Raw genomic sequence first — 56,895 nt, forward strand, 5'->3', positions numbered from 1 at the left:
TGAGCGCCGGGAAATTCCACGGCAACACCGCGCCGACCACGCCGATCGGCTCGCGCGTAATCATGCTTACGACGTTCGGCCCCGAAGGCGAAAGCGCGTCGTAGCGCTTGTCCGTCGCCTCGGCATGCCACCGGATGCAGGCCGCCGATTCCGGAATATCGAGGCCAAGGCATTCGCCGATCGGCTTGCCCGCTTCGAGCGCTTCGAGCAACGCCAGTTCTTCGGCGTTCTCGTCGATCAATTGCGCCAACCGGAGCAGCACGGCTTTGCGCTGCGCAGGCATGATCTTCGACCACACGCCACTGTCGAACGCCGTTCTCGCCGCCGCGACCGCGCGATCGACGTCGTTCGCATCGCACTTCGCCACCTGCGCCAACGTCTTCCCGGTCGACGGATTGAGGGTCGCGAATGTTTCATTCGATAGGGCGAAACATCGTTCACCGGCGATGAACGCGCGCCCGTCCAGTCGCAATGCTTCCGCCCTTTGCATCCATTCCTGATGAGTCGCCATGGTGTCGTCCCTGAAAATTAAAGTTCGGCCCCTGCCGTAAATTCCTTGACCCAAATCGCAGCCGTTACTGCAACGTCGGCAATGGGCCGCACGGGCAGCGACCGCGGATGCGGCTGATTCAAGAGCTGATGCATGAGATCGCTCGATTGACCGAGCGCGTGCTCCGCGATGAGCTTGCCCGACGCTGAGCCGCGGCTCAGCCCCAGCCCGTTGCAACCTACGGCTTCGAAGACACCGTCGCCGCGCTGCCCAAACAATGCGCCGTTGTTCGCTGACAGGCACAACGGGCCACCCCATGTATATTCGAGCTCCACGTGCTCCAGCATCGGAAAACGCCGGTCGAACGAGCGTTGGTGCAAACGCTTCGCCTTCGCGAGGTCTGCCTGCGATACCTCGAGACCGGGCCTGAAGGCGAAGTGATTGCGCACGCAGATGCGATCGGTCGCCAAACGGCGAACTGTCGTGCCCATCGGGTCGGCCGGAATGAGCGCCCAGGAGCGCGCGCCTCCTAGCCTGTCGACTTCGTCGGCCGTCATCACGCCCGTCAAGGACGCGAACGTGTAGACCGGCAGCAAACCGTTCGGGTGCCCCCCAAAGGCGGCCGCATACGCGTTCGTGCAGAGAATCACGTGCTTGGCGGCGATGCTGCCTTGCTCGAAGCTCAATACTTTCGTATCGCTGCGATCGTCGATCCGCTTGACCGCACTCATTTCGTAGACCGTCACGTTTTCCGGCAGCGTCGCCGCCAGCCCTCGCATCAGCGCCGCGGGTTGGACCGTGCTGCATCCGGGCGTGAATAGCGCGCCGCGGTAAAAGCTCGTTCCGGTCACCTGGCCGATGGCCGCTTCGTCGAGCCATTCGAAACGCTCGTCGATGCGGGCCAAGCCGTCCGCGAAATGCGCCAGTGCGGCTTGCCCTTTTTTGTTGACGGCCGCATGAAATTTGCCGTCGTCTCGCCAATCGCAATCGATGCCGTGGCGGCGCACGATCGAGCGGACATAGTCGATGCCGTGACGTTGCAGCCGCACGTCGGCCTTATCGGCTTCGACGCTGCGCGAGTAGCTTTCGCTGCTGATATCGTGCGGTAGATCGACAAAGAAACCGGAATTGCGCCCCGCGGTCGTGCGCCCGATGCGGTCGGCTTCCACCAATGCAATGGGAGCGGCGGGCGCCAATTCAGCCAAGCGGCGCGCGGCGCACAGCCCCGTAATGCCCCCGCCGATGACGACCCAATCGTATCGATGCGCCGACGCGACGATCTCGGGCGGCGCGGCGGACGGCAAGCTCTCCCACCAACCGTTGACGCCGTCGGGAGCGGGAAACCGCGCGAATTCCAGTTTCGAGGCCATGCCAGTTATCGTGCGTTGTGCAACATCGGTTTGACGAGCTTGGCAAACGCGTTGCGCTCGTCGTCGGACAGGCCGCCCAACGGGGCACGTGCGATGCCCACGGGAACGCCCGCCAATTCGCATCCGTAGCGGACGTATTGGATGAACTTGCCGCTGCGCTCGAGCAGTTCGAGCACGGGCAGCAACTGCGCCATCAACTTGCGGCCCAACGCAAAGTCGCCTTTCACCACGCAAGCGTCGAACAGCGCTGTGTGCGCCTCGGGCAGGAAGTTCGACGCGCCGCCGACCCAGCTCCTCGCGCCCCAAGCGAAGAACTCGAGCGCCTGATCATCCATGCCGCAGCTGAGCACCAAGCGATCCTTGAAGTGCGTGGCGAGATGATGCAGGTGAGAAATGTCCCCGGTGCTTTCCTTCATGGCGATGAAGTTCGGCCGCTCGAGCAACTTCGTCAGGACGCCGTCGCTGATTTCCGTCCCGGTCCGAGCCGGGAAGTTGTAAAGCATGATGGGCATATCGAGCGCATCGTCTACTTTCAGCAAATGCGCGAGCAGTTCTTCCTGCGTCGGTTGCGCATAGTAAGGCGCAGCGACCAGCAACGCCTGCAGCCCAGCACGCTTGGCTTGCTCGCCCAGGCGAATCACTTCCTTCGTGATGGTGGCATTGATGCCCGCGGTCAAGTACGTCTTGCCGCCGGCGGCCTGCGCCACCGTGTTGAACGTCTCGACGCGCTCGTCGAAACTCAGTGCATAGTATTCGCCGGTCGTGCCGCCAACGCCCAAGCCGGACACACGGCCGGCCAAGTCGGCGGCGTGTTTGCCGAGCAATGCATGATCGATTTCACCATCCGCTTTGAACGGAGTCACCAGCGGAGTATGTACGCCCTCGAAGCTCATTTCGATATCTCTCTTCAGTAATCAGCAATTAACAATCGACAATTAGTAGCAGTAGCCGGTAATCACCCGCCCGTAGCGGATCGTGGCAAACCGACCAACCGATCCGAACCGCCATTGCGGCCCGGGCGCGCGGCGCTCACGTCAGACGACATCGACCGCATGCGAGTAAATCGGAAACTGTCCGCACAGCTCTCGCACGCGGGCGCGCACCGCGCGTTCGATCTGCTCGTCGCCGCCCGGCTCGCGCTCGAGCGCCGACAATACTTCCAAAATCATTTCGCCGATCCGCTCGAACTGCGCCTTACCGAAGCCTCGCGTCGTGCCCGCCGGTGTGCCCAAGCGGATGCCGGACGTGACTGTCGGGTTTTCCGTATCGAACGGAATGCCATTCTTGTTGCAGGTGATACCGGCACGCTCGAGCGCCTTCTCCGCCTGCGTACCGGTGAGGCGCTTCGTGCGCAAATCGACGAGCAGCAAGTGGTTATCCGTGCCGCCCGTCACGAGGTCGAGTCCGCCGGACTTCAACACATTGCCGAGCGCCTCCGCATTGCGCAGCACCTGGTCGATGTAGGCCGTAAATTCCGGGCGAAGCGCTTCTCCGAACGCCACCGCCTTACCCGCAATGACATGCATGAGCGGCCCGCCTTGCAAACCGGGAAACACGGCCGAGTTGATCTTCTTGGCGATATCGCCGTTGTTGGTGAGGATGAAGCCGCCGCGCGGCCCGCGAAGCGTCTTGTGCGTCGTCGACGTCACCACATCGGCGAAACGAACGGGGTTTTCATGGCGCCCCGCGGCAACGATGCCTGCGATATGCGCCATGTCGACCATCAACAGCGCTCCGACGCTATCGGCGATATTGCGGAAGGCCGCGAAATCGAGCGCCCGCGGATACGCCGAATAGCCGGCGATGATCAGCTTCGGGCGATGCTCTTGCGCAAGCCGATGCACCTTGTCGTAGTCGATCCGATACGTCTCGGGGCTCACGCCGTATTGCACCGAGTTGAACCACTTGCCGGAGAGCGCCGGACGCGCACCGTGCGTGAGGTGACCGCCCGCATCGAGCGACATGCCCATGACCGTATCGCCGGGCTTGACGAGCGCCAGCATGACGGCGCCGTTTGCCTGCGCACCCGAATGCGGCTGCACGTTCGCATATTCGGCGTCGAACAGCGCCTTCACGCGATCGATCGCCAGCGCCTCGATACGGTCCACGTGCTCGCAGCCGCCGTAGTAGCGCTTGGACGGATAGCCTTCGGCGTACTTGTTGGTCAGTACGGTACCTTGCGCCTCCATCACAGCAGCCGAAACGATGTTCTCAGAAGCGATCAGTTCGATCTGCGTTTGCTGGCGGCGCAACTCGAGCGCGATCTCCGACGCGATGACGGGGTCATGGCTCTGGAGCCTTTCGGAAAAAAACCGCGATTGTTCGTTCACTGATCACTCCCGAAAGATTGTTTGCAGCGCAGTGCTATACGACTGCACCTGTCATAGATAGATAACAGCGGGCTCTCTCTTGACCGCCGGAAGGTGAATTCGCGCGATCCGTGAGCCGATGCCAGTGCATGCGATTCACGGAAAGCGGCGTGTCGCTACTGCTGCATCCAGGCCTTGAGCTTTTCCGGGTGGGACTCGACGAACTTCTTCGCGGCGGTGGCATAGTCGTTCGTGCTGTTCCCTTCGAACTCGATTGCCTCGACGTCGGCCAGCGTCAACTTGAAGTGCTTGAAGAACACGTCAGCGCGCGGAAACTTGCTCGCGAACTGCTTCGACGCAAAGGCATGGATCTGCTCTTCTCCACCCAGCGTGCCTTTCGGATCCTTCAGATAGCGCATCTTCCATTTTTGGAAGAGCCAGTGCGGGCTCCATACCGTCGCCACGACCCATTGATTCGACTGATACGCGCGCGACACGCCGGCCAGCATGCCCGCTTCGCTCGACGCCTGCAGGTTGTAGCCGGTCAGGTTGTAGGCTTGGATCGTCTTTTCCGAGGCTTGCATCAAGCCACCGCCAGGCTCGATACCTTGGATGGTGCCGTTGAGCTTGCTCTTGACCTCGGGCTTGCTAAGATCGGCGATCGACGACAATTCGGATTCGGGCACGTAGGCGGGGACAGCCCAACCGTTCTTGCCGCCCGTGTAGATGATGCCCACGTCATCCAAGTCGTTCTTGTACTTGGCGTAGTACGTCGCATGGGTAACAGGCAGCCATCCGCCCACCATGATGTCCAAATCGCCCCGCGCCACGCCTTGGTATTGGATGCCGATATCGGCCTGCACGAACTGAACGGGTTGCTTCAGATCGTTTTCGAGCACGTATTTGGCGACGTTCGCCACGGCCAGCACGTCGGCCCAGTTCGTCACCGCGATTTTCACCGGCTCCGCGGCCATCGCGGGCACGCCCGTCAAGCCTACAGCGACAACCGTCGATACCGCCAGCTTCGCGAGAAGCGATTTCAACAAACGGCATTTCATTTAGGACTCCTTAGTTATAAAAGAGATGATCAACAATCCGACGGACGTCGCTATGTAGCGCATTGGTCCCCGCCCCTTCCACTTCACCGAGCCAGCCGCAATGCTCGGTGCCCGGGTCGCCCTTCAGGGCGACCGTATCTACCGCTACCGCTCTCGCTTGCGCTCAGGTATGCGCCGCGCCGCGCGCTTCCGACTTCGCCGTCCGCATGCCGGGCCTCGTCTTGCGCTTCGCCTTGACACCGAAACTTTCGGTCAAACGGTCGAGCACGATCGCGAGCAGCACGACGCCCAAGCCGCCTTCGAAACCGATGCCGATGTCCAGGCGCTGAATCCCGCTCAGCACATATTCGCCAAGACCGCCCGCGCCGATCATCGATGCAATCACGACCATCGAAAGCGCCATCATGATGGTTTGATTCACTCCAGCCATGATCGAGGGCAACGCATTCGGCAACTGAACCTTCCACAGCAACTGTGCATCGGTGCTGCCGAACGAGCGCCCCGCTTCGAGCAACTCTTCTCGCACCTGCCGAATGCCCAATGTGGTCAGACGCACGACGGGCGGCATCGCGAAAACGACGGTTGCGATGACGGCGGGCACTCTGCCAAGCCCGAACAAAATGACGGCCGGAATCAAATAAACGAACGCCGGCATCGTCTGCATAAAGTCGAGCAGCGAACGCAGAATCAACTCCACCCGCCTGTTTCTCGCGCCCCAGATGCCGAGCGGAACGCCGATGACCAAACTGAAGCAGGTGGCAGCCGTCACGAGCGCCAGCGTGGATACCGTCTGCGTCCATAACCCCATGTAATGAATCGCTTCCAGCGCGAGGCCGACGAAGACCGCGAACACGATGCCGCGGCGCCACAATGCAAGCGCCACGAGGATCACCAGCATCGCGACGAACGGAATCGCGCCCAGGCCGTCCTCAAGCAGCTTGACCACCGCGCCGAGTGCGGCGGAGAACGCATCGAACCCGCCACGGAAATGATGGAAGAGGAAGTTGACGGCATCCTCTGCAAATTTGCCGATCCCTGATGAGTTCATCCTGCTCTCCGTTCCATGACTTGTTTTAGGATCGTGCGGCACGACACGGCCCCCGCGAGCCTGCCGGCCGAGTCCACCACCGGCACATCGTGCTCTTGGCTCAAAGCGATCGCCGCGAGATCGTGCAGATCGGCGTCCAGCGAAACGGACCGTAAATCGGGCAGCAACGCGTCGCGGATCGAACCCGTGCCGGCCTTGTGAAGCGAAGCGGGTGTCACGCCGCCCTGGTAGAGGCCCGACAGGTCGCAGACGTAGCCACATTCGACACCGCTATCGATGATCTGGCTGAGGTACCGGTCTGCCGGCGCACCGATGTCGCAAGCAATCAACTCGCGTCCAACGCTCGTCAAGAGGCTCGACGCCTTCAAGAACCGGGAGACGTCGACGTGGCGGAAGAAATCGCGTACATAGTCGTCCGCAGGCGACTGAATCAGTTCCGCCGGCGTACCGACTTGGATCAAACACCCATCCTTCATGATGCCGATCCGGCCGCCGATCTTGATCGCTTCTTCGATGTCATGCGAGATGAAGACAATCGTTCGCTGCTCTTCCTTTTGCAGCCGTAGCAGTTCGCTCTGCATCTCATGGCGGATCAACGGATCCAAAGCGGAAAACGCTTCGTCCATCAGCAGCACCGAGGGATTCACCGCCAAGGCGCGCGCCAAGCCGACGCGTTGCTGCATGCCCCCCGATAGCTCGCTCGGCAGGAGCTTTTCGTATGAACCAAGGCCGACACGCGTCAGCGCGGCGCGTGCGATCTCGTAGCGTTGCGCCTTCTTCATGCCGGCCACTTCGAGACCATAGGAGATGTTATCCAGCACACTGCGGTTGGGCAGCAGGGCGAATGACTGGAACACCATCGCCATTTTCTTCCTGCGCACCTCGCGTAGTTCCACCGTGGACATCGGCGCGATATCGCGGCCTTCGAGGATGACCTGTCCCGACGTCGGCTCGATGAGGCGGTTCAACAGCCGCACCAGCGTCGACTTGCCCGAACCCGACAGCCCCATGATGACGAAGATCTCGCCCGATTTGACGCTCAAGCTAACGTCGTTGACCGCCACCATGTTGCCCGTGCGCTTGAAGATTTCATCTCGGCCAACCCCTTGCAGGACCAATTCGGCGGCTCTCTCGGGCTTCGGGCCGAAGATCTTCGCCAAACGGCGCACGGTCAGGATATCGGTGCCCGCGGCAGCGATGGAATGTGCAACGGGCGCAGCGGCGGCCGCACTACCCGCCCTTGGGCGCGCCAAGTCTTGCGATGCAAATGTCAAGTTCGGAGGCATGCTTTGATCTCAACAGGCAAGTTCAAGAAATCGAAGGCGACGACTTGCAGCGCGTCGTCTCGCATTCGTCGTCGCTCGCAGCGAATCCTGCGGCGAAAGCCAATCGCTGGTTGATGTCTATTGCGTGAAATCAAGCGTACCAAGCCAAATCGTCGCATCCCGATACATTTTGTTCGCCCTTTGCCATACGTCCGGTTATGGGGTCGTCGAATGTAGCGTTCATTGAATATCGGTCGAAATCGCGCGATGCGCTATGACTCAATGGGGGCGGGCGTTCGACGGTGCAAAGAGAGGACAAAGCACGGCGTTGCCGCGCGTTGAACGGGGTGCCGCGCGGGGTGGCACATAGGGAATTTCCTAATGCGCGGTGGTTTGCGCACTCAAGCGTGCAAGGCGACCGTGGCCACCAGCCCCCCGCCCTGCCGGTTGCCAAGCTCGAGGCTCCCGCCGATCGCCCGCGTTAATTGCGCGGCGATCGCAAGGCCCAACCCCGCACCGCCCGTGTCGCGATTGCGCGACCCTTCCAAGCGATAAAACGGCTCTAAAACGCGTCCGAGTTCGTCTTCGGGAATGCCAGGCCCGCGATCGAGCACAGCCACGCACAGCGCACCTTCGTCGTTGCGCCACGCGCTCACTTCGGCCGCGCCGCCGTATTTGATGGCGTTGTCGATCAAGTTGCCCAGCACGCGCCGTAGCGCCTGCCGGCGCACCATCGATACGCCGCTGACCGACGCCGTCAACGTCACCGGTTTGCCCACATCCTGATAATCGAACACGACGCTTTCCAGAAACGCGCCCACGTCCATGCGCACCGGCGCTTCGGCGCCGCCATGCGCGCTACGCGCATACGCCACGCCTTCGCGCACGAGATGCTCCATCTCATGCAGATCGCCGAGCAGCTTGACGCGATCTTCGTTCTCTTCCAAGGCCTCGGCACGTAGCCGCATGCGTGTGATCGGCGTCTGCAGATCGTGCGAGATGGAAGCGAGAATATGCAGCCGCTCCTTGACATGACGGCTGATGCGCTCTTGCATCGTATTGAAGGCCGCCGCGGCTTGCGACACTTCGATAGGACCCGCCTCGCTCATGCGCGGGCCCTCGGCCGTGGGCGTCATGGCTTCGGCTGCTTGCGCGAGCTGCGTCAACGGCCGCGTGGCCAAACGCACCGCCAGCCAAGTGCATGCGAGCAACAGCAGCAACTGCAACACCAGCACGATTGGCAGCCACCGCGCGATTGGAGGCACGCCGCGCGGCGTGACTTCTAGCGTGAGCGGCGCACCGTCGTGCAACGTGAAATGCACTTGGTACCGCTCGGGATGCATCGAAATCGTATCGCCCTTCACGTGGTAGCCCGGGCCGACTTCCCGCTCTATCCGATGCATGAGCTCGCGCGAGCGGCTGGAGGCCAGCGGCGTTCCCGGTCGGCCGTCGCCCAGCGCGAAACGGTAGTTGTCGCGTTGCAGGCGGCCAAGCCAATTGGGCCGTTCCGCTGCAGGCAAGCGGTCCAGCACCGCCACGGAAGTACCGACTTCGTGTTCCACCGAATCGAGCATCACCGTCGTGGCGCTTTGATCGCGCTCGTAATACATCAACGCGAACGAGAGCGCCTGCGCCAGCATCAGCCCCGCGAAAATGATCAAGTACACGCGCGAGGCCATGCTGCGCGGCAGCCAGCGCATCGATGCGTCCGGCGCCGCGGCGCTCACGCGTCTCCCCCGTGCAGCGTGACCGCCATGCTGAAAACGTACCCCTCGCTGCGCACGGTCTTGATGTACGACTGCTCCTTGGCGTTGTCCTCGAGCCTGCTGCGCAGGCGGCTCACCAGCAAATCGATGGAGCGATCGAAGAGTTCCGCGTCCCTGCCTTGCGTCAGATTGAGCAGTTGGTCGCGCGACAGCACACGCTGCGGGTGATCCAAAAACACGCGTAAGAGCCGGAACTCGGCACCGCTCAGCGCGACGACGGTGTTCTGTTCGTCGATCAGGTGACGCGCCATCGTGTCGAGCCGCCAGCGCCCGAACGAGAGCATGTCGGCGGTTTCGGTGATGCGTAAATTGGGCGGCAGCATGCGCGCGCGACGGATCACGGCCTTGATGCGCGCGAGCAGCTCGCGCGGCGAGAACGGCTTGACCACGTAATCGTCGGCGCCCATTTCGAGGCCGACGATGCGGTCGGTTTCGTCGTCGCGTGCGGTGAGCAATAGGATCGGCACGGCTTTATGCTTCCCGCCGCGCAACGTGCGGCACAGCACGAGACCGTCGTCGCCGGGCATCATGATGTCGAGCACGATCAAATCGAACGCCGACGAATCGAGTTGCGCGAACATCTCGCGTCCATTCACGGCTGCGCTGGCGCGCAGCCCGTTCTTGCGTAGATACTCGACGACGCCTGTGCGAATTTCACGGTCGTCGTCGACGACGAGGATGTGGTCGATATGTTCCATGCTCTTCGTTGCCTAGTGTCAAGGCTTGCCGAGCAGCGCGCGCACTCGCCGCTCGGTTTGCTCGTAGTCGCCTTCGCCGTAATGGCGATATACCACGCGGCCATTGCGGTCGATCAAGTAAATCGCCGGCCAGAATCGATTGCCGTAGGCATTCCAAATGCGGGACTCATTATCCACCGCGACGGGCCACATGATCCCATATCGATGGAGGGCGGCCTTCAGGGCTGCCGGGTCGCGTTCCTCCTCGTATTCCGGCGTATGCACGCCGACCACCACCAGCCCGTCTTTGGCGTACGTGTCGTGCAGCGCCTTCGTATGCGGGAGCACGTGAATGCAATTGATGCATTCGCGCGTCCAGAACTCGACGAGCACCACCTTGCCTCGAAGCGCATCGAGCGTCAACGGCGGCGAGTTGTACCAACGATCGGCGCCGTCGAAGCCGGGCGCAGGCCCTTGCGCCGCCGATTGTTGCGCGCTGGGCGAACCGCCCGAAGCAAGCCGGAACGTGAGCAACACGGCGCTCGACAGGGCCAGCGCTGCGATGGCGAATCGAGAAAAAGTCATGAGTGTGCCTCCTCGGTCGTGCACGACGGCGCGTGGTGCGCCGCCCTGCACGCTATTTACGTCTGCTTGGTTATCCGCAGCGTGTCCGCTTTCCCCGCCTTTTGTATCCGTTTGTATTCGCGGCGCGCCCGAACGCCGGGAGGCGGCGGCGTTATGTATCGGAATGTATCTGGGGCCGCGCGCGACACATTCCGATGAGATTTCGCGCCCGCTGCGATACATGCGGGATACGCCGCCACGGTTTCATACGCACACCGGCCGACGCCTCTCAACCACGCGGCCATTTCATCCAAAAGGAAACCGATCATGTCCACCCTCTATACCGGCAAAACTCACACCACCGGCGGTCGCAACGGGCAGTCGCGCAGCGACGATCAGCGCCTCGACATCAAGTTGTCGGCGCCGGGCTCGAACGGCGCCGGCACCAATCCCGAGCAGTTGTTCGCCGCCGGATGGTCGGCCTGCTTCATCGGCGCGATGGGCCGAGCCGCGCAAGAAGCCGGCATTGCACTGCCGCCCGACACGGCGGTCGCGGCAGAAGTCGACTTGAACATGGACACCGAACGCGGCTACTTCCTGGCGGCGCGCCTGAACGTGAGCCTTCCGGGGCTGGACCCGGCCGTCGCGCAATCGGTTGTCGAACGCGCTCATCAGCTGTGCCCGTACTCGAAAGCGACGCGCGGCAACATCAACGCCACGGTCCGCGCGGTTTAACCCTTTCTCATCGCCCAATACGCGATACGACTTGCAGGAGATCGTCATGAAACGCAACTACGCCGCATTCGCCGCCACCCTTGCCTTGAGCCTCGGTTGCTTCGTTCCTACCGCACACGCCGAAGACCAAGCGTCGCAGCCTCAGGCCGCATCCGCCGCATCGCAGGCGCCCTGGGGTCCGCTGAAACACGTCCACGCGGGCGTGCTGGACGTCGCATATGCCGAAATGGGACCGGCCAACGGGCCCGTCGTCATTCTTCTGCACGGATGGCCGTACGATATTCACAGCTACGAGCAGGTCGCGCCCGCCCTCGCGGCGAAGGGCTACCGCGTGCTGATCCCCTATGCCCGCGGTTACGGCGAAACGCGCTTCCTGTCCGATCGCACCATGCGCAACGGCGAACCCGCCGCGCTCGCGCAGGACGCCATCGACTTCATGGACGCCTTGCATATCCAGCGCGCGGTGTTCGGTGGCTTCGACTGGGGTGCGCGCACGGCCGACATCGTCGCGACGCTGTGGCCCGAACGCGTGAAAGCATTGGTGACGGTGAGCGGCTATCTCATCGGCAGCCAGGAAGCGGGCAAGACGCCGCTGCCGCCGCAAGCCGAACTGCAATGGTGGTACCAGTACTACTTCGCGACCGAGCGCGGCCGCATCGGCTACGACAAGTACCGTCACGATTTCGCCAAACTGATTTGGCAGTTGGCTTCGCCGAAATGGAAGTTCGACGACGCCACCTTCGAGCGCAGCGCGGCCGCGCTCGAGAACCCAGACCAAGTAGCCATCGCAACCCATAACTACCGCTGGCGGCTCGACTTGGCCAAGGGCGAACCGAAGTACGAGCCGCTCGAGAAACGCCTGGCGCAGTTCCCGCCCATCACGGTGCCGACGATCGCGCTCGAAGGCGATGCCAACGGCGCACCGCATCCGCAGCCCGAGTCGTACGCGAAGCGCTTCGCGGGAAAGTACCAATTCCGGCTCGTCACGGGCGGCATCGGCCACAACCTGCCCGAAGAAGCGCCACAAGCGTTCACCCAGGCCGTGGTCGACGCGGATCGTCTTTGATTCGGTGCGCGCAGCGCAATCGCGTGGCCGGTTGCACCGCACGCTTACCCGTTCGCCACCTACGGAGAAAAAAATGAAGAACCTTCTTGCTGGTCTTGCGCTGACTGTCGCCGCAGTGACGGCACTCACGAGCCCAAACGTATTTGCGCAAGCGCAGAGCGCCAAACCCACCGTCATCCTGGTGCATGGCGCCTTTGCCGATGCATCGAGTTGGAATGGCGTCGTCAAGATCTTGCACAAGGACGGCTACCCTGTCGTCGCGGCCGCGAACCCGCTGCGTGGCGTGAAGAGCGACGGCGCTTACATCGGCAGTCTCGTCGCCGCTCAGGGCACCCCCGTCGTGCTCGTCGGGCACTCGTATGGCGGCAACGTGATTACCGAAGCCGCCAACGGTCACGGCAACGTCAAGGCGTTGGTGTACGTCAGCGCCTTCGCCCCGGACACGGGAGAAACGGTGGCCGAACTGGCCGGAAAATTCCCCGGCAGCACCTTGGGGCCCACGCTGGCGCCGCCCGTCGACCTTGCCGACGGCAGCAAGGACCTTTATATCCTGCAAGACAAATTCCACGCGCAATTCGCAGCCGACGTTCCCGACGCGCAGGCCGTGTTGATGGCGGCCACGCAGCGTCCGATCGCGCAAGCGGCGCTCAGCGAAAAATCGGGCGACGCGGCTTGGAAGACCGTTCCTTCTTGGTTCATCTACGGCGATGCCGATCGAAACATTCCGCCGCAAGCCATTGCATTCATGGCCAAGCGAGCCGATGCCAAGGGGGTCGTGGTGGTCAAAGGCGCGTCGCACGTAGTGATGGTGTCCCATCCCTATGCCGTGGCCAAGTTGATCGAGAAAGCGGCTTCGGCACAGTAGCCGCGTATCGACGTCGATCCGATTACATCGTTTCGTTTCGCACCGCTCCCGCTCGTTGACAGCCTCGCCCCTCGTGCGCGGCAGCAGCGAATGGGGGCGGGTTGACCTACGTCAAACGCATCGACGAGATCCATTCGATCCCGCCCCCGGTTGATCGCGATCAACCACCGCCGAAACGGATCGCGCTACATAGTTGAGGTGGTTCGGAGGACTTCAACCCCAGCGCGTGTGACTCACCATGCAAATGCAATCTGTCAGCGTCGAACAAAGCGGCGCCCCGCTCGCGGGCGAAGTCGTCGCCGTGCGCGGCGCGGTGATCGACATTGCGTTTCCGGCCGATAGCCTTCCGCCTTTGAATACCGCGCTTTCAATCGAAAGCGAAGAGGGGGAGCGCATCGTTGCCGAAGTCCAAGCGCACCTGAACGACCGGACCGTTCGCGCGCTTGCCATGCAATCGACGAGCGGGCTACCGAGAGGCGGGCGGGCATATGCATCGGGGCAAGCCATCGCGGTCCCCGTCGGCGACGCCATGCTGGGCCGATTGATCGATGTGATGGGCGCGCCGGGCGATAAAGGCGCGTCCTTGCCCGCCGACGTGCCGCGGCGCCCCATCCACCGCGAACCGCCCCCCTTGTCCGCGCAAGATGTCGCGACCGAGATCTTCTCGACCGGGATCAAAGTCATCGATCTGCTGGCGCCGCTTGCCCGCGGCGGCAAAGCGGCGATGTTCGGCGGCGCGGGCGTGGGTAAGACCGTGCTCGTCATGGAATTGATTCACGCGATGGTCGAACACTACAAAGGCATATCGGTGTTCGCCGGCGTGGGCGAGCGCTCGCGCGAGGGGCACGAGCTCTTGCACGACATGCAAAGCTCGGGCGTGCTGCCGCGCACCGTGCTCGTGTACGGCCAGATGAACGAGCCGCCCGGTGCGCGCTGGCGCGTGCCGCTAACCGCATTGACGGTCGCCGAATACTTCCGCGACGAACAGCGCCAAAACGTCCTTCTGCTGATGGATAACGTGTTTCGCTTCGTGCAAGCGGGCGCGGAAGTGTCGGGCTTGCTCGGGCGCCTGCCCTCGCGCGTGGGGTACCAGCCGACGCTGGCGACGGAAGTGGCCGCTTTGCAGGAACGCATCGTTTCGGTCGGCGGCACGGCGATCACCGCGATCGAGGCTGTGTACGTGCCCGCCGACGATTTCACCGACCCGGCCGTCACGACGATCGCCGCGCACCTGGACAGCACCGTCGTGCTGTCGCGCGCCATGGCGGCCGAAGGCATGTACCCGGCGATCGACCCGATCGCATCGTCGTCGATCCTGCTCGATCCGTTGGTCGTGGGCGCGGAGCATGTCTCGGTCGCCACCGAGGTGAGGCGCACCATCGAGCACTACCGGGAATTGCAAGACGTGATCTCGCTGCTCGGCATCGAAGAGCTGGCCGCCGACGATCGGCGCATCGTCGGCCGGGCGCGCCGCCTGCAACGGTTTTTGACGCAGCCGTTCACCGTCACGGAAGCGTTCACCGGCGTGGCGGGGCGCTCCGTCGCAGTCGAGGACACGCTAGCAGGATGCAAGGCCATCCTCGAGGGCGAATGCGACACGTGGCACGAGCAGTCGCTGTACATGGTGGGCACCCTCGACGAAGCGCGCGAGCGCGAACGAGACGCCGCATGAACACGACGCTTCGGCTCACGCTCGCCACCCCATCCGAGATGCTCGTCGATAGCGCGGACATCGTCGCCTTGCGCGCAGAAGACGCGACCGGCAGCTTCGGCATTCTGCCCGGTCATGCGGATTTCCTGACCGTGCTCGCCCCATGCGTATTGCGCTGGCGTACCGCTGATGGGCGGCGGCGTTATTGTGCGGTAAGCGGCGGGGTGTTGCGCGTGGCCGATGGCGCGCGCGTCAGCATTGCCTGCCGCGAAGCGGAGCTGGGCGAAGCGCTCGACACGCTCGAAACCCAAGTGCGAGAAACCCGTGCCGCGCGAGCCGACGCCGCGCGCAAAGCGCGCGTCGAACAAACCCGTCTGAACGCGCACGCGATTCGGCAGATTCTGAAGTACTTGCGACCCGGCCCAGCGAATGACGCCGGACGCATGGATGGCGTAGACGAAGGCAATCGCCATGGTCAATGAACAGCCCGACGCGCCGCCGCGCGAGCCAGATTCGAAAGAACCGGCGCGCAATCATGGCTCGCATCTGCTGGAACGCAGTGCCCAACAAGCTATGCGGCGCGAACGCGCAGCGCGCAAGGTGCCGGAGCCATCGCTCGGGTCGAGGCTCGGCCAGATCGGCATGCTCGGATGGATGGTCGTCATCCCGACCTTGCTGTGCTTGTGGATCGGTCATTGGCTCGACCGGCGCTTGGCCACCGGCGTGTTCTTTTCGGCGCCGCTCTTGATGATCGGCGCAGCAATCGGCCTCTGGCTCGCATGGCGCTGGATGCATCGTCAAAACCCGGAGGATTGACCATGCTCGCGTTAGCCGCCCTCGCCACTTCCTTCAAGATCGCCCTCGGCGCCGCGGCCGGCGGCATCGTCGGCGCAGCCTATTTCGCCTCGCTATTCGCGAACGCGCGCTGCTACGCGCGTCACGCCATCGGCACCGCGATCGCGTTGCAAGCGGCGCGATTCGGCGTGCTGGCGCTCGCGCTGTTCGGCCTCGCTCGTCTTGGTCAGGCCGCGTTGCTGGCCGCCCTCGCCGGCATCGTGCTCGCGCGGCAGGTCGCGATTCGATTGACGAGGCAAGCGCCATGATCCACTCCCCGCTCGCAACCGAACCGCTGTTGCGCCTGGGCGTCGTCTCGATCTCGGCGCCGGTCGTGACCACCTGGGCCATCATGATGGTGATCGTCGGCGTCTTGCTGTGGGTACGAAAGCGCCTATCGCTCGCGCCGACCAAGCTGCAAGTCGCCCTAGAGTTGCTCGTGACTTCGCTCGATAGTCAGCTCAGCGACACGATCCAATCCGATCCCGCGCGCTATCGCGCATTGATCGGCACGTTGTTCGTCTTCATCCTCGCTTGCAATTGGTCCGGCATGATTCCGGGCGTCGAGCCGCCCACCGCACATGTCGAAACCGATGCCGCGCTCGCCTGCGTGGTGTTCGCGGCGACCATTTACTACGGCATACGGGCACGCGGCGTCCGCCGCTATCTCGCATCGTTCGCCGAGCCCACGTGGATCATGATCCCGCTCAATCTCGTCGAACAAATCACGCGTACCTTTTCACTCGTCGTGCGTCTGTTCGGCAATGTGATGAGCGGCGTCTTCGTGATCGGCATCGTCCTCTCTTTGGCAGGGCTGCTCGTGCCGATTCCGCTGATGGCGCTCGATCTGCTCACCGGCGCCGTTCAGGCCTACATCTTCACCGTGCTCGCGGCGGTGTTCATCGGCGCCGCGCTAGGCGAGCATGCCGAGACCGCATCGCATTCATCGCAAGGACCATCATGACCAATTGGATCCAACTCATCAGCATCGTTGCGGCGGCGATCGCCGTGTCGTTCGGCGCGATCGGCCCCGCCCTGGCCGAAGGCCGCGCCGTTGCCGCGGCCATGGATGCATTGGCCCGGCAGCCCGAATCGGCAGGCACGATCTCGCGCACGCTGTTCGTCGGCTTAGCCATGATCGAGACGATGGCCATTTATTGCCTCGTCGTGGCCCTGCTCGTGTTGTTCGCCAACCCATTCACCAAATAGGCGTTCGACATGCGCATCGATTGGTGGACGCTCGGCTTTCAAACCGTCAACGTACTGGTGCTCGTGTGGCTCTTGTCGCGTTTTCTGTTCAAGCCGGTCGCCAAGATCATGGCCGATCGCCAGCAGGCCGCGGCCGCCATCATGCGAGACGCATCGGCGGCGCGCGATATGGCCGAGCGCGACCGCAAGCAAGCCGCCGAGGAAGTCGCTTCGATGGATGCGCTACGTTTGCAGCGGCTGAGCGAAGTATCGGCTCAGACCGAACAATTGCGAACGTCGTTGCTCGCGGCCGCTCGTGCCGAAGCCAATGCGTTGCGCGCATCCGCCACGGAACAAACCGATCTGCTGCGCGAGAACGCGGCGCGAGCGGATGCGGCCAGAGCCAGTGCATTCGCGCTCGACATCGCGTCGCGGCTACTCTCCAGGCTCCCGCCGCAGGCGCTCGTCGAAGGCTTCATCGCGCCTCTCGAGAACGCCGTGCGTGCCCTGCCGCAAGAGAATCGCGTTCACCTTGGCGAGCCATCCGATCCGCTTCGTTTGATCGCGCCGCGGGCGCTCAGTGACGACGAATCGAAGCAATGCCGCATGGCGCTCGCCCGAGCGGTGGGCCATGACGTGAGTTTACAAACGGAAGTCGATTCGAGCTTGATCGCGGGGCTCGAACTCGTCGCACCGCATGTCGTCGTGCGAAACAGCTTCCGGCACGATCTAGAAACGCTGAAGGCCGAGCTCTTGATCCATGACGACGAACCCCATGCCTGAAACCGCCGACGATGCTTGGCTCTCGCGCGGCAGGACCGCACTCGCACGGCTCAGCCTCGCGCCGCAGGCGCAAATCGTCGGGCGCGTCGAACATGTGGCGGACGGCATCGCCCGCGTGAGCGGGCTGCCGCACGTGCGCTTGAACGAGCTGCTGCAATTCGACGGCGGGCAGTTCGGCTTCGCGCTCGAACTCGACGCCGACACGTTGAGCTGCGTGCTGCTCGATAGCTGCGCGGGCATCGCCGCCGGTTCGCGCGTGCTGGGAACCGGACGCGTAGTCGAAGTGCCGGTCGGACCCGGCATGCTGGGCCGCATCGTCGATCCGCTCGGCAGGCCGCTCGATGGCGGCCAAACGATAAACGCCCCGCTCTCGCTTCCGATCGAACGCCCGGCGCCCGCGATCATCGAGCGGGAGTTGGTATCCGAGCCGATCGAGACCGGCATTCTTCTGATCGACGCATTGTTCGCTATCGGCCGCGGGCAACGCGAGCTGATCATCGGCGATCGCGCGACGGGGAAGACCTCGATCGCCATCGATACCATCGTCAATCAGAAACACTCCGACGTAGTATGCGTCTATGTCGCCATCGGTCAACGGGCGACGGCAGTCGAGCGCGTGATCGATGCGGTCCGCAAACACGGCGCGCCCGAGCGTTGCGTGTTCGTCGTCGCATCCGCGTCCGATCCGCCTGGCCTCCAATGGATCGCGCCGTTCGCGGCTTTCAGCATCGCCGAGTATTTCAGAGAGCGCGGCGGACATGCGCTCGTCGTGATCGACGATCTGACCAAACATGCCGCGACCCATCGCGAGCTCTCGCTGCTCACGCGTGCGCCGCCCGGACGGGAAGCCTATCCCGGCGATATCTTCTACTTGCATGCCCGTTTGCTCGAACGTGCGGGAAAGCTCTGTTCGGAGCGGGGCGGCGGCTCGCTCACCGCGATCCCGATCGCCGAGACCGACGCAGGGAATTTGGCCGCCTATATCCCGACCAATCTGATCTCGATCACGGACGGACAGATCGTGCTCGATGCGCGCTTGTTTGCGGCGAACCAGCGTCCCGCGATCGACGTCGGGCTCAGTGTGAGCCGCGTGGGCGGCAAGGCGCAGCTTCCGGCGTTGCGCGCCGCTTCCGGGCGGTTGCGGCTCGATTACGCGCAGTTCCTCGAACTCGAAATGTTCACGCGCTTCGGCGGTTTGAGCGACGCGCGCCTGAAGGCGCAGATCGCGCGCGGCGAACGCATCCGTGCCCTGATCGCCCAACCGCGCTTCTCGCCGTTGCGCCCGATCGGAGAGATTGCCCTGCTGCTCGCGCTGGCCGAAGGCGTGTTTGACGGCTGCCCAAGTGCGGCCATTGCGCAAGTGCGCGAAGCGCTTCCCCCGCGCCTGGACGCCGTCGGCATCGCAGCCAAGGCGGGTCCGGCGCTGCAACACGGCGCGCAACTACAGCCCGATGATCGTGCGATGCTGATCGGCGTCGTGCGGGATCTCGTGCCTCGCCCCGCACAAAGCCCGCCGAGTCCACCGACTCCGCCCAGCGAGCAAAGCCCGCAAGATCGGAGCAGTCCATGAGCAACGAACTCGGCGTGGTGCAGGCGCGTTTGGGCACGGTCGGTGAACTCGCATCGGTCGTCACGGCCATGCGCGGCATAGCCGCCGCCCGCACACGCGACGCACTTGAACACCTGCCGGGTATCCGCGCCTGCGCCGATCAAATCTCGGCTGCAATTGCGGACGCGATGACGCTGGCGTTACCCCTTCCCTCGGAGCTACCCGCGCCGGCTCGAACGAGCGACACGCAAATCCTGATCGTGATCGGCACTGAGCAGGGTTTCGTCGGCACGTACAACCACCGGGTGATGCAAGCCGCACGCCGCCCATCGGCGGACGCGGTCGAGTATTTCATCGTCGGCGACCGCGCCCAACTCGTGGCCGAAGAATTCGATTACCGGGCGAGCTGGTCCGCCGAAATGGCAGCGCATGTCGATGCCGTGCCCGAACTTGCCGGCCGCATCGTCGGCGCGTTATATGGCCGCTTGCAAGACGGCGGCGTCTCGCGCGTCGCACTCGTGCATGGCGCGCCGCAACCCGTGGAAGGCGCATCGATCGCGACGACCTCGCTGCTGCCTTTCGATTTCGGGCGCTTCGAGGCGGTACACCGCCGCCTGCCGCCCATCGTCGCGCTGCCTGTTCGCGAGTTGCTCGAACGGCTCGCGGAAGAGTACGTATACACACAGATCTGCGAAGCCATCGTTTTGTCGTTCGCCGCGGAAAGCGAAGCGCGCATGCGTACCATGATGGCCGCCCGACGCAACATCGACGAAACGGCCCTGCAATTGACGATGGAATATCGCCGGCTGCGGCAAGAGCAAATCACCGAGGAGATCGTCGAGCTGTCGAGCGTCGATGGCGGGACGGAGACGTTGAGCGCTTGACCGTTACGATACGACGCTCAGCGCGCGAGCGGGCGCAAGCCGCGCATGAAGGGCATGACGAATGGCGTCCACAACGGTCGCGCAACCCAAGCCGCAGCCGCCCATCCCAATGCCACGACAATCAAGTCGCAGCGCCCGCTCTTCCATAGGTTCAGGGAATGACGCCGCCAGATCCACGGCACGCCTAGCGGATTCGGCCAATCCGCCAGCAGATGCGTGAAGCCGCCGCATGCGAAACCGAACAGTGCGGCGGCAAACGGATGCATACGCCCAAGCGAATGGTAGGCAAAGATCAGCGCGGCCGCCCAACCGACGCCCCAGTGCGTTGCCGTTCGATGCGCGATCCACAACCGTCGCGCGCGAGACCACCAAGCGACTTCGAGCCAGTCGGGCGCGGTGCCTCCCGCCACACCCGCGAGAAGCGCCGTCAACGCGCCGACGTGCCAAGGCCCCGCTGCTCCGGCTGCGGCGACGGTGACGGCCGCCGTCATGCCGGCCGCCCACCCCAGGGCATGATGTGCGCTATGCGATGCCATATCGTGTGTATGCGGGATCAGACGAAGGGCCGGTATTGTCGCAGAACGACGCCGATTCCGATCACCCGTGGTTAACCCTCGTGCAACGGACGCATTGAGCCAAGTCAAAAACCGGTGAGCCGCTCAGCGCTACCGTAGGTGCAGTAGGGACGTAATCGAGTCATGTGTCGATACGCACAGATACATGCGCAAGGGCGACACCGCGCATTCGATCAGTCCTATAAACAAAGATGAAGATCTTTTGGGGGAAGCGCCATGAATGCCTCGGGCAGAAGCGTGGTTCGCGCGCGGTGGGCGATGTTTCTCATGGTAGTCGTGCTGAGCCTAATCGGTCGCACGGCGCAGGCAGTGCCCGCATTCGCACGCCAAACCGGGCTCGCATGCGTCGCCTGCCATGTGAGCTTTCCCGAGCTCACTCCGTTCGGCAGGTTCTTTAAGTTGACCGGCTATACGCTGACCAACAAAAAAACGATTCCCCTTGCCGCGATGTTGCAGTTCTCTCAAACCAATACGCGGACGATCGATAACAACGACTACGACTTCGTGCGCAACGGCGGGGTTGCGCTGCAGCAGGCCAGCATCTTCTATGCAGGCCGTATCGCGGGGCCGGTCGGCGCCTTCGCGCAATGGAGCTATGACGGCATTGAACACCACAGCGGCATCGACAACACCGATATCCGCGCGGCCGGCCATTTCACGCAAGGCGACATCGACTTCATCTACGGCATGACGCTCAACAACAGCCCCACCGTATCGGATGTCTGGAACAGCACGCCGGCCTTCGGGTACCCGTACGCCTCGAGCAGCGTCTCGCTTACGCCGATGGCCGGCACGCTCATCGACGGCGGACTTGCGCAGCAAGTGGCCGGCGCCACGGCCTACGTGTTCTGGCAGCGCAGCATTTACGCGGAGATCGGCCTCTATCGAACCGCGGACAAAATGTTCTCATTCCTGCGCACGGGGCAGGACATCACGAGCCCCGGCGGCGTGGCGCGACTGTCCGGCAACAACCCCTACTGGCGGCTTGCGTACAACGCCGAATGGGGACCGCACTCGATCATGTTCGGCACATACGGCCTCATTGCCGACAAGTATCCCGACAACACGATTCCCGTTTCGCCGACCGACCGCTTCACGGATATCGCTTTCGACACACAGTATCAATACCTGACGTACACGCATTCGATTACCGCGCAAGCCACTTGGATTCACGAGAAGCAAAGCTGGGATGCGAGTTTCGCGAGCGGAGGAATCGGTGCGGGGCCAACGCCGACAAACGCTTCCGATACGCTCGATACCTTCAAAGCGAAAGCGTCGTACTACTACCAGCGAAAGTACGGCGCCACACTCGCCTACTTTCAAACGACGGGAAGCACGGATCCCGGCCTATATGGATCGGCTCCGGTAACCGGCAGCGCGAATGGAACGCCTAACTCCAACGGCGTCATCCTCGAAGCAGATTACTTGCCGATACCCCAAGTCAAGGTTTCTGTGCAATACACGTGGTTCCTAAGGTTCAACGGGGCGCGCTACAACTACGACGGCAACGGTCGCAACGCCAGCGACAACAACACGTTGTATTTGCTGGCCTGGATCATGTTCTAGCGCGCGAGCGTCTGAAATCGCATCAAACGAAAAAGTGGGCCGGCATATGAAACGACCGTCACGTTATTCCGCTCGACTGAGCGCATCGGCCACCTTGCCGATCGTCGCTATCGTCCTTGCGCTAGCGACGCCTCCCGCCACGGCGCAGGACGGCGCACGCTTGGCCGCTCAATTGTGCGTGGCATGTCATGGCGTGCATGGAGACAGCCAGTCGCCGATGTTTCCGAAGCTCAATGGACAGACGCGAGACTATCTTGTCGCGCAGCTGAAGGGATTCGGGCAACATCAGCGCTCTGAGTCCGATGCACGCTCGTACATGTGGGCGATCGCATCGCAACTGGACGACGCGACCATTGCTTCCTTGGCCGATTACTATGCCCAACAAGCACCGACGGCAGGCAGCGCGGGCGATGCGGCGCTAGTTGCAGAAGGGCAGAAGATCTTCGAACAAGGTCTTTCCGAGAAAGGCGTGCCCGCGTGTGCCTCGTGCCATGGCGCCCAAGGGCAAGGAAACGGGCAGTTTCCCCGGCTTGCGGGCCAGCATGCCGAGTACTTGATGCGCCAAATCGAGGTCTTTCAAAACGGTACGCGGGCGAATGCCCCCGTGATGTCGGCCGTGGCGCATACACTCGGAAAAGAAGACGCAAAAGCGGTGACCGCGTTTCTGCAATCGCGGTAAATCGCCTCGAGTCCCGAAGACCCCGTCTTTGGCGGCGCGCGCCCCGCGTGCCGGCGTCGCCGCGCGGCAACAGACTTTACACACTGTTACCCGCGCGGCCGAGTACAGACGATTCGTCAATCCCTATACTCCGGTACGCAACCGATGCATTCGCGCATCGCTAGCGCTCAAAACGACACGAGTCATCCCATGAAACGCCTCACGCAGACCAAATCCGCCCTGCTTCTTCCCCTCGTCGCGGCTTGCGCCGCATCGCTCACCGGATGCATTGCGACGAATCCCTACGCAGGCTATGGCGCGCAACCGCAGTACGCGCAGCCGGCTTACGCCCAGCCGAGCTATGCACAGCCCGCCTATACCCCGCCGCCGCAGCCCGGCTACGTGCAACCGGGCAATTACGGCGAGCAGTACGGCACCGTCGCGGGCATTCGCCCGATCGGCGGCGCGACGAGCCCTTCGGGCGTGGCGGGGACACTCGTGGGCGCCGTCGTGGGCGGTGTGCTCGGCAACCAGATCGGCCGCGGTCATGGCCGCGATGCGGCAACCGTGATCGGCGCACTCGGCGGCGCGGCGCTCGGCAATCAGGTCGGTCAAAACATGGGGCAGCCGTCGGGCTACCGCGTCGACATTCAACTGAGCGACGGCAGCATGCGCTCGTTCGACATGCAAACGCCGGGCGAACTGCGACCCGGCGACCGCGTGCGCATCGACGGCAGCCAAATTTCGCGCTATTGACGGCGTCGTGACCGACTGTTGACCGGCTATCGATCGAAGCCGTCGAGCAGCGCGTCGACCGCCCGGTAGACGCGCTCGACCGCCTCCTTCCCCACCTCGCGTTCCAGCTTTGCATACTCAGCTTCGAGCGCCTTCGCCAACGCACGAACCACGTTGACGCTCTTCTTCGTCAACGAGACGCGCACGCGACGCTGATCCGCTTCGAACCGCTCCTTCGTCACGAGTCCCATCGCCTCCATGCGCGCGAGCACGCCCGCCATGCTCGGACTCGAGATCGTGCACAGATCGGAAATCTGCCGCGGCTCCAGCGGCCCGCTTTCGTCCAGCGCACGAATCACGCGCCACTGCTGTTCCGTCAACCCGTGCGCCGTGATCAGCGGACGAAAGCGCTCCATCATCTTTTCGCGCGCGCGTAGCAGCAGCATGGGCAGGTTGCGATGACGGAAGCGATCGGAGACTGAATCGGACATGGCGGAAGGCAAAATGAGCAAGCGAGAGGTCGCACTCGGAAAAACCCTTAACGAGGCGACAGGCAGTTGACGCCCGATCATATCAAGCGCAACATCGCTAACATATTAGTGTTTTCGCCGCACGTGTCCAGCGCTATGTTCGCACTGTCCGATCATCTGCTTCATCTAGAAGGCGAAGCGCTGCCGCGCGAGATGGACGCGCAAGCCGTTCGCTGTCTGCTCGCGGGCGGCCTGGCGTGCCGCGCGCCAGTGACAGGCGCGGTCTATGGCACGTTGCTCAACGACCGCGCCTCGCTAGATGCGCTCGGCGAAGCCATGCATGCGCCACCCTACGGCGCACCGCCCAAAGCGCCCATCCTTTACGTGAAGCCACGCAATACGCTTGCGGGCCATCGCGCGCAGATCGACGTGCCGGCCGACGCGCCGGGTATCGAGGTGGGCGTATCGCTCGGCATCGTGCTTGGCCACACCGCCACGCGTGTGCAGGAACAGCATGCGCTCGACTACGTCGCAGGGTACACGACGGTCGCCGATCTGAGCATCCCGCATGCGAGCGTCTATCGCCCTGCGGTTCGTTTCCGCGCGCGCGATCGCTTCTGCGTGATCGGCCCGGCCCTCGTTGCCAAACGCCACGTCGCCACGCCCGATCGCCTCGCGCTCACCGCGCGAGTCACGGGGCAACGCGATTTCACCGCCAATACCGCAAGCTTCGTGCGCGGCGTCGCGCGTTTGATTGCCGATGTCACCGATTTCATGACACTCTCGCCCGGCGACATCCTCACGCTGGGTGCACCGCATGGCGCGCCGATCGCGCACGCGGGCGAGCAAGCCGTCGTCGCGGCCGGCGGCTTCGCTCCGCTGCAACTGTCGTTCGTCGATACGGCGCAATCGAGTGGGGCGCGATCGTGAAGCGCGGCCGAGTCGCTTACGCAGGCGCCATTCACGAAGCGTACCCGCAGGGCGATCGCGTGCGGCTCGCCGATGGCCGGCTTTGCCGGGAAGAAGACTTGGTCTGGCTCGCGCCGATCGACGTCGGCACCGTCTTCGCCCTCGGCTTGAATTACGCCGATCATGCGCGGGAACTGCAGTTTGCGAAGCAGGAAGAGCCGCTCGTGTTCTTGAAGGGGCCGGGCACGGTCATCGGTCATCGCGGCGTCACACGCAGGCCGCGCGAGGTCACGTTCATGCATTACGAATGCGAGCTTGCGGTCGTCATCGGCCGTACGGGGCGGAACATTCCCCGCGAAGGCGCAATGGATCATGTCGCCGGGTACACGATCGCCAACGATTACGCGATCCGCGATTACCTCGAAAACTACTATCGTCCGAACCTGCGTGTGAAAAACCGCGATGGCGGCACGGTGCTCGGGCCATGGTTCGTCGATGCGGCCGACATCCCCGACGTCGGCAATCTCGAACTGCGCACGTATGTGAACGGCACGCTGCGACAACGCGGCAACACACGCGATCTCATCACCGATGTCCCCGCACTGATCGAATATCTGAGCGGCTTCATGACCCTTGCCGCTGGAGACGTGATTTTGACCGGCACGCCGCAGGGCACCGTGAACGTCGATGCGGGCGACGAAATCGTCTGCGAAATCGACGGCCTGGGCCGTCTCGTCAACACGCTCGCGCCGGATGCCGTATTCGGACGCGAATGAACGAAGCGATAAAGGATTCGCCATGCGCATCGAGCATCTGATCGACGGTCAACCGCACGCTGGGCGCGAGTACTTCGAAACCGTCAACCCGGCGAACCAAGCAGTGCTTGCAGAGGTGGCCCGCGGTGGCGCCGACGAGGTGAATGCCGCGGTCGCCGCCGCGAAAAACGCTTTTCCCGCCTGGGCCGCGAGAGCGCCGAAAGACCGAGCGAAACTCATGCATCGGCTCGGCGAGTTGATCGAAAAGCATGTGCCGCAACTGTCCGAAACCGAAACGAACGACACGGGCCAAACGATCTCGCAAACCCGCAAGCAACTCGTGCCGCGCGCAGCCGACAACTTCCACTATTTCGCGCAAGTCTGCGCGAACGTCGATGGACAGACGTATCCCACCGATACGCATTTGAACTACACACTGTTTCATCCGGTCGGCGTGTGCGCGCTGATTTCCCCTTGGAACGTCCCCTTCATGACCGCGACGTGGAAGGTCGCGCCATGCCTCGCCTTCGGCAACACGGCCGTCTTGAAGATGAGCGAGCTATCGCCGCTGACGGCATCTCGCCTAGGCGAGCTCGCACTCGAAGCGGGTATCCCCGCAGGGGTCTTGAACGTAGTGCATGGTTTCGGCCACGAGGCCGGCGAGCCGCTCATCGCACATCGCGACGTACGCGCCGTCTCGTTCACGGGATCGACGGCAACCGGCAACCGGATCGTGCAGGCAGCGGGACTGAAGAAGTTTTCAATGGAGCTGGGCGGTAAATCGCCGTTCGTCGTATTCGACGACGCCGATGTCGAGCGCGCGCTCGATGCCGCCGTGTTCATGATCTTTTCCAACAACGGCGAGCGCTGCACCGCCGGTTCGCGCATTCTGGTTCAGAAATCGCTATACGCGCGTTTCGCGGAGCGCTTCGTCGAACGCGCGCGGCGTATCGAAGTGGGCGATCCGCTCGCGGACGATACGATCGTCGGCCCGATGATCAGCCGCAATCATTGTGCGAAAGTGCGCAGCTATATCGAGTTGGGTCCAAAGGAAGGCGCAACGCTCGCCTGTGGCGGACTCGATGCGCTCGATCTGCCCGCGCCGCTACGGAACGGCAATTTCGTCGCGCCAACCGTGTTCGTCGACGTCGACAACCGGATGCGAATCGCACAAGAAGAGATTTTCGGCCCGGTGGCATGCCTGATTCCATTCGACGACGAAGCCGACGCCGTGCGCATCGCCAACGACATCGCTTACGGCTTGTCGAGCTACGTCTGGACCGAGAACATCGGCCGCGCGCATCGGGTCGCCGCCGCGATCGAGGCGGGCATGTGCTTCGTCAACAGTCAGAACGTGCGCGACTTGCGCCAACCGTTCGGCGGCACGAAGGCGTCGGGCGTCGGCCGCGAGGGCGGGACCTGGAGCTACGAGGTGTTCCTCGAACCGAAGAACGTCTGCGTCTCGCTCGGTTCGCATCACATTCCGCAATGGGGCCGCGCTTGACCGCGGCCGCCGCTTGCACGCCATTGCACATGCCAACGCAAGCGCACTTGCGCCGAGGAGACGTCGACCATGGGTGAACTCGCTCTCGTAGCCAAGATTACGCACGTGCCATCGATGTATCTGTCCGAGTTCGATGGGCCGCGCAAGGGCACCCGGCAAGACGCCATCGACGGGCATCGCGAGATCTCGCGACGCTGCCGCGCGCTGGGCGTCGATACGCTCGTCGTATTCGACACGCATTGGCTCGTCAACGCGAACTATCACGTCAACTGCGCGCCGCACTTCAGCGGCCTCTACACCAGCAACGAACTGCCGCACTTCATCAGCAACATGCCATTCGACGCGCCCGGCAATCCGGCGCTAGGCCGGCTGCTCGCGCGCGCCTGCACGGAAGACGGCGTGGAGACGCTCGCGCACGATGCGACCACGCTCGCCCCCGAATACGGCACGCTCGTGCCGCTGCGCTACATGAATGCGGACCGGCATTTCAAGGTCGTATCGGTATCTGCGCTATGCATGGCGCACTACCTGAACGACAGCGCTCGCCTCGGGTGGGCCATGCGCCGTGCGATCGAAGCGCATTACGACGGCAAGGTCGCGTTCCTTGCCAGCGGCAGCTTGAGCCACCGCTTCGCCCAAAACGGACTGGCCCCCGAATACGCGCACCGGATCTGGAGCCCGCTTCTCGAAGCCTTGGATCGCCAGGTCGTGGCGATGTGGGAGCGCGGCGATTGGAAGCCGTTCTGCGAGATGCTGCCGGAATACGCGGCGAAGGCACACGGCGAGGGTTTCATGCACGACACGGCGATGATGCTCGGCGCGCTCGGATGGTCGGACTACGATGGCCGCGCCGAGATCGTCACGCCCTACTTCGGCGCTTCCGGCACCGGGCAGATCAACGCGGTGTTTCCGGTCACGCCGCAAAGCGACGCCGCCGTTCCGGCGCCCGAAGCCTCGACCGCCAAGCAGTACCGTGCATTTGCGAGGTTGTGACGCTTTCGCTAGATCGATCCGTACTACGTATATGGAGGGCCGCGCAGTGCCACATTTGACGATCCTATACACGCCGAATCTCGAAGGCGCCATCGAAGACGGAGGCGCCGATATTCAAGCGCTTTGCACGGCTCTGGCGGAAACGATGGCTGCGCAACGCGACGAGGCGCGCTCAGCGGTGTTTCCCCTCGGCGGCATCCGCGTATTGGCCTATCCGGCTTCGCACTACGCGATTGCGGATAGCGGCGCAGCCGGGCGCACCGCGGGCGGAACGGGCGAATACGCGTTCGTCTATTTGAACCTGCGCGTGGCGCGCGGGCGCAGCGCGGCGGTGCTCGAACGCACGGGGCGCGCGCTCGATGCCTGCATCAAGCGCCATTTCGAGCGGATGCTCACCGAGCGCCATATCGGCATCACGCTTCAGATCGACGAGGGGGACGAAGTGTTCAACGCGCGCACCAGCTCGCTACACCCGCTTTTTGCACAAGGCTAGGACTAGACCATGCTACCGCCCGACACGATCGAATCGCTCGCGAGCCAACTCTACGACGCCCGCAAAAATCGCACGCCGCTGCGTCAATTCTCGCGGCAATTCCCGCAGATGACGATCGAAGACGGCTATGCGATCCAGCGCGCGTGGGTCGAGCTCGAGCTTGCGGACGGCCGCACGATCAAGGGAAGAAAAATCGGCCTCACGTCGCGCGCCATGCAACAGGCGAGCCAAATCACGGAACCCGACTATGCGCCGCTGATGGACGATATGTTCTTCGATGCAGGCACCGACATCCCGGCCGATCGATTCATCGCGCCGCGCGTCGAGGTCGAACTCGCCTTCGTGCTCGCCAAGCCGCTGCGCGGGCCCGGCGTGACGTTGTTCGACGTCCTATCGGCCAGCGCGTACGTCGTGCCCGCGATCGAAATCATCGACGCCCGAATCGAGCAGTTCGATCGCGAGACGCGCGCCATGAGAAAAGTGTTCGACACGATCAGCGACTTCGCGGCCAATGCGGGCGTGGTGCTGGGCGGGCGTCCCGTGCGGCCGATGGACGTCGATCTGCGCTGGGTGGGGGCGATGCTGTACAAGAACGGCGTCATCGAGGAAACCGGGCTGGCGGCGGCCGTGCTCAATCATCCGGCGGCAGGCGTCGCCTGGCTCGCCAATAAAATCGCCCCCTACGGCGAAGGCCTCGCCGAGGGGGACATCGTGCTCGCCGGCTCGTTTACGCGGCCCACCCCGGCCGTAGCCGGGGATGCATTTCATATCGATTACGGGCCGCTAGGTTCGATCGCGTTTCGCTTCGTACCGGGCTCAGGCGACACTACCCAGGGCGTCCCGCACCGTTGAAAAGATCTGGTCGATCTGCTTTTCTTCGACGATCAGCGGCGGCGAGAACGCCAGGATGTCGCCGGTGTAACGCACGAGCACGCCCGCTTCGAAGCATTTAAGGAAGACGTCGTAGGCGCGCGCGCCCACGGCGCCAGGGCGAGACTCGAGCTCGACGCCCGCAACGAGCCCGAGGTTTCGAATGTCCTTCACGTGAGCCGCGCCGCGCAGTTCATGCACGGCGTCTTCGAACACGCCCGTTAGTTCTTTAGCGCGCTCGAACAACTGGTCGCGCTTATAGATATCGAGCGTGGCGATCGCCGCGGCCGCGGCCGCCGGATGCGCCGTATACGTGTAGCCGTGAAAGAACTCGATGGCGTTCGCCGCGCCCGCGTTGACCACCGCGTCGTGCACCGCGCGGCTGGCCGCGACCGCGCCCATCGGCACGGCCGCGTTGTTGATCGCCTTGGCCATCGTCAAGATGTCGGGCGTCACGCCGAAGTACGCGCTCGCGGTGGGTGCGCCGAGCCGCCCGAACCCCGTAATCACTTCATCGAAAATCAACAGGATGCCGTGCTTCGTGCATAGTTCGCGCAACCGTTCCAAATAGCCTTTCGGGGGCACGAGAACGCCGGTCGAACCGGCCAGCGGCTCGACGATCACGGCCGCGATCGTCGAAGCATCGTGCAGCGCGACGAGCCGTTCGAGCTCATCGGCCAGGTGCGCGCCCCAAGTGGGCTGGCCGCGCGTAAACCCTGCCTCGGCGATGTTCAACGTATGCGACAAGTGATCGACGTGCGGCATCAAATTGCCGGAGAACGTCTTGCGATTCGCGAGGATGCCGCCCACCGAGATGCCGCCGAACCCTACGCCGTGGTAGCCGCGCTCGCGCCCGATGAAGCGCGTGCGCTGGCCTTCGCCGCGGGCGCGATGATACGCGAGCGCGATCTTCAATGCCGTATCGACTGATTCCGAGCCCGAATTCGTGAAGAAGATGCGATCTAGACCCGCGGGCATCAACTCGGCCACTCTCGTGGCCGCTTCGAATGCGAGCGGGTGGCCCATTTGGAACGTGGGCGCATAGTCCATCGTGTCGAGCTGCTCGGCCACGGCGCGGGTGATCTCCGCGCGGCCGTGACCGGCGTTCACGCACCAAAGCCCGGCTGTCGCGTCCAGAACGGCGCGGTCGTCGACCGTCGTGTAGTACATCCCCTTCGCGGCCTTGAACAGTCGCGGCGACGCCTTGAATTGCCGATTGGCCGTAAACGGCATCCAGAAGTTCGAGAGATCGGGGCTGCTGTGCGTTGTGCTCATGGATGGACTCCGAGGAATATGGCGCCGACTGTATCGGTTCGACGGGCTACAATCACTGGACAGCAAAAAACGAGCGGTCAAACCGTGCTGATTTTTTCTTCCCAACTGTATTGAAATGTTCACGCTGAAGCTCTCTCGTTCGCGCAAGGACGAGGGCACGCTGGTCGACCAGATCGTCTCTTCCATTCAGGGCGAATTGCGGCACGGCACCTATCCGGCCGGAACCGCGCTCCCCTCCGTACGCGCCTTCGCCAAATCGCATGGCCTGAGCACGTACACCGTCTCGGAGGCCTATCAGCGCCTGGTTTCGCTGGGGCTCGTGGTCGCCCGTGCAGGCGCCGGCTACCGCGTCGCGACGCCGCCGGCGAAGGCGCCCGCGGCGCCGGGTTGGAGCGCGCCCAGCCTGAACGCGGCGTGGCTTTTGTCCGACGTATTCGCCGATCAAACCGTCCCGATCAAGGCCGGATGCGGCTGGATCCCGAACGACTGGATCGACGAAAGCGGGATTCAGCATGCCCTGCGCGTCGTCAGCCGCGTGCCGGGGCCACGCATAGGCGGCTACGGTCATCCACACGGGTTCGGCCCGCTGCGCGATCTCATCGCCGATACGTTGCGCCGCTACGGCCTGGCCGTCGGCGCAGCCGACGTCTTGATGACGCAAGGCGTCACCCAGGCGTTAGACCTCGTCGTCCGAACCTTGCTTCGGCCAGGCGATACAGTGGTCGTCGAAGATCCCTGCTACTGCAACCTGCTTCAGATTCTGAAGGTGGCGTTCGTCAATGTCGTCAGCGTGCCGCGCACGCCGGAGGGCATCGACATTGCACGGCTCGAAGCGCTGATCGAGCAGCATCGCCCCAAGGGCCTGTTCATCAATACGGTGCTGCAGAACCCCTCCGGCGCATCGCTCAATGCGCAGGCCGCGTTTCGTCTGCTGCAAATCGCGGACCGCGAAGGGCTGTGGGTGGTCGAGGACGACATCTCGCGACCGCTCGCACCGGCGGGTGCGCCCTGCCTCGCCGCCATGGAGGGCTTGCAGCGGGTCATCTATTTGTCCGGGTTTTCGAAGACGATCACGCCCGCGATGCGCGTGGGGTATATCGCGGCCAGCCGCGATCTGATCTCCCGGTTCGCGCTGACCAAAATGGCCGTGGGGTTGACCTCCTCGGAGATCACCGAGCGCGCCGTCGCCAACGTGCTCGTGGACGGCCACTACGACCGGCATACCGCACACCTTCGCGAGCGGCTGTTCAATGCGCATCGTCGAGTCACGCAAGCCATGGCCGATGCGGGCCTCGAACTCTTTCACGCGCCGAATGCGGGGTTGTTTCTCTGGGCCAAGCTGCCGATTCGGCCCGAAGACAGCATCGCCGTGGCCAACGACGCGTTGAGCAAGGGCATCTGGCTTGCGCCCGGCTCTTATTTCCGCCCGGAAGAGACGGCATCGGCTTGGTTTCGCTTCAATGCGGCGACCTCCGATGTGCCGGCGCTGTGGTCCTTCATGAAGACGCTCGGGTAACTCCCATCCCTCCAAATCCCTCACGCAAACGTTTTACATCACGTTGTGACATAGATCGCCCCGCTCTAGCCGCCGATATGCATCTATAGCGACGCCAAACGTCGTGCATATGTAGTTGCTTCTTAATAGGGGTCCCCTCATGAACTTCAACGCAATGACCGTCAAGGCAAAGCTCTCGCTTTCATTCGGCGTGCTCGCGGCGCTGGTCCTCCTCGTCTCTAGCCTCGCGCTGTATTCGCTGAGCGAAATCAACGGTAGCTTCGCGCTATACGTGCGCGGCGTAGACGCGCGAGCTCGCACGGCCGCCGACGTGAGAACGGCGGTCGATCGGCGCGCGATCGCGGCGCGCAACTTGGTGATCGTGACCAAGCCCGCAGACGTCGAACTGGAAAAAGCGGCGGTGCAACTGGCCGATAGCGATGTGAAGTCTTCGCTGAAGAAACTGAACGACCTGACGACCGGGGCGGGAAGCGACACGAGCGAGCAAGCCAAGGCGATGATCGCGGAGATCGGGCGCATCGAAGCGGCGTACGCGCCGGTGGCAGCCGACATCGAGAACGACGCGCTCAACGGCAGGCATGACGACGCCATCAAAAAGATCGACGAGAAGTGCCGTCCGCTGCTCGTCCAACTCGTCAAGGCAACCGATAATTTTTCGGCCTACACGGCCACGCGCGCCGAGCACAAGGTGGAACGCGCGGGCGAACTGTATGCCAGCCAGCGCGCTTTGCTGCTCGGCATTTGCGCCGGCACGATCGTCGCAGCGGTCTTCGCCGCGCTGCTCATCACGCGCAGCATCACGCGCGCGCTCGGCGCCGAGCCAAACGAATTGTCCGACATCACCCGGCGGATCGCCGAGGGCGATTTGGGTCAGGTGGCGGGCGCGCAATCCGCGCCGCAGGGCAGCGTCCTCGCGTCCATGTCGACCATGCAGACGGGCCTCGTGCAACTGATCGGTCAAGTGCGGGCCACGGCCCATAACATCGCAACGGGCGCTAGCCAGATCGCCGCGGGCAACGTCGACCTTTCTTCGCGGACGGAAGAGCAAGCCGCCTCGCTCGAAGAAACGGCGTCGAGCATGGAAGAGCTGACTTCGACCGTCAGACAAAATGCCGAGAACGCCCAACAGGCGAGTTCCTTGGCGGCCAATGCTTCGGAAGTCGCGACCCAGGGCAGCGACGTGGTGGGCCAGGTGGTCGCGACGATGACCGAGATCAGCGAAAGCTCGTCTAAGATTGCCGATATCACCGGCCTCATCGAAGGCATCGCCTTCCAAACGAACATCCTGGCGCTGAACGCGGCCGTCGAAGCGGCACGCGCGGGCGAGCAAGGCCGCGGGTTCGCCGTGGTCGCAACCGAGGTGCGCTCGCTTGCGCAGCGCTCCTCGAGCGCGGCCAAGGAAATCAAAGAGTTGATCGGCGCATCGGTGCAGAAGATTCACGACGGCTCGTCGTTGGCCGGCGAAGCGGGCAAGACCATGACGGAGGTGACGCAAGCGGTCGCGCGCGTGACCGACATCATGGGCGAGATCGCCGCCGCATCCACCGAGCAAAGCCGCGGCATCGAGCAGGTCAATCAAGCGATCACGCAGATGGACGAAGTCACGCAACAGAATGCGGCGCTGGTGGAAGAAGCCGCGGCGGCGTCCAAGTCGCTCGAGGACCAAGGCCGGGTATTGAACGAAGCAATCGCATTCTTCCGCTTGGACGATGCGGGCCGCGTGACGCAGACGGTGCGGCGCCCGGCACCCACGAGCTCCGCGCGGGCCGTGGCCGCTGCGCCCTCGGCTAGCTCGTCGCGTCCCGTAGCGCCGCGCGCAAGTCAGCGCATGCCGGCGCGCGAGCCGAGCAGAACGAAAACGCCGATGATGAAGGCCGAGCATGCGCTTGCGCAAGCCTCGGATGCGAACTGGCAGACGTTCTGACGCGCGCGACAAACGAGCGGCAGCTAGCAAGCAGCGGCCTTCGATGCTTCGCCCCCACGAAGCCCCGGTTTTTCCAGGGCTTGTGGGCGTCGATCCCGCGTGCTACTGCTCCCCGCAATGCCCCTGCGCCATCGCAGGCGGCCGCACGGTGCGCAGGGCGCCATCGGTGACGTACGGGACGATGCCGAGGGCCGCGATGCGCGCCGCTGTCGATTGCGCGCAGGCATCGTCGTCCGGCGCGCAATAGTCGATCGAAATCACCGGCAGCCCATATCGATCGCGCGCGATTTCGGCTTGCGAAAGCAGCCAGTCGCGGTCTGTTTGCGGCACCTCGACATAGCGGGCCTTCGCTTGATCCCAACCGCCGAAGAGCGACTCGAAGGCAATGGCGTAGACCTCGCCATGGACTTCGGGCAATAGCTCGAAGCCGCGATTCAGGATCAAACGCGCGCCGCGATGCCGCGCCTTGATCGCGTGAATGACACGCACGAGGCCCGCCTGCTGACGCGCCCGCTCGGCGTCGGTCTTTGCCACGAGTTGATAGGAATCGAGCGTATCGAGAAAAAAGCCGCGATAGCCGCGCGCCCATAATGGATCGATCACGTGGCGCACGAAGAAGGCGGGCCACCCTGGCGCTGCCTGATCCACGACGCGCGAGGCCCAAGCCTTGTTCTTGCCGAGCAGCCAGTCGCTCGGGAGGGCCGAATAGTAAGCGCGCTGCGACGTCACTTCGCCGACGCTCGCATAAGCGAACCACTGCGTGCGCGCGCTCCCTTGTGCGCGCGGATCGAAGCCGCTGTCGGGCTCGAGCACGGCGATGTCGTAGCCGGAGAACAAGTCGGCCGAGGGGTTTTCTCCGTAATACAGTGCAACGCTAAGCCCAAAGGGCCGAGGCATGCAGCCGAAGGAGGCCAGCGGCGTAAGCGCAAGCAGCGCGACGCAAGCGGAGCGGACCGCCGCCCGAAGGCGCACAGCGACGGATAAGCGGGCAACCCGGCGCAATGGCGGCACCGTCGGCAAAGTCATTGGAGCATGTACGTTTCGTATTCGAGAAAAGCGAACTTGCGATCGAGCGTGCGCACGGCGACGACGGTCACCGCCACGAGCGCGGCCGCAAAACCGTACCCATAGGCTTCGGGACCGATCTTGATCGACAACAGCGTGAAGCCAGTGTTCAGCAGCACGAACAGCCCCGTCAATCGCAGTACTTCGCGGCGCGCGTCGAGGTAGAACAGCACATTCAAGAGGCCCAGGAACAATACCTGGAGGCTAGCTGCAATCACGTCGACGAGCAACAACGGCAGATAGAGCGAGGAAATGCGCAGCGCGCCGAGCAGCGCGGCGCCGAACGCCACGATCAACAGCAACGTCACGACTTGCACCTTGATGATTTCGTAAAGCCCCGCACGCACGCTGCCCACCATCATGTCGCGCATGGCGTGAATACGCTGCAACGTCGCGCCAGTGCGCACGGCATCGTAAAACGCGTCGTAATACTCGACGAAATCGGCCTCGATTCGCACGAGGAACGCGGCCATCGCGGGCATCACGCAGACATACGCGAGGAACACGGGGATATCGTAGATCAGCGACGCATGAAACCAGCCGATGACGCGCGTTCCCGTCTCGGGCACGTACCAGAACACGAACTTGTCGGCCCATACGCCAAGATTGAACATCAGCCCGACCCATGCGAGGCTCGGATACATCATCTTCCGGTCGAACACTTCGAACGACATGAACCGCGGGCTCCGGAAATGGCGATGCACGATGCCCGAAAGTAGCGCGAACAGGATCGCGTGACCGGCGACGAAGCCGCCGAGCAGCCCCGTGATGCCATGCCGATTCAGCGAAAGCGTCAGCCCGACCACGAAGGTATAGCCGATCGCGAACGAGAGCAGGATCTGCCGGTACTGCTTGACGCTCGACAGAAAGATCACCGCAATCCAAATATTGCTCGCAATGACGAAGCCCGCGATCATCAGGACACGATAGCCGAGCGGCTCGGCTTGAAAGCCCAAGCCCATCGCCACGGCCGCGATCAAGCCCGACGCCACCGTGCATGCGAGCTGCACGGCACGGTAGTTCGATATGACCAGATCGTCGCGCTCCTCGAACAGCCGGTCCGACACGAAGCGCGTAAACGCGAGTTGCAGCGGCCCCGTGACGATGAGGCTGCAGGCAATCATGTAGGTGACCGAGACCTGGAATTGCGTGATCAACACGGTCGGAACCACGACCGTCAAGCTCAGCACGCCGATGATCAAAATGCCGAAGCACGAGAGAATCATCGGCCCGGAGCTGATGAGCCCGGCATACAGGTACGCGCGCGCGACACCGCTCAGGGTGTTGCGATGCATCAGCTTGCGTAGTTCGAATCCGATTCCCGCCATCATCGCCTCCGGGTCAGGACGTCGCGCAGCGCACCGAACGTGGTGGCCGGCTGCGTGGTGGGTCGCGCGCGGGAAGGCGTGGCGCTTGCTTTTGCACCCGCGTTCGCCGCGTGCATCGGACACCCGAGCGCCCCGCCATCACCGCCGCGCGATTCGCGCGGAGCGGCGTCGGCTTGCGCCGCCGCGCGCTCGTAGATCCCGCGGTAACGATCGATCATTTGCGGCCGCGTGTAATAGCGCTGCGCCCGCGCGAGACCCGCGCGTTGCGCGGCATCCCAACGCGCCGCATCGGTCAAGAGCGAAATGGCCGCCTCGGCAAACGCGGCCGGATTGGCGATCGGCACCACGGCCCCGGCTACGCCAAGGGCGCGGTCCTCGGGCAGCGCCCCTTCGATCAGTTCGCGGCATGCGCCGACATCGGTCGTCACGGCGGGCACCCCAGCCGCGAAGCCTTCCAGCACGACTAGAGGCAGCGCCTCGCTGATCGAACTCAACGCAACGAGATCGACTTGCGGCATAACGTCGGCAATACGCTGAAACCCAAAGAACTTCAAGTTGCGCTCGAGCCCCAGGCTTTCCGCCAGCGCATGGCACTCGTGCGCGTAGTCGCGATCCTCTTCTTCGGGGCCCACGATCCAGCCTTCGATGTCGGGCAACGTGCGCGTCGCAACGAAGATCGCGCGGATGAACGTCTTGATGTCCTTGATCGGCACGACGCGTCCGATCAGCGCGACGACCCGGCGCGGCCGAGCCGGATCGCGCCGCGCGATCAGCGGCCGCAACCCGTCGACGTCGATCCCGTTCGGGATCGTGCGCGTGAGTTCGGCGCGCGCGCCATCGGCGACTTGGCGCAACCGGTTGCCTTCGTAGAGGGCGACGATCTCGCTGGCCGCGTCGTAGGCGAAGCGCCCCAGCGCCTCGAAGAAGCGCACCCAGAGCTCGCGAAAGTAGCTGACGTCGGACACATCGCGCTCGAACAATCCACGGTTGTCGCGAATCCAGCGGCTTTGCAGCAAATCGATCTTGCGCTCCTTCGTGTAGATGCCGTGCTCGCTGACGATCAGCGGACGCCCCGTTCGATAGTGCAGCAGCGCGCCGAGATAGCCCGCGTAACCCGTGGATACCGTGTGGTAGACCTTCGCACGCAAGGTGCGCTCCGCGACCCGCGCCAACTGCCAGATCGGCTTATGCATGTTGCGCACGGTCCAGAAATAATCCGTGAAGGACGGATCCGTGCAGCGCTTCGAATACTGCTCCTCGATGTAGTCCCACGCTTCGCGGCTGTACAGAAATTGCTCTTCGGAAAGCGCGCCGCCGTCGGTCAGCATGCCGATCAGATCGATCATCATCGCCCCGACTTCGGCGTGGTGCCGCCCATCGCGCAGCAACTCGTGGAACTTCGACGAATAAGCGAACGCGTTGCGATCGCCATGCCGCGCTCGCCGGGGCTCGGCGTCCGCGGGCGCCTCCTCGTACAGGTAATGCGCCTCGAAATGCACGACGTTCTCGGGCAGCGCGTAGACGGCCGTGGGGTAATCCTCCTCACGGCTGCCGATGAATACGATCCCGAAGCGGGTGTCCGGATAGGCGCGGATCATGTCGTTGACCCAACTCGACACGCCTCCGCGCACGAACGGGAACGTCCCTTCGAGCAGCAAGCAGACGTCGGCTTCGGCAGCATGCCGTTTCAACGAAGTGTTCATCTCGTCCAGTATTCGACCACAGGTTTGAGCGCCGGCGCACCGGTGCGCGCCGCCAGTTCGCCGACAATTTCGGCCGCCTGCGCATGGCGGCCTTGCCGAAAGGCGACTTCGGCGAGCCAAGGCAACAAGCGCTCCCGCGGAAAGCCGAGCGCACGCGCGCGCTCGAGGAAGGGGCCGGCCTCTTCGGTGGCGCCGCGCGCCAGCGCTAGGCGGGCGCGCAGCAGCCACAATGCAGCGTCGCGCTCGCCCTCGCCGACGGCCAGCGCGGCACGCACGTGCACCTCGGCCTGGCCGATCGTATGCGCATGCACGTCGCCTTGCGCCAATCGTTGATAGACGAGTTCGAAATGCAATTCGGCCAGCCGATGATGCAGCATGTGGATCTCGTCCTCGTCCTGCGCATGTTCGAGGGCCTCGCGGCCATCGGAGATGCGCGTGACGATCTCGTTCTCCGCTTGGTCGAGACGACCGTATGCGAGCAGCCGCAAATCGTCGACCGGATCGGCGAGCAGGTCACGCAGCAAACCGCCGGTGGTGCGTGTGGGCAAATGCTGGATCGCGACGAGCGCCGCGAGCCGGTCGTGCGTCGCGACGTTCGCGTTCGCGAGGCGCGATTGCACGCGCGCCCCGCCGCCATGCGATACGCGCGAGACCAGATGCGAAACGAACGCGGGCCGGCCCAGCGTCGTCATCGAACGGGACTTGCTCGGCAGCGGCAGCCAGACGCCGCACGCAGTCACGAGCACTTCCAGCAAGCCGCCCACGCAGGGCGCCAAGAACGACAGCAACCACAGCTGCGCCAGTACCGCGCCGCTCGGTTGGCGCTGCGCGGCAGGCAGCATGCGGCGAAACACGACGGCCTGCCCCGCGGCGGCGAGCGCCTGAGCGCCGAGGAACGCCGCCAAGGGATCGGCCAAAGCCGATGGGTGCAACAGGTAATGGAGCGCCACGCCCTGAAACAGCACGGCGACGGGGACCGCGACGATGAGCGCGAGCACCTCAAGCATTGCCGGCTACCCGATCGAGCAGTTCGGCCACATTCGTCTCGTTCGATTCGCTCGTCACATGCAGCGTATGCACGCCGATGCGCGCGCCCTCGAAGTCGGTGTCGAACTGATTGCGCAGATTGCCTTCCACCCGTGCGAGGTAGCCCGCGACGCCCGCCGGATCGGCGAGCGGCATCAGATTGACGAGCACGGAGCGATGGGACGTTTGGCGCGGCCATGCGAAATCGAGCGAGCGCCCGCGACGCAAGACGTGCTCGAAGAGCGAATCGTGCTCCTCGCTACGCGGGAACGAGAGCGCGACGATCGACGATTGGATGCCGCTGCGCCGATGCAGCCTCACGAGCCGCGCGTATTCGAGCGCGAACTGCCGGGGGCAATCCGGAATCGCGACGAGCATCGCGTGCATGGCGCGCCCGTGTTCGACGCCGTCGCCGTAATAGCCGAGCAGCACGAGCAGAAGCTGCAGGTTGTCGTTGTTCAGCGACAGGAACGCCATGCGCTTGATGACGAGCAGCCCGAGCATGCGATCGTCGGCCGACAGCAACGGCGCACAGACGAGATACTGGCTGCCGCTCGTGAGCATGCCTTCCGACTTCAGGTGCGCAAGCTTGCCTGTCGCCAGCGCAAGTTCGACGAGCGGATCGGCCGGATCGAAATCGAAGGCCTCACCCACCGCCGTGGCGGCGCTGCGCGACGGCGTGCCGTTGTGCACGGGGTAAAGCGCGGCCACTTCGATCTGACAAGCGCGCGCCACGAATTCCATCAGGGCGGCGGCCCCGGGTAGCGTATCGTCGGCTGCCGGAACCGGCCGCAGTGCGCTCCGATCGACGCCGGTCGATGCGTGCGGATGCGCATCCGCTTCCGCCGGGCCTTGCGCCGCCGCTATCATGCGCAACGCCGCGATCGAGTCGCGCAACGTGGTGGGCCGCGTGAGCAAGTCGTTCTCGAGCCGCTCGTGCGACAAACGCAGCAAATAGTGATTGTCGGTCAGCGCGGACAAGCGCTCGTTCAGATAGTCGTTGACTGCGCTCGCACGGTCGCTGCGCCGATTCCACGTATCGGCGAAATGCCCCGCGACGATCGTGAGGACGAACCCGCCCACGAAAAACGGCGCCGGCCAGGGCGTGCCCGCCGGATAGGTCAACGTCCACGATGCGGCGAACAGCAACCCCGAGCCGACGCCGAGCACGACGCCGTAGCGCAGCGAGATGACCATCGGCACGAGCCACAGCCAAGGAAAGCCTTTGGCGATCAGCAAAGGGTCGGTGCGGTCGAGGAACCACGCGAGCGCGAGCACGGCGACCGTGAATCCGGCCGCCTCGGCCCACGCGTACCCAGGCCGCGCGAGGGGGGCGAGCAAGCGGCGCAGGCGGCCCGAGCCGGTCGTCGGCGTTTTGTACAGATCGCGCGGGCGGCCGCCCGCGGGGGCGGTGCTATTGCGCTCGGCAACGGTTGGGGGGGCGTTCATCGTGTCCTCGATACGTCCGCTTAGCGGTGCGCAGCCAGCGGAGCAAGCAATTTCTGGGCGAGCTTCTGCGCGACGCCGCCGAGCGACGAGCGGCTAAAGCCGCTGCGCGTGCCGACCGCGCTCCATACGACCTTGCCCGCGGGCAATTCGCGCAGCTCGAACGTCATCGACACGACCGGCTCGCCGTCGACGCCGACCTTGTAGCGCCATTCTTCGACGGCCCCGGTCAACACATACTTCGCATGCTGCGTGCGCGCCCAGTCCATGCCGCGTTCGAGGTTCGGCTGCGCGGTCGGATCGAGCGCATCGCCGCTATCGGTGGCGAGCATCGTGTCGACGTGCGCGACGCCGGCGGTACGCAGCGTATTCGCGGCAATCGCTTGGGCGGCGCGGCCCGCGTCGGGCGTCTCGGTGAAGTTCGCGAGCGGCAGCACGGCAATGGCCCCCGTCTCCGCGAGCGCCGGCGCCGGCGTCGATTGAACGCTCGCGCAGGCGCTGACGATCAGCCCGCAGGCGACGGTAACCAGAAGGCCCGTAGCCCTGGATATACGCTCGATTGTAGTCATGTCCGTTCTTCCTCTTCGTTTGTGGATTTCCGCAAGCGGCGCACCAGCTTGCGCCGCGCTTCGTTCAATATAGCCAGCGATACCGCGCGCCGATCACCGTGACAGCCGACCCCGTCTGCGCCACACGCTGATGCCGGAAGTACAGCGCTGCCTGATCCCCGCCGAAAACAGAGCCGGCAATCCCGACGTTCGCATCGATACCCCATCCCTGCACGGTGTCGTGCACGGTCCCGACATCCAGATACGGCCGCCACGCGTGCGTATAGCGGTCGACCAGATCGTTGCCGAAGCCGATGTACGCGCCGAACTCCGTATAGCTATTCGGCGTGAACGTCGCTGCCGTCGCCGGGCCTGCATCGGCCGGCAATAGCCGCGCGAGCAATGCGTCGGACTGGCCGCTGTCGTTGTACTGCCCGTGCGCGCCCACGAAACGCAGCGTGTAGTCGGGATACTCGGTACGGATCTTGTAGTCGATCTCTGCCTGCTGCACGGCGCCGCTGCCGACGAACGTGCGCGCCTGGCTATAGAACCGGTCGGCCTCGATCGAACCGCTCACCGACCAGCGCGGCGTCATCTGCCAGGTGAACCCGCCCATCGCCTTGTCTTTCATGCCGCCCACCTGCAACGTCTGCAGTTCGGTGGCCTCGGCGTTGCGCGCAACCGACGCGTTGAACGATAACGGCGAATTGGTCCCGACCGTCGCTTCCGCGCGGAACGTGTAAAACGAGTCGAGCGCCGTACGCCGCCCGAAGCCGAGTTCGCTGCGCGTATCGTGCGTGAGACGGCGCGCGTAAAACTCGGCCGCGCGATCGAGCGAATCGACGCCGACGAGCTGCGAGGTGTCCGCCGACCGCTGCTCGCGCTGATACGCACGCATGCCGATCATGTAATGGTCCGACAGCTTCAGGCTGCCGCCCAGCGTTTGCTGCACGTAATCGAGCGGATGCTCGACGTAATTGTCGACCGACGCTTCGATCGATTGATTCCAGAACAGCGACGTGTCGACGAGGCGCTGGTGCATGTCGTCATCCGGCGCGCCGTCGAGCCCGGCGAACGCGAGCGCTTGGGCCTCGCCCTGCCGGTCGGCTCGGCTTGCGCCGTCGATCCGGTTCGCGAGCGGCAGAACCGCGGTGCGGTCGTCGAGCAACGCGTCGATCTTGCGTACGTCGTCGTTCGCCAGCGCAATGGCGAGTTGTTCGTCTTGCGAGCCGGCCAAACGCAGCGCGTAGCGGCGCGCGAGCCAACGCTTCGCGACGTCGTAGCGCTCATGCGAAACCGCCCACGCCACGGCGACGTCGCGCGCCACCGCTTCGCGTTGGCTTCGGTATTGGGCGCCGCGCGCGGACAGCGACGGCAACGGCGAGAGGCCCTTGGCGTTGCCGAGCAAGCTCACCGACGAGGAATCCGCGGGCGGATGCGCCGACGGTCCCGTCAACGAATCGAGCAAGCGCCGCGCAAAATCGCCGTTCGTCAGCGTCTGCGCGAGCATCGCACGCCGGCCCTGCAGCTGCGAGCTCGCATCCCAATCGCCGCGGCCAGGCAAGTGCAGCGCCGAGCCGCCCGCGCGCGGACTCGGTTTGGCGGTACGCGCCGCTTGGGTTTCGCGCATCAACCCGCGCCAAACTTCGCGGCGCATCGACCATGCAAGACCGGGGTGCCCCGCCATCTCTTGCGCGTCGGCATACGTGAGCAGCCACAGCGGGTCGCGCGCCTGCGCCGCGGCCTGGCGGCGCAAATACTCGAGCGCGGCGATCGGCCGGTTCAGCCGCAATTCGGCCGCTGCGAAGGGACCCCACAGCGCTTCGTTCTCGAGCGAGGCGGCTCGCCACCGCTGCAGCACGGTGCGCAGCTCGCCTTCGCTACCCTGGTCCACGAGCATCCAGAGATACGCCGCGCGCGTATCGGGTGTCGAGTCGGGCCGCGCGATCGCCCGCCGGAGATCGTCGAGCGCGTCCCCTACATTGCCCGATTGACGTTCGTATTCCGCACGCGCGGCAAGAAACCCCGAGTCGCGCTCGGCCGCCGCCCGCTGCTCTGGCGTCAAGTGCTCGAGCAGCGCAGCGACGCGCTCGCGCACGTGCGCGGCTAGGTAGTAATCGATCGCATCGCGCAACGCGCGGACCTCGCCGGTGCTCCGATATTGACGTTCGGCCGTGCGCGCCGCGTCGAGCGGATGCGGATCGTAGAAGAACGTCATGGCCGCAAGGTCTTCGGGCGAAGCCTGTCCGCCCGCCAGCAGATGCCGGTAGGCCAGATGCGTCTGTTCGTCGTCCTGCAACCGCTGCGCGAGCTGTCCGTACGTGCGCCAGAACAGCACATCGGCGTCCGTTGCGTAAGGCGCCGAGCGCTCGAGCATCGCGAGCGCGCCCGCGAAGTCATTCTGCGCGTACAACAAGTTGGCGCCGTGCAGCGCGTATTCGACCTTGCTCGGCGTTTGATGCTGCAGCGATCGATAGGTCGAGAGCGCGAGATCGTCGCGCCCGGCTCGCTGCGCGAGGAGTGCGATGCGGCTGCGGATCGCATCGGCTTGCGGCCCGTGCGCGCGCGCATCGAGGAAGGCCAGCGCATCGTCGGGCCGCCCGAGCCGCTCATAGGCGGCGATCACGCCGTCGACTAGCGTCATGTCGGCCGGCGCGGCGTTCGAAGCGTGGACAAGCGCTTGCACATAACGCTCGTCATCGTGCAGCATCGGCGCAAGCCGTTGCACGTTGCGCCATGCCGTGGCATCGCCCGTCGCCTTTGCATCGGCGAGCCACGATTGCAACGCATCCGCCGGCTCGTTGCGCCACTCCTGGACTTGGGCGAGCCGCGCCAGCCATGCAGCGTCATTGGGGGCGCGTTTGACTTCGGCGGCCGCAACGCGCTCGGCATTGGCCAGATCGCCCGCTTCGAGGAAGGATTGATACAACGTGAGCGCCAGCGCGCCATTTGCCTTCGTCCCGGCATGGACGCTCGACTGGGAAGACGCAGCGGGCTGCGACCCGGGAACGGCCGCGCCGGTCGCGATACGAACCACGCTAACGCGCCCCGCGGCAGGGAAAGCGGCGGCAGTGAACCGAGTCGACCACGAGGCCCCGTCGGCTGCCCGCAGACGCTCTGCCTCGGCCTGCCCAAGCCGCAACCAAACACCGCGCTGGGTTTGCTGTCGGCCATGAGCCCCGCGCGGTGTCTCTACCCTCTGCGATGCCGATACCGTTGCCGAAACCGCTAACGATACCGGCACGACGCCGCCCCTCGCTTCGCTCATGGCATCGCCCGTGGCGGACGGCACCACGAATTTCATCAAAGCGCGCCCATACCGCTCCACCAGATCGGTGCGATGCGCGGCGCGCGCGAGCGTGAGCATCGCTTCGAGCGACTCGCGATCGTCGGCCAGCGCGCCGAGATGGGCATCGCCTTCGCTCAGCGCTTCGTCGAGCAAATTCCCCGACTGCAGCGCCCGCACGGCGGCAAGGAAATCGCGCCGCGCGGATGCACGATCGGCATCCATCGCCTGCGCGGCGAAGTAGGCCTGCGCCGTGCCGCGATAGTCGCCGAGTCCCAACCGGTGCTGAGCAACGCGCCGCTGCCAATACAGGCGACGATCGGGGTCGGCCTGAACGAGCCGCATCTCGTAGCGCACCGCGACGTCGGTCGCACCCACGGCCAAGGCTTGTCCGGCGAGCGTGCGCAGATCGTCGACGCTCCACGATTCGGCCGCCATGGCCATCAGGCGCTCGCGCGCGCGCGCGAGGCCCGCCTCGCGATCCGCCGAACCCGGCGTGGTCGCGAACGCCCGCTGCATGTCGCAACGCAGCGCGAGGCGCTCGCCATTGCGGCGCGCGACCGGCGCATCGAGCGCGGTGAGGCGCGCCGCAATCTGCTCGGCACGATCGATCTGCCCCAACGCGATATATTGCTCGCCGAGCACTCGGAGATACACGGGGTCGGAAGGCGCGCTGCGCAGCCACGCCTCGAGGTACGCGACGTTGAGCTCGCTCGGCGTGCGATCGTCGACGATGCGCTCGCGCAGTCGACCACCTTGGTAAATTGCGCCGAGCGCCGCGACGACCGCGAGCGTTAGGCCCGCGAGCGTGGTCGGCGCCGCGATACGGGGTCGGTTATTCGCCACAGTCGATTTGGATCGGTTGATAGGCCACTTGCTGTCCCGGCACGGCCGGTAACGCGATCGTCAAAGCGCCGCCCTCGCGCCGCCCGTCGAGCGCCCGGCCCGCGCTGGAGGCGTGACACACTCCGGCATTCGCAATCGTGACGAACGGTTTGTAATACCCGCCGAACGAGAAGCGCAGGCTATGTGCGCCGCGCTGGAAGTCCCGCACGAAGCCGTTGGCCTGCGCGATATAAGGCGCCGTATTGCGCGCCTGCGAAGGCGACTCGAGTGCGAAGCGCGCCGCCCCGCCGTCGAAATGGACGTAGATGCCGTCCGGCCCGGGCGCATAGCCCGTCACCCCCGATGCGTCGGACAACCGGGGCACTTCGCTGCCGGTCCAATGCAATTCGCGCACTGCGCCATTGCCGCGCACGAGCCAGGCGTCGCCCTCGCGCGCCACCGCGAAGGTGCGCCAATCCAGCACCTTGCGCACATAGTCGGTGATGCGCACGGGCAGAACGGGCTGGGCGAGCACCGTTTTCAGAATGCGGTCCAACGCGGTCAGCGAGGCAATTTTGGTGCCGCTGTACATGTGGTAATAAATGTCGATCGGCTTGAACCGCCGCGGCGCGTCGGTCATCTCGAACGTTTGCAGCACCTGGTCGAAACCGTAGAACGGTCCCTGCCAATCGTTCGTATAGACGTTCTCGTCTTGATTGGGCGCGAACACTTGATAAGCGCCCGGACCCTTATCTATGCCGATCGGGGCGATGGCGGTCCAGCTGTTCTGCGCCTTCGTGATAACAGTATCCCCGCCGTTGATGTTGTAGACGCCGCTTTCATAAGCTCGCCTCACGGCAACGGCGGGCGGCATGCAATCGCCCGACCACTGCAGGATCGTGACGTGCTTGCCGGGCGGCGCGAGCCGGCTGTCGATGTACTGAATGGAACCTGATATCTCGCGATCGAGGTTGAATTTATAGCCGGGGATGTTCAACGAGAACGCCGCATCGGTGCCGCCTCGATCGGTGCGCGCGCCGCTTTTCGTGTCGACCTCTTCCCAGACGAAAGGATGCGAATACGTGTGCGTGCCCATCTCGACGTACGGCAACGCGAACATCTTGCGCGCGATCTGTTCGAGGCGAGGCGAAAGCTTCGGATAGAGGCCTTTCGGACCCACTTCGCCCTCGATCACCGAAAGCGTGACGGGAATCGGATACTTGGTCCAGATCCGGTCATACAGCGCCTGCCCTGCGTAATCCGGCCCCGGAAATTCGACGTGGGACGCAAAGCCGTCGCCGTCGACATGGGACATCAGCAAGCGCCGCCCGTTCTCCGTGGTCACGCTCGGCCCCGGCAGCGTCGGCAACCGTAGCGCAGCCTTCAGGAAATCGATCGGCTGAATGACCCAGCGCTCTTGCTCGATTGCGTCGAGCGAGAGCTCCGAATATTGATTGAGTGCGAAGCCGCCCCACGGCATCACGCCGACCGCGTCGACGCGCGTGCCGCCGGCGTCGATACCCAGTAGCGAGCGTCCGGCGCCATCCACGCGAACGCGCGGCAGGTCCCGCACATCGGGACGCGGCATCGTCTCGAATCCGACCATCGGGTCGTGCGCGACGATCGAGACCGGACGCGCGAGCGTCCCGCTCACGCGCCGCAGCCCGGGCAACTCGTCGCTATCGGCCGCGAAGCCGAACTGCCCGATGAATGCGATCGGCACCTGCGCGGCCACGACGCGGCGCACCCAGCGGCGCCACGCCGTTTGATCGGCCACGTCGCCTCGCTGGATCCACGCGACGACGCCCGCATAGCGGTCGGGCGTCACGTTCGCGGGCAAGGGGCTCGCCGCGTCGGCGTATTGAATGTCGTAGCCGAGGTAATTGAGCGGTGTCGCGAGCAAGCGCACGCCGGGCGTGAGGTCCACCGGCATGCTCGCTTCGCGGTCTTGCACGACGAGCACTTTGCGCGGCATGACTTCGATGCGGCCGATGCCCACGACGCTCTGCGACGGGTCGGTCGCATACACGTCGAGCCCCGCGGCGATCGCGTCATGCGCGGTCTTGCGCGCGCAGGCGCGGTCGGTCTTCTCGCAGTATTCGACGGTGACGACGGGGACCCGTGTGTCGCGGACGAACGCGCGCACCGCATCGAGGCTGGGGGAAGCGACAGGCGACGAATCGGCGTCGTTCCCCGGCATCGAGGTGAAGAGTCCGTGGGTCAGCACCGCATATATGTTATTGCGATGTACGCGGGCGATGTCCAGCGCATCAGGCCCTTCAACGACGATCTTCGCGTCGGGGTAGGCTGCGCGGATCGCATCGATCGCACCCTCGCCGCCTTTCGCATCGACGACGAAGCCGCGGAAGCCGCGCTGCCAGAGCGGGGCGATTTTTTCGGTGATAAAGGAAGACGCGTGCGGATCAACGCTATCCAGGCGCGCAAGGTAGGTCGTATGCTCGAGCGGCCGAGACGAGGGATCGAAGGCGCGAGCGGGATCGAGGACGACCGCATCGAACGCCTGCAGCAGATCCATCGGGGGATCGTCGCCTTCGTAGACAGCCAGATTGACATGCGCGGCAGGTACGGCGTACGAAGCATCGGCGCCGCTCGCGTTCTGCGCGGCGTCTTGCGCCTGTGCGACTGGGGCGGCGCTCGCTGCGTCGGGACGGGCGATCGCGGCAGCACCCAACGCCACACACAGCGCCACCGCGAGCGGACGCGACGCTTGCCACGTGCGAAGCCAACAATGAGCCGCCCGCACGCGAAGTGCGATATCAATGGCAAACCTGATCACACCATTCCCCGTTTGAATGTCGCAGCTTGTAGGGGGAAGGCCTTCCTGCCGCCCAACAATCCGGCGTGGACTAGTATCGGACGGACAAAATGCTGCCCGATCTCGCCCTCGGCGGGCGAAAAATAACATGAATTCAGAAAAAGCGAAATGAGTGACCGGAATCGCTGTCTCGCTTAACTGACGCGGCTTACGCCCGGAGGGAAGAAACAAACGTTTGCATCGCCGCGCAAACGTTTGAATGCGGCCTGTAAATGCATTATCGGCTTCGGGTTCAATCGCCATCTGCATTGTGAATATTTTGACAGGGCAAAAGTGGAAGGCGAAATGATGAAGACTAGCATTCGTCGGTTTTATGTGGCGCGCGCAAATTTCGGGCCTAATGTTTTCGCATGAGCGCTAGCGTAGCCAATGTCGCCTCGGGTGAACGATCCCGTCCCAGCCCACGGCAGGACGGCGCCGCTTGGTATGACGTGCGCAAACAGCACGCGCACCGCCAGCAAGCTCGTTCGAACGTTTATGTTTTCGGACGCAAGCCCGCGCGCGGAACGCGCCCGGCGGTCCACGCCCCGCGGGGTGCAGGGACGCGACGCCCTACGTCATTGCGGAATGAGATGGCCGCTCATTTGTTCGAGCCCGGCTCGGTCCGTGATCGACACGCGCTTGCCCGAGCACTTGATCAGCCCGAGCGATCCCAGCTTCGAGAGCCCTCGACTGACCGTTTCCAGCGTCAGGCCCAAATGGCACCCGATTTCGTCGCGCGTCATCCGCAAGTTGAACTCTTGCGAGGAATAGCCGCGCTGGGCGTAGCGCTTGGACAAATTGAGCAGGAAGGCAATGAGCCGCTCCATTGAATTCATTCGCCCGATCAGCATCAACAACGCCGACTCGCGCACCAGCTCTCGGCTCATGAGCTTGTGCAGATGGCTGCGCAAAGCCACGTTGTTTTCGCCGGCCGAGGCAAGTTCCTTGAACGGGAGGCAGCAGATCACGCTGTCTTCGAGCGCGATCGCGTCCAACACGTGATGGCCCGTGCTGATGCCGTCCATCCCCATGAATTCGCCCGCGATTTGGAAACCGATGATTTGCTCGCGGCCTTCGTTGTCGATCGCAACGGTCTTGCACGACCCCACCTTCGCAACGTAGAGATGCCGGAACGGCTCGCCGGCGCGAAAAATTGCCTCGCCCTGCTTCACTTTGCGATAGTTGCCGAACACGCCCTTGAGCGCGGCCGTCTCGCCCGTGTCGAAATCGTCCGGCAGGCAGAACCGGCGGGAGTTGCAACTCGCGCAATCGTGATGATCGGGCGCGCTCGCCGCCTTGGCGAACGATTCCTGCTGCGGCTTGAGCCATGCGACCGGGGATGCACCAGCCACTTGCGCGTGCGCCGCGCGCGGTGTGAGACGTTCGACTTCTGCAAATGCGGTGGTATCCATGTCCATGCTCCAAGACGCGCAGATCGAACGTTGGCTAACAGGGTGCGCCAATCGATCTATCGCTGCTGGTATGCATTGTCATGAATCGGGGGTGCCGAGCATATCGGCGATCCATGTCGCGTTATGTAGGTGATCCCCTACACGTTCATCGACGGTTCAGGGCTCCTCCGGCTCGCGGCGCGCCTGTTCGAGCTGCCTCAGATAGCGATCGAAAGCGTCCGCCACACGGCCGCAGGCGAAACGCCCTACCGGCGTCAAACAGAGACGCTTGGCGTCGAGTTCGACATAGCCCTTGCGCGCTAGCGGCTCGAGCGCCGCCAGTTCGCGCCGGAAGGTCATATGGAAGTCGATGCCGTAGCACTCCTCGATCGATTCGATATCCACCGAGAAATTCGCGAGCAGACCCGCCATGATCGTGCGTCGCACTAAATCGTCCGGCGTGCAGAGCAGCCCGCGTTCGACCGGCAACACTTCGCGCGCGAGCATGTCCGCATACGCATCCGCGTCCCGGGCGTTTTGGTATTGCATCGGCCCGACATTTCCGATCGCCCCTGGGCCGATCGCGATGGATGCGTACGGGATCCGAGTCGAGTAGCCATAGGGCCGCGGCGTGAGCGCCGCAATGCGTTTGGCGCCGACCCATTCGTCGGAGCGCAGTGCAAAAGCATCGTGTGCAATGTACTCGTAGCCCGCAGAGATGAGCCGGGCAAACGTCTCTTGCCGAATCACTTGCAGGCGCGCCTCGGTGTCGGCCGTGTGCCGATGTCCCACAGCCCATTGTTCGTTGCCGCCCGCGCTCAGCAAGATGCGGCTCGGCCGGCACGCCACCAGCGCCTCCACCCATGCCCGGGCAGTTCCCACGGAGGCATCCGCGGCCACGATGGGCACTTCCACGGCGATGGAACGAAAACCGCCGTCACGCGCCGCGGCCATGAGCGGCTCGATGACATCGCCCCGGCGCAGTTCCCTTGCATCGATGCTGGTGTGCAACGTGGTGACGCCGAACTCGCGCAGCGCGGCCAAGGTCTCGGCGTGCGGCGGCCGCGACGCCGCCACGCTGGCCGTGAAAGCGGCGCCCGCCTCCACATCGAAACATTCCGCGACCGCCTGGTGGACGGCCCGCAACGCGTGCTCGGACAACGCCGTCACACCGGCGGACCAATACACTTCCGCCACGCCCGCGCACACGCCGTGCTCGCGCGCGAACAGCACCATCTCGCGCCGCAACTGGACGGCGCGAACCGTGTCATAGGCGCCGGTGCGCGCGCGATCGTCGTCGCGCTCCCAGTCGAGCGGGGCGAGAACCGCCAATGAGGCCGGCCGGTACCAATACGGCTGACGGCTAGCCTTGACCCAGGACTCGACACAGGAAGCACCGAGCGCCTGCGCATACCATTGGGGTGCGGGATAACAAAAGTGCGTGCCTTCCATGAGAGTTGCCTTGCTCAGCGCGGCGCGATTCTAGCGGCTTGCATGCGCAACAGCAGGCCGCGCCTATCCTTCCTGATGCTCGAGTCTCTATCTTGCAGCGCCGACACGCCGTCCGATCTGACTTGGGTCAAGCACCCGTCATTCACGCTCCGGCCGAGCGCGGCTGCGCCCGGCGCACGAAGCGATGCCCCGGCGCTGGTAACATTGGCGCTGCGCCAGCTGCCCCAGCGTCCATTTGCCGCATTTCTGCGAGAATCGTCCGGGCCGCGGCGCGCCCGTCCCCCGCTCGGGTCTAAATACAGGAAACCGGACATCACCGAATCGCCGAGATGAAAAATCACATCCTCGAAGGCCAAACATTGGATTGGCTCCTCAGTTCGGCGGCCGACGCACTGATCATCGTCGATCCAGAAGGTCGAATCGTGCTCGCGAACCCGCCCGCCGAGCGCCTGTTCGGCTATCCGAACCAGGGGCTGAACGGGCAGATGCTCGAGATGCTGATGCCCGAGCGGTTCCGGTCCGCGCACGTCACCGAGCGCACGAACTTCTTTTCGCAATTGCGGGCGCGCCCCATGGGCGTGGGCATGGAGCTGCGCGGCCAGCGCAGCGACGGCGCCGAGATCCCGATCGAGGTGAGCTTGTCGCCGCTCGAGACCGATCGCGGGTTGCGGCTCGTCATGGCGACCATTCACGACGTCTCGCTTCGCAAGCGGGCGGAGCAAGCCTTGCTCGACAGCGAGGCGCGCATGCGCGCCGTCGTCGATACGGCGGCCGACGCCATCATCACGCTGCACGATACGGGCGCGATCGAAAGCGTCAATCCACGCACGGAGCAGTTGTTCGGCTATAAGAGCGAGGCCCTGCTCGGACAAAGCATCGCACTGTTGATGCCGGCGCTGTCGGGCGCGTTACCGGGCGACGGATTGACCAATGGCGCCCGCCATGAACTGGCCGGGCGGCGCGCGGACGGCTCCGAGCTGCCGGTCGAACTGTCGCTCTCGAAGTTTCGGGTAGGCGATCACCGGATGCTCGCAGCCGTCGTGCGCGACATCACCGAGCGCAAACAAAGCGAAGAGCGGCAACGCGCACTGATGCAGGAAATCACGACGGCGAACGAAGAGCTGACCAACTTCGCGTACGTGGTCTCGCACGACTTGAAAGCGCCGTTGCGCGGCATCGGGTCGCTGGCCGACTGGCTGTCCCACGACTACGCCGATAAATTCGATGCCGAAGGCCGCGAGCATATGCGCTTGCTGATAGGGCGCGTGCATCGCATGAGTGCGCTGATCGACGGGATTCTCGAATATTCCCGCGCTGGCCGAATCAAGGAGACGTCGACCTGGGTCGATCTGAACGCTTTGGTGCGCGAGGTCGTCGATCTCCTCGCGCCCCCTTCGAACGTCGACGTCATCGTCACGCGGCCGCTGCCCACCGTGGTGGCGGATAAAACGCGAATCCAACAAGTTTTTCAGAATCTGTTATCGAATTCGATCAAATACATGGATAAGCCGGCCGGCCAAATTCGGATCGACTGGGTCAAGCAAGAACGGGCCTATCGGTTTTCCGTGGCGGACAATGGGCCCGGCATCGAACAAAGGCACTTCGAGCGCATCTTTCAATTGTTCCAAACGCTCACCCCTCGCGATCAGGTCGAAAGCACGGGGGTGGGGTTGGCGCTCGTGAAAAAAATCGTGGAAATGTACGGCGGGCACGTCTGGCTGGAGTCGGTGATGGGTGCGGGTAGCACCTTCTTTTTCACGCTGCCCCAGCATACCCCTGCCATGTCGATGGAGAACAAAGCATGAAGGTGATGAACCAACCGATCCTGGTCGTGGAAGACGACGATGTGGACGTGATGACGATACAGCGGGCATTCAAAGAGATCCGCGTCACGAACCCGGTCGTGCGCCAGGAAAACGGCGAGATGGCGATCGACTACTTGCGCGATCCGAGCAACGCCATGCCGTGCATCATCCTGCTCGACTTGAACATGCCCGTCATGAGCGGCATCGAATTTTTGGAGATCATCAAGGCCGACGAAAACCTGCGGCGCATCCCTGTGATCGTGCTCACGACCTCCAAGGAGCAGGAAGACAAGATCAACAGCTTCAATTTCAGCGTGGCCGGTTACATGGCCAAGCCCGTCGATTACCGGCGCTTCGTCGATGTGATGCGCTCGATCGATGTCTACTGGTCGCTCAGCGAGCTGCCGGGATGATCGCGCGCCGCCGCCCCTCCATCGGCACGAAGGCATGATCGTGTCGCGCGAAACTCGAATCCTGCTCGTCGAAGACGATCTCGTCGATCGCATGGCGTGCAAACGCGCGTTGGCCGCCGATTCCGCACGCCGGTACATCGTGTTCGAAGCGGAGACGGGCGAGCAAGGGCTCCACTTGGCGATGGAGCAGCGGCCCGATTGCATCTTGCTCGACTACAACCTGCCCGATCACACCGGGCTCGAGTTCTTGGCCGCATTGGCGGGCGAGGACGGCGAGGTCGCCATCCCCGTCATGGTCCTGACCGGCGGCAGCAACGCGGCGCTGGCGGTGGAACTGATGCGCCGCGGGGCGCGCGATTATCTGACGAAGGACGCCGACCGGCATTACCTCGAGCAAGTACCGGCGGCCATCGAGCGGATGCTGAACGCGCAGCGGCTGATCGAAGCCAAACGCGAAGCGGAAGCGAAATTTCGCACGCTGGTCGAGCAAATCCCCGCCATTACGTATATTTGGTCGTCCGAGCATGGCGGGCTCGAGTACGTCAGCCCGCAAATCGCCATGCTCGGGTACACGGCCGAGGAATGGCTGCACGGGCCGTCGTTTCACGAAGCTTATGTCCACCCCGACGATCGCCGGCGCGTGCAAGAAGCCGTCGCGCTCAGCCGGGCGAGCGGCGCGGCCCTCAGCATCGAATACCGCTTGATCGCCAAGCATGGCGAGATCCTGTGGTTCCGCGACGAAGCGCAGACCATTCACGACGGTTCCGACCATCCACCGGTCCAAGGGATCTTGCTCGACATCACGCAGAGCAAGCTCGCGCAGCAAACGTTGCAGCAATCGCAAGCCGAACTGCGCTCGCTCGCGGCGCACCAGGAAAACATCAAGGAAAACGAGCGCAAGCGCATCGCCCAAGAAATCCACGACGAACTCGGCAGCCTTTTGACTGGCATCAAGGCGTATGTCTCCGTCTCCGTGGAACGATCGATCCAAGCGGGAGGCGCGGCCGATCCGCTGCTCGTGGATGCAACCCGCTTGGCGGAGGAAGCCCTGGGCGCGGTGCGCCGGGTGATCACGGATTTGCGGCCGAGCGTGTTGGATCAGCTCGGGGTGTGGGAAGCCATGAGGTGGTACGCCAATCAAATACAGACGCGCTCCGATCTCATTTGCGACTGCTCGATCGACACGGCTTTATCGACGGTCGCCATCGACGCCGACCTGAGCACCATGCTGTTCCGAGTCGTGCAAGAGGCGCTGACGAACGTCGTGCGGCATGCGGGCGCCTCGTGCGTATCGGTGCGCGCCGAAGCGCACGGTGGCGAGATCGTCGTGGAAATCAAGGACGACGGCATGGGGTTCGCCGGCGAGGATTCCGCCCGCGGCCAAACATGGGGCATCCTCGGCATGCATGAACGGGCCCGGCATTTCGGCGGCAGCTTGACGATTTCGGGACGCGCGGGACAGGGCACCACCGTCGAGCTGAGGGTTCCGATCGGGAATACACATGGGTACTGAAACCATCAAAGTCTTGCTCGTCGACGATCACACGGTCGTGCGCAACGGCGTGCGGCTCATGCTGAGCTCCGCGAGCGACATCGAAGTGACGGGCGAAGCGGCATCGGCGCAGGAAGCCGTTCGCGCGGTGGATCAGCAGCGGTTCGACGTGGCGCTCGTGGACATCGCGCTACCCGGAAAGAACGGGCTCGACTTGCTCAAAACGCTGCGCGTCGCGCATCCGCAACTGGCGGTCTTGATACTGAGCACATACGCCGAAGACATCTATGCCATGCGGGCGCTCAAGCTTGGCGCGGCAGGGTACCTGACCAAAGACAGTTCGGCGGCCACGCTCGTCGAAGCCGTGCGCAAGGCATCGAAAGGGGGCAAGTATGTGAGCCCGTCGCTCGCGGAAAGGTTTGCCAGCGCGATGAGCGGCCAAGCGCCCTCCTCGCACGAAGTCCTGTCCGATCGCGAATTGGAGGTTCTCAAGTTGCTCGCACGCGGCGAAAGCCTCGTCAACATCGGCGAGCAGTTGCATCTGAGCCCGAAGACCGTCACGACCTACCGCTCGCGCATCCTCGACAAAATGCACCTGGGCAGCAACGCCGAGTTGACGCGCTATGCGCTCGAGAACGGGCTGTTGAATTAGGGCCGCCGCTGCGCTCGCGCAAGCTTCGCGCGAACGGCAAAACGGCCGGGCCGCGTCGTTCGCGAAGCGTACAGCGAGTACGGCTAGTACCGCTAGTACATCTTGCGCGGCGGGGTCTGCCGTTTGAGCCGCGCTCGCTGCCTGGAGACCGCGCTCGCCAGTTTCCGTTTGCGCTCGGACGTCGGCTTCTCATAGGCGCAGCGCGCTCTCAACTCCTGGATCAAACCAGTCTTCTGGATTTCTCTGCGAAAGCGCCGAAGCGCGACTTCAACGGGTTCATTCAATTTCAAAACGATTTTGGTCATAGGTACCTTCTAGAAAATCTCATTCATGGCGTGCCGGCGCAATGCGCATCCCGCCCTGTTACGCAAGCGAGCGACCCTATTGCCGACGGTGCATCGTGCGGCACGCCCCTGCTGCGGCGTGCGGCGGACCGGCTGCGACTACGACTGCAACGACTGCATCCAGTTTTCGCCGTTGTGCTCGTCGATGATGGCTTGGCCGAACGCCACCGAAGCGCGGCGCGCAGCGCCCGTGCTCCGAAACGGCGCGCTTTCGTTCAGCTTGAACGTATCGCTGAATACGGAGGTCGTGCCCGCATCGCGCAGACAAATTCTCACGGCGGCGTCGAAACCGCTGTCGTAGTTACGGCTCGATCCAGCCGTCGTTTCCGAATGACAGTAGATCAAAGGGTAGATTTCAAAACCGCGGTATACGTGCATGCTCATGGCAAACTCCTGGCAATCATTGAAAGTGATGCCGTCGATGGTGAGCGGCTGCCGGCGCACGCGGCGCCCAAGCAGGCTAAGGACGAGGGGGAGGTCGAACTATCGACGGCGAGAACGCGCGTGCCAACAAGAAGCGATCGATGCGGCCTGTGAGCGGGGAGGTGAGCGTCGAACCCAGTCGCGAACCATCATACTCCGGTCGCACAGCCTAGGCGCGAGCCGCAGATTTATATTTTCCCCCGGGTTGGCGGCGCGCCTTATCGCGGGGCGGCGTAAAACGGGAGGCGAAAAAATGGGCGCCCGTTCGATATGGGGCAAGCGATCGCGCACTGCCCGTCAAAAATTATCGCGGCCCTCCTCGGCTCCCGCCATCGGCCGCGCCGACGCGCCGAATCGGCCCGCCCGAGAGAAATCGCTTGACCTATTCCTCGGCAACACGTACATTCCCTAACTCAAGTCTTCAAGAAGCGCGATTGCTGCTCATCATTGACCGCACGTACTGCGGTACTCGTTGTCCTCTCCCTCCTTGATTCTTTTTTCGCGCACGCTTAGCGGCGCATCTGTTCATTTGT

General features: G+C 63.9%; 52 protein-coding genes (1 of these 52 cut by a window edge). 27 read left to right on the top strand and 25 right to left on the bottom strand.

Annotation, left to right across the window (positions count from 1 at the left end):
* The 10 genes from MMB74_RS09075 to MMB74_RS09120 form a co-directional block, all read right to left on the bottom strand.
* Positions 1-511, bottom strand: partial view of an aldehyde dehydrogenase gene (locus MMB74_RS09075; RefSeq protein ID WP_277428292.1) — the start only. 983 nt of this gene lie to the left of the window's left edge; the window shows 511 of its 1,494 coding nt (coding positions 1-511); its start codon is at positions 509-511; its stop codon lies beyond the left edge, outside the window.
* 17 nt (positions 512-528) lie between these two features.
* Positions 529-1,860, bottom strand: coding sequence for an FAD-binding oxidoreductase (locus MMB74_RS09080; RefSeq protein ID WP_277428293.1), 1,332 nt, complete (start codon positions 1,858-1,860; stop codon positions 529-531).
* A 5-nt stretch (positions 1,861-1,865) separates the two neighbouring features.
* Positions 1,866-2,753 carry a dihydrodipicolinate synthase family protein gene (locus tag MMB74_RS09085; RefSeq protein WP_277428294.1) on the bottom strand — a complete coding sequence of 296 codons (888 nt, stop codon included), beginning with the start codon at positions 2,751-2,753 and terminating at the stop codon, positions 1,866-1,868.
* A 141-nt stretch (positions 2,754-2,894) separates the two neighbouring features.
* The gene (gene glyA, locus MMB74_RS09090) at positions 2,895-4,190 is read right to left on the bottom strand and encodes a serine hydroxymethyltransferase (RefSeq protein WP_277428295.1); all 1,296 of its coding nucleotides are present in this window, start codon (positions 4,188-4,190) and stop codon (positions 2,895-2,897) included.
* A 155-nt stretch (positions 4,191-4,345) separates the two neighbouring features.
* Complete coding sequence (locus tag MMB74_RS09095; protein WP_277428296.1) at positions 4,346-5,227, bottom strand: glycine betaine ABC transporter substrate-binding protein; 882 nt, start codon at positions 5,225-5,227, stop codon at positions 4,346-4,348.
* Between the two features lie 163 nt (positions 5,228-5,390).
* Positions 5,391-6,275, bottom strand: coding sequence for a proline/glycine betaine ABC transporter permease (locus MMB74_RS09100; protein ID WP_277428297.1), 885 nt, complete (start codon positions 6,273-6,275; stop codon positions 5,391-5,393).
* On the bottom strand, positions 6,272-7,561 hold the full coding sequence (locus tag MMB74_RS09105) for a glycine betaine/L-proline ABC transporter ATP-binding protein (RefSeq protein ID WP_277428298.1): 1,290 nt from the start codon (positions 7,559-7,561) through the stop codon (positions 6,272-6,274). The genes MMB74_RS09100 and MMB74_RS09105 overlap by 4 nt, the downstream gene beginning before the upstream one ends.
* A gap of 380 nt (positions 7,562-7,941) precedes the next feature.
* Positions 7,942-9,267 carry a HAMP domain-containing sensor histidine kinase gene (locus tag MMB74_RS09110; RefSeq protein WP_277428299.1) on the bottom strand — a complete coding sequence of 442 codons (1,326 nt, stop codon included), beginning with the start codon at positions 9,265-9,267 and terminating at the stop codon, positions 7,942-7,944.
* Positions 9,264-10,004, bottom strand: coding sequence for a response regulator (locus tag MMB74_RS09115; RefSeq protein WP_277428300.1), 741 nt, complete (start codon positions 10,002-10,004; stop codon positions 9,264-9,266). The genes MMB74_RS09110 and MMB74_RS09115 overlap by 4 nt, the downstream gene beginning before the upstream one ends.
* 18 nt (positions 10,005-10,022) lie before the next feature.
* Positions 10,023-10,568, bottom strand: coding sequence for a redoxin family protein (locus MMB74_RS09120; protein ID WP_277428301.1), 546 nt, complete (start codon positions 10,566-10,568; stop codon positions 10,023-10,025).
* 306 nt (positions 10,569-10,874) lie between these two features.
* Here MMB74_RS09120 and MMB74_RS09125 point away from each other — a divergent pair, with 306 nt between their 5' ends.
* From MMB74_RS09125 to MMB74_RS09180, 12 genes are all read left to right on the top strand, one after another.
* Positions 10,875-11,282, top strand: a complete 408-nt coding sequence (locus MMB74_RS09125) for an organic hydroperoxide resistance protein (protein WP_277428302.1) — start codon at positions 10,875-10,877, stop codon at positions 11,280-11,282.
* A 46-nt stretch (positions 11,283-11,328) separates the two neighbouring features.
* A complete protein-coding gene (locus tag MMB74_RS09130; RefSeq protein ID WP_277428303.1) occupies positions 11,329-12,348 on the top strand; it encodes an alpha/beta hydrolase in 1,020 nt (339 codons plus the stop codon).
* 73 nt (positions 12,349-12,421) lie between these two features.
* Entirely contained in the window at positions 12,422-13,213 is a 792-nt protein-coding gene (locus tag MMB74_RS09135; RefSeq protein ID WP_277428304.1) for an alpha/beta hydrolase, read from the top strand.
* 238 nt (positions 13,214-13,451) lie between these two features.
* Positions 13,452-14,885 carry a F0F1 ATP synthase subunit beta gene (gene atpD, locus MMB74_RS09140; protein ID WP_277428305.1) on the top strand — a complete coding sequence of 478 codons (1,434 nt, stop codon included), beginning with the start codon at positions 13,452-13,454 and terminating at the stop codon, positions 14,883-14,885.
* Positions 14,882-15,346 carry a F0F1 ATP synthase subunit epsilon gene (locus MMB74_RS09145; protein ID WP_277428306.1) on the top strand — a complete coding sequence of 155 codons (465 nt, stop codon included), beginning with the start codon at positions 14,882-14,884 and terminating at the stop codon, positions 15,344-15,346. Before atpD ends, MMB74_RS09145 begins: the two co-directional genes overlap by 4 nt.
* A complete protein-coding gene (locus tag MMB74_RS09150) occupies positions 15,336-15,680 on the top strand; it encodes an AtpZ/AtpI family protein (RefSeq protein ID WP_277428307.1) in 345 nt (114 codons plus the stop codon). The genes MMB74_RS09145 and MMB74_RS09150 overlap by 11 nt, the downstream gene beginning before the upstream one ends.
* Before the next feature lie 2 nt (positions 15,681-15,682).
* The gene (locus tag MMB74_RS09155) at positions 15,683-15,967 is read left to right on the top strand and encodes an ATP synthase subunit I (protein WP_277428308.1); all 285 of its coding nucleotides are present in this window, start codon (positions 15,683-15,685) and stop codon (positions 15,965-15,967) included.
* Entirely contained in the window at positions 15,964-16,662 is a 699-nt protein-coding gene (locus MMB74_RS09160) for a F0F1 ATP synthase subunit A (RefSeq protein ID WP_277428309.1), read from the top strand. Before MMB74_RS09155 ends, MMB74_RS09160 begins: the two co-directional genes overlap by 4 nt.
* On the top strand, positions 16,659-16,907 hold the full coding sequence (locus tag MMB74_RS09165; RefSeq protein WP_277428310.1) for a F0F1 ATP synthase subunit C: 249 nt from the start codon (positions 16,659-16,661) through the stop codon (positions 16,905-16,907). Before MMB74_RS09160 ends, MMB74_RS09165 begins: the two co-directional genes overlap by 4 nt.
* A gap of 9 nt (positions 16,908-16,916) precedes the next feature.
* Positions 16,917-17,669 (top strand): F0F1 ATP synthase subunit delta, encoded by a 753-nt coding sequence (locus MMB74_RS09170; RefSeq protein WP_277428311.1) that lies wholly within the window; start codon positions 16,917-16,919, stop codon positions 17,667-17,669.
* Positions 17,647-19,239, top strand: a complete 1,593-nt coding sequence (locus MMB74_RS09175) for a F0F1 ATP synthase subunit alpha (protein WP_277428312.1) — start codon at positions 17,647-17,649, stop codon at positions 19,237-19,239. Before MMB74_RS09170 ends, MMB74_RS09175 begins: the two co-directional genes overlap by 23 nt.
* On the top strand, positions 19,236-20,102 hold the full coding sequence (locus MMB74_RS09180; protein ID WP_277428313.1) for a FoF1 ATP synthase subunit gamma: 867 nt from the start codon (positions 19,236-19,238) through the stop codon (positions 20,100-20,102). Before MMB74_RS09175 ends, MMB74_RS09180 begins: the two co-directional genes overlap by 4 nt.
* A 17-nt stretch (positions 20,103-20,119) precedes the next feature.
* On the opposite strand, the gene MMB74_RS09185 is transcribed toward MMB74_RS09180, so the two are convergent.
* Positions 20,120-20,638 carry a metal-dependent hydrolase gene (locus tag MMB74_RS09185; protein WP_277428314.1) on the bottom strand — a complete coding sequence of 173 codons (519 nt, stop codon included), beginning with the start codon at positions 20,636-20,638 and terminating at the stop codon, positions 20,120-20,122.
* 306 nt (positions 20,639-20,944) lie between these two features.
* Between MMB74_RS09185 and MMB74_RS09190 the strand changes: the two genes are divergently transcribed.
* From MMB74_RS09190 to MMB74_RS09200, 3 genes are all read left to right on the top strand, one after another.
* Positions 20,945-22,243 (top strand): cytochrome C, encoded by a 1,299-nt coding sequence (locus tag MMB74_RS09190; protein ID WP_277428315.1) that lies wholly within the window; start codon positions 20,945-20,947, stop codon positions 22,241-22,243.
* A gap of 46 nt (positions 22,244-22,289) precedes the next feature.
* Positions 22,290-22,922 (top strand): c-type cytochrome, encoded by a 633-nt coding sequence (locus MMB74_RS09195; protein WP_277428316.1) that lies wholly within the window; start codon positions 22,290-22,292, stop codon positions 22,920-22,922.
* Positions 22,923-23,111: 189 nt separating this feature from the next.
* On the top strand, positions 23,112-23,657 hold the full coding sequence (locus tag MMB74_RS09200) for a glycine zipper 2TM domain-containing protein (protein WP_277428317.1): 546 nt from the start codon (positions 23,112-23,114) through the stop codon (positions 23,655-23,657).
* A gap of 26 nt (positions 23,658-23,683) precedes the next feature.
* Here the strand turns inward: MMB74_RS09200 and hpaR are convergent, their stop codons facing one another.
* Positions 23,684-24,127, bottom strand: a complete 444-nt coding sequence (hpaR, locus tag MMB74_RS09205) for a homoprotocatechuate degradation operon regulator HpaR (RefSeq protein WP_277428318.1) — start codon at positions 24,125-24,127, stop codon at positions 23,684-23,686.
* Positions 24,128-24,262: 135 nt separating this feature from the next.
* On the opposite strand from hpaR, the gene MMB74_RS09210 reads away from it, so the two are divergent.
* From MMB74_RS09210 to hpaH, 6 genes are all read left to right on the top strand, one after another.
* The gene (locus MMB74_RS09210; protein WP_277428319.1) at positions 24,263-25,036 is read left to right on the top strand and encodes a fumarylacetoacetate hydrolase family protein; all 774 of its coding nucleotides are present in this window, start codon (positions 24,263-24,265) and stop codon (positions 25,034-25,036) included.
* Positions 25,033-25,791: a fumarylacetoacetate hydrolase family protein gene (locus tag MMB74_RS09215; protein ID WP_277428320.1), complete on the top strand. Its 759-nt coding sequence runs from the start codon at positions 25,033-25,035 to the stop codon at positions 25,789-25,791. Before MMB74_RS09210 ends, MMB74_RS09215 begins: the two co-directional genes overlap by 4 nt.
* A 22-nt stretch (positions 25,792-25,813) precedes the next feature.
* Positions 25,814-27,274 (top strand): 5-carboxymethyl-2-hydroxymuconate semialdehyde dehydrogenase, encoded by a 1,461-nt coding sequence (hpaE, locus tag MMB74_RS09220; RefSeq protein ID WP_277428321.1) that lies wholly within the window; start codon positions 25,814-25,816, stop codon positions 27,272-27,274.
* Between the two features lie 69 nt (positions 27,275-27,343).
* A complete protein-coding gene (gene hpaD, locus MMB74_RS09225; RefSeq protein WP_277428322.1) occupies positions 27,344-28,267 on the top strand; it encodes a 3,4-dihydroxyphenylacetate 2,3-dioxygenase in 924 nt (307 codons plus the stop codon).
* A 46-nt stretch (positions 28,268-28,313) separates the two neighbouring features.
* Entirely contained in the window at positions 28,314-28,760 is a 447-nt protein-coding gene (locus tag MMB74_RS09230; RefSeq protein ID WP_277428323.1) for a 5-carboxymethyl-2-hydroxymuconate isomerase, read from the top strand.
* A 9-nt stretch (positions 28,761-28,769) separates the two neighbouring features.
* Positions 28,770-29,612, top strand: a complete 843-nt coding sequence (gene hpaH / locus MMB74_RS09235) for a 2-oxo-hept-4-ene-1,7-dioate hydratase (RefSeq protein WP_277428324.1) — start codon at positions 28,770-28,772, stop codon at positions 29,610-29,612.
* Here hpaH and MMB74_RS09240 read toward each other — a convergent pair.
* Positions 29,577-30,905, bottom strand: a complete 1,329-nt coding sequence (locus MMB74_RS09240) for an aspartate aminotransferase family protein (protein ID WP_277428325.1) — start codon at positions 30,903-30,905, stop codon at positions 29,577-29,579. The two genes, hpaH and MMB74_RS09240, sit on opposite strands and share 36 nt — an antisense overlap.
* A gap of 115 nt (positions 30,906-31,020) precedes the next feature.
* Between MMB74_RS09240 and MMB74_RS09245 the strand changes: the two genes are divergently transcribed.
* Together MMB74_RS09245 and MMB74_RS09250 are read left to right on the top strand one after the other, a co-directional pair.
* Positions 31,021-32,421 (top strand): PLP-dependent aminotransferase family protein, encoded by a 1,401-nt coding sequence (locus tag MMB74_RS09245; RefSeq protein ID WP_277428326.1) that lies wholly within the window; start codon positions 31,021-31,023, stop codon positions 32,419-32,421.
* A 139-nt stretch (positions 32,422-32,560) separates the two neighbouring features.
* On the top strand, positions 32,561-34,345 hold the full coding sequence (locus MMB74_RS09250) for a methyl-accepting chemotaxis protein (protein WP_277428327.1): 1,785 nt from the start codon (positions 32,561-32,563) through the stop codon (positions 34,343-34,345).
* A 102-nt stretch (positions 34,346-34,447) separates the two neighbouring features.
* Here the strand turns inward: MMB74_RS09250 and MMB74_RS09255 are convergent, their stop codons facing one another.
* From MMB74_RS09255 to MMB74_RS09300, 10 genes are all read right to left on the bottom strand, one after another.
* Complete coding sequence (locus MMB74_RS09255; RefSeq protein ID WP_346780673.1) at positions 34,448-35,371, bottom strand: endo alpha-1,4 polygalactosaminidase; 924 nt, start codon at positions 35,369-35,371, stop codon at positions 34,448-34,450.
* Positions 35,368-36,738 (bottom strand): exopolysaccharide Pel transporter PelG, encoded by a 1,371-nt coding sequence (gene pelG / locus MMB74_RS09260; protein WP_277428328.1) that lies wholly within the window; start codon positions 36,736-36,738, stop codon positions 35,368-35,370. Before pelG ends, MMB74_RS09255 begins: the two co-directional genes overlap by 4 nt.
* Positions 36,738-38,441, bottom strand: a complete 1,704-nt coding sequence (gene pelF / locus MMB74_RS09265; RefSeq protein ID WP_277428329.1) for a GT4 family glycosyltransferase PelF — start codon at positions 38,439-38,441, stop codon at positions 36,738-36,740. The genes pelG and pelF overlap by 1 nt, the downstream gene beginning before the upstream one ends.
* Complete coding sequence (locus MMB74_RS09270; RefSeq protein ID WP_277428330.1) at positions 38,438-39,448, bottom strand: hypothetical protein; 1,011 nt, start codon at positions 39,446-39,448, stop codon at positions 38,438-38,440. Before MMB74_RS09270 ends, pelF begins: the two co-directional genes overlap by 4 nt.
* Complete coding sequence (locus MMB74_RS09275; protein ID WP_277428331.1) at positions 39,441-40,916, bottom strand: PelD GGDEF domain-containing protein; 1,476 nt, start codon at positions 40,914-40,916, stop codon at positions 39,441-39,443. Before MMB74_RS09275 ends, MMB74_RS09270 begins: the two co-directional genes overlap by 8 nt.
* 20 nt (positions 40,917-40,936) lie before the next feature.
* Positions 40,937-41,482: a penicillin-binding protein activator LpoB gene (locus MMB74_RS09280; protein WP_277428332.1), complete on the bottom strand. Its 546-nt coding sequence runs from the start codon at positions 41,480-41,482 to the stop codon at positions 40,937-40,939.
* A gap of 64 nt (positions 41,483-41,546) precedes the next feature.
* On the bottom strand, positions 41,547-45,593 hold the full coding sequence (locus MMB74_RS09285; RefSeq protein ID WP_277428333.1) for a tetratricopeptide repeat protein: 4,047 nt from the start codon (positions 45,591-45,593) through the stop codon (positions 41,547-41,549).
* The gene (locus MMB74_RS09290; protein WP_277428334.1) at positions 45,583-48,270 is read right to left on the bottom strand and encodes a sugar ABC transporter; all 2,688 of its coding nucleotides are present in this window, start codon (positions 48,268-48,270) and stop codon (positions 45,583-45,585) included. Before MMB74_RS09290 ends, MMB74_RS09285 begins: the two co-directional genes overlap by 11 nt.
* A 695-nt stretch (positions 48,271-48,965) precedes the next feature.
* Positions 48,966-49,802, bottom strand: coding sequence for a helix-turn-helix domain-containing protein (locus tag MMB74_RS09295; protein WP_277428335.1), 837 nt, complete (start codon positions 49,800-49,802; stop codon positions 48,966-48,968).
* Positions 49,803-49,958: 156 nt separating this feature from the next.
* Positions 49,959-51,233, bottom strand: a complete 1,275-nt coding sequence (locus MMB74_RS09300) for a hypothetical protein (protein ID WP_277428336.1) — start codon at positions 51,231-51,233, stop codon at positions 49,959-49,961.
* Positions 51,234-51,562: 329 nt separating this feature from the next.
* Between MMB74_RS09300 and MMB74_RS09305 the strand changes: the two genes are divergently transcribed.
* The 4 genes from MMB74_RS09305 to MMB74_RS09320 are packed head-to-tail and all read left to right on the top strand — an operon-like array spanning position 51,563 to position 55,595.
* Positions 51,563-53,038: a PAS domain-containing sensor histidine kinase gene (locus MMB74_RS09305; RefSeq protein ID WP_277428337.1), complete on the top strand. Its 1,476-nt coding sequence runs from the start codon at positions 51,563-51,565 to the stop codon at positions 53,036-53,038.
* Positions 53,035-53,451, top strand: a complete 417-nt coding sequence (locus MMB74_RS09310; protein ID WP_277428338.1) for a response regulator — start codon at positions 53,035-53,037, stop codon at positions 53,449-53,451. The genes MMB74_RS09305 and MMB74_RS09310 overlap by 4 nt, the downstream gene beginning before the upstream one ends.
* 40 nt (positions 53,452-53,491) lie before the next feature.
* Positions 53,492-54,964: a response regulator gene (locus MMB74_RS09315; protein ID WP_277428339.1), complete on the top strand. Its 1,473-nt coding sequence runs from the start codon at positions 53,492-53,494 to the stop codon at positions 54,962-54,964.
* On the top strand, positions 54,954-55,595 hold the full coding sequence (locus tag MMB74_RS09320; protein WP_277428340.1) for a response regulator transcription factor: 642 nt from the start codon (positions 54,954-54,956) through the stop codon (positions 55,593-55,595). Before MMB74_RS09315 ends, MMB74_RS09320 begins: the two co-directional genes overlap by 11 nt.
* A gap of 92 nt (positions 55,596-55,687) precedes the next feature.
* Here the strand turns inward: MMB74_RS09320 and rpsU are convergent, their stop codons facing one another.
* Together rpsU and MMB74_RS09330 are read right to left on the bottom strand one after the other, a co-directional pair.
* On the bottom strand, positions 55,688-55,900 hold the full coding sequence (gene rpsU / locus MMB74_RS09325) for a 30S ribosomal protein S21 (RefSeq protein ID WP_277428341.1): 213 nt from the start codon (positions 55,898-55,900) through the stop codon (positions 55,688-55,690).
* Between the two features lie 138 nt (positions 55,901-56,038).
* Positions 56,039-56,323, bottom strand: coding sequence for a hypothetical protein (locus MMB74_RS09330; protein ID WP_277428342.1), 285 nt, complete (start codon positions 56,321-56,323; stop codon positions 56,039-56,041).
* Positions 56,324-56,895: the final 572 nt, after the last annotated feature.

Origin of the sequence: Trinickia sp. Y13, assembly GCF_029522115.1 — a bacterium.
Classification (GTDB): domain Bacteria; phylum Pseudomonadota; class Gammaproteobacteria; order Burkholderiales; family Burkholderiaceae; genus Trinickia.

Excerpts from the sequence above, each read along its gene's own strand:
- MMB74_RS09080 (WP_277428293.1), bottom strand. The coding sequence starts at position 1,860 with ATGGCCTCGAAACTGGAATTCGCGCGGTTTCCCGCTCCCGACGGCGTC.
- MMB74_RS09085 (WP_277428294.1), bottom strand. The coding sequence starts at position 2,753 with ATGAGCTTCGAGGGCGTACATACTCCGCTGGTGACTCCGTTCAAAGCG.
- MMB74_RS09095 (WP_277428296.1), bottom strand. The coding sequence starts at position 5,227 with ATGAAATGCCGTTTGTTGAAATCGCTTCTCGCGAAGCTGGCGGTATCG.
- MMB74_RS09100 (WP_277428297.1), bottom strand. The coding sequence starts at position 6,275 with ATGAACTCATCAGGGATCGGCAAATTTGCAGAGGATGCCGTCAACTTC.
- MMB74_RS09105 (WP_277428298.1), bottom strand. The coding sequence starts at position 7,561 with ATGCCTCCGAACTTGACATTTGCATCGCAAGACTTGGCGCGCCCAAGG.
- MMB74_RS09115 (WP_277428300.1), bottom strand. The coding sequence starts at position 10,004 with ATGGAACATATCGACCACATCCTCGTCGTCGACGACGACCGTGAAATT.
- MMB74_RS09120 (WP_277428301.1), bottom strand. The coding sequence starts at position 10,568 with ATGACTTTTTCTCGATTCGCCATCGCAGCGCTGGCCCTGTCGAGCGCC.
- MMB74_RS09125 (WP_277428302.1), top strand. The coding sequence starts at position 10,875 with ATGTCCACCCTCTATACCGGCAAAACTCACACCACCGGCGGTCGCAAC.
- MMB74_RS09130 (WP_277428303.1), top strand. The coding sequence starts at position 11,329 with ATGAAACGCAACTACGCCGCATTCGCCGCCACCCTTGCCTTGAGCCTC.
- MMB74_RS09135 (WP_277428304.1), top strand. The coding sequence starts at position 12,422 with ATGAAGAACCTTCTTGCTGGTCTTGCGCTGACTGTCGCCGCAGTGACG.
- atpD (WP_277428305.1), top strand. The coding sequence starts at position 13,452 with ATGCAAATGCAATCTGTCAGCGTCGAACAAAGCGGCGCCCCGCTCGCG.
- MMB74_RS09145 (WP_277428306.1), top strand. The coding sequence starts at position 14,882 with ATGAACACGACGCTTCGGCTCACGCTCGCCACCCCATCCGAGATGCTC.
- MMB74_RS09150 (WP_277428307.1), top strand. The coding sequence starts at position 15,336 with ATGGTCAATGAACAGCCCGACGCGCCGCCGCGCGAGCCAGATTCGAAA.
- MMB74_RS09155 (WP_277428308.1), top strand. The coding sequence starts at position 15,683 with ATGCTCGCGTTAGCCGCCCTCGCCACTTCCTTCAAGATCGCCCTCGGC.
- MMB74_RS09160 (WP_277428309.1), top strand. The coding sequence starts at position 15,964 with ATGATCCACTCCCCGCTCGCAACCGAACCGCTGTTGCGCCTGGGCGTC.
- MMB74_RS09165 (WP_277428310.1), top strand. The coding sequence starts at position 16,659 with ATGACCAATTGGATCCAACTCATCAGCATCGTTGCGGCGGCGATCGCC.
- MMB74_RS09170 (WP_277428311.1), top strand. The coding sequence starts at position 16,917 with ATGCGCATCGATTGGTGGACGCTCGGCTTTCAAACCGTCAACGTACTG.
- MMB74_RS09175 (WP_277428312.1), top strand. The coding sequence starts at position 17,647 with ATGACGACGAACCCCATGCCTGAAACCGCCGACGATGCTTGGCTCTCG.
- MMB74_RS09180 (WP_277428313.1), top strand. The coding sequence starts at position 19,236 with ATGAGCAACGAACTCGGCGTGGTGCAGGCGCGTTTGGGCACGGTCGGT.
- MMB74_RS09185 (WP_277428314.1), bottom strand. The coding sequence starts at position 20,638 with ATGGCATCGCATAGCGCACATCATGCCCTGGGGTGGGCGGCCGGCATG.
- MMB74_RS09190 (WP_277428315.1), top strand. The coding sequence starts at position 20,945 with ATGGTAGTCGTGCTGAGCCTAATCGGTCGCACGGCGCAGGCAGTGCCC.
- MMB74_RS09195 (WP_277428316.1), top strand. The coding sequence starts at position 22,290 with ATGAAACGACCGTCACGTTATTCCGCTCGACTGAGCGCATCGGCCACC.
- MMB74_RS09200 (WP_277428317.1), top strand. The coding sequence starts at position 23,112 with ATGAAACGCCTCACGCAGACCAAATCCGCCCTGCTTCTTCCCCTCGTC.
- hpaR (WP_277428318.1), bottom strand. The coding sequence starts at position 24,127 with ATGTCCGATTCAGTCTCCGATCGCTTCCGTCATCGCAACCTGCCCATG.
- MMB74_RS09210 (WP_277428319.1), top strand. The coding sequence starts at position 24,263 with ATGTTCGCACTGTCCGATCATCTGCTTCATCTAGAAGGCGAAGCGCTG.
- hpaE (WP_277428321.1), top strand. The coding sequence starts at position 25,814 with ATGCGCATCGAGCATCTGATCGACGGTCAACCGCACGCTGGGCGCGAG.
- hpaD (WP_277428322.1), top strand. The coding sequence starts at position 27,344 with ATGGGTGAACTCGCTCTCGTAGCCAAGATTACGCACGTGCCATCGATG.
- hpaH (WP_277428324.1), top strand. The coding sequence starts at position 28,770 with ATGCTACCGCCCGACACGATCGAATCGCTCGCGAGCCAACTCTACGAC.
- MMB74_RS09240 (WP_277428325.1), bottom strand. The coding sequence starts at position 30,905 with ATGAGCACAACGCACAGCAGCCCCGATCTCTCGAACTTCTGGATGCCG.
- MMB74_RS09245 (WP_277428326.1), top strand. The coding sequence starts at position 31,021 with ATGTTCACGCTGAAGCTCTCTCGTTCGCGCAAGGACGAGGGCACGCTG.
- MMB74_RS09250 (WP_277428327.1), top strand. The coding sequence starts at position 32,561 with ATGAACTTCAACGCAATGACCGTCAAGGCAAAGCTCTCGCTTTCATTC.
- MMB74_RS09255 (WP_346780673.1), bottom strand. The coding sequence starts at position 35,371 with ATGACTTTGCCGACGGTGCCGCCATTGCGCCGGGTTGCCCGCTTATCC.
- pelG (WP_277428328.1), bottom strand. The coding sequence starts at position 36,738 with ATGGCGGGAATCGGATTCGAACTACGCAAGCTGATGCATCGCAACACC.
- pelF (WP_277428329.1), bottom strand. The coding sequence starts at position 38,441 with ATGAACACTTCGTTGAAACGGCATGCTGCCGAAGCCGACGTCTGCTTG.
- MMB74_RS09270 (WP_277428330.1), bottom strand. The coding sequence starts at position 39,448 with ATGCTTGAGGTGCTCGCGCTCATCGTCGCGGTCCCCGTCGCCGTGCTG.
- MMB74_RS09275 (WP_277428331.1), bottom strand. The coding sequence starts at position 40,916 with ATGAACGCCCCCCCAACCGTTGCCGAGCGCAATAGCACCGCCCCCGCG.
- MMB74_RS09280 (WP_277428332.1), bottom strand. The coding sequence starts at position 41,482 with ATGACTACAATCGAGCGTATATCCAGGGCTACGGGCCTTCTGGTTACC.
- MMB74_RS09295 (WP_277428335.1), bottom strand. The coding sequence starts at position 49,802 with ATGGATACCACCGCATTTGCAGAAGTCGAACGTCTCACACCGCGCGCG.
- MMB74_RS09300 (WP_277428336.1), bottom strand. The coding sequence starts at position 51,233 with ATGGAAGGCACGCACTTTTGTTATCCCGCACCCCAATGGTATGCGCAG.
- MMB74_RS09305 (WP_277428337.1), top strand. The coding sequence starts at position 51,563 with ATGAAAAATCACATCCTCGAAGGCCAAACATTGGATTGGCTCCTCAGT.
- MMB74_RS09310 (WP_277428338.1), top strand. The coding sequence starts at position 53,035 with ATGAAGGTGATGAACCAACCGATCCTGGTCGTGGAAGACGACGATGTG.
- MMB74_RS09320 (WP_277428340.1), top strand. The coding sequence starts at position 54,954 with ATGGGTACTGAAACCATCAAAGTCTTGCTCGTCGACGATCACACGGTC.
- rpsU (WP_277428341.1), bottom strand. The coding sequence starts at position 55,900 with ATGACCAAAATCGTTTTGAAATTGAATGAACCCGTTGAAGTCGCGCTT.
- MMB74_RS09330 (WP_277428342.1), bottom strand. The coding sequence starts at position 56,323 with ATGAGCATGCACGTATACCGCGGTTTTGAAATCTACCCTTTGATCTAC.